Source organism: Sphingosinicella sp. LHD-64 (assembly GCF_031157375.1).
GTDB lineage: Bacteria > Pseudomonadota > Alphaproteobacteria > Sphingomonadales > Sphingomonadaceae > Allosphingosinicella.
In genome coordinates this window covers 677,443-731,361 of the sequence record NZ_JAVIFV010000001.1, presented here as the reverse complement: position 1 = coordinate 731,361, position 53,919 = coordinate 677,443, and the positions used below count along the sequence as shown (strand labels likewise).

60 protein-coding genes and 1 tRNA gene (2 of these 61 cut by a window edge) are annotated in these 53,919 nt (G+C 68.6%); 34 read left to right on the top strand and 27 right to left on the bottom strand.

Annotated elements, in window-relative coordinates:
• The 6 genes from RCO27_RS03560 to aroQ all read right to left on the bottom strand — a co-directional run.
• Positions 1-397, bottom strand: partial view of a hypothetical protein gene (locus RCO27_RS03560; protein ID WP_309001262.1) — the 5' portion only. It extends 95 nt beyond the left edge of the window; 397 of the gene's 492 nt are visible here — the first part of the coding sequence; its start codon is at positions 395-397; its stop codon lies beyond the left edge, outside the window.
• 34 nt (positions 398-431) lie between these two features.
• A complete protein-coding gene (locus RCO27_RS03555) occupies positions 432-578 on the bottom strand; it encodes a hypothetical protein (RefSeq protein ID WP_309001261.1) in 147 nt (48 codons plus the stop codon).
• A gap of 18 nt (positions 579-596) precedes the next feature.
• Positions 597-761 carry a hypothetical protein gene (locus RCO27_RS03550; protein WP_309001260.1) on the bottom strand — a complete coding sequence of 55 codons (165 nt, stop codon included), beginning with the start codon at positions 759-761 and terminating at the stop codon, positions 597-599.
• A 106-nt stretch (positions 762-867) separates the two neighbouring features.
• Positions 868-2,217: an acetyl-CoA carboxylase biotin carboxylase subunit gene (accC, locus tag RCO27_RS03545; protein ID WP_309001259.1), complete on the bottom strand. Its 1,350-nt coding sequence runs from the start codon at positions 2,215-2,217 to the stop codon at positions 868-870.
• Positions 2,218-2,340: 123 nt separating this feature from the next.
• On the bottom strand, positions 2,341-2,829 hold the full coding sequence (gene accB / locus RCO27_RS03540) for an acetyl-CoA carboxylase biotin carboxyl carrier protein (protein ID WP_309001258.1): 489 nt from the start codon (positions 2,827-2,829) through the stop codon (positions 2,341-2,343).
• Between the two features lie 52 nt (positions 2,830-2,881).
• Entirely contained in the window at positions 2,882-3,322 is a 441-nt protein-coding gene (gene aroQ / locus RCO27_RS03535; protein WP_309001257.1) for a type II 3-dehydroquinate dehydratase, read from the bottom strand.
• A 48-nt stretch (positions 3,323-3,370) separates the two neighbouring features.
• On the opposite strand from aroQ, the gene thiS reads away from it, so the two are divergent.
• Positions 3,371-3,589, top strand: coding sequence for a sulfur carrier protein ThiS (gene thiS / locus RCO27_RS03530; RefSeq protein ID WP_374990349.1), 219 nt, complete (start codon positions 3,371-3,373; stop codon positions 3,587-3,589).
• Positions 3,590-3,597: 8 nt separating this feature from the next.
• Here thiS and RCO27_RS03525 read toward each other — a convergent pair whose 3' ends face one another.
• Positions 3,598-4,038, bottom strand: coding sequence for a hypothetical protein (locus RCO27_RS03525; protein ID WP_309001256.1), 441 nt, complete (start codon positions 4,036-4,038; stop codon positions 3,598-3,600).
• A gap of 125 nt (positions 4,039-4,163) precedes the next feature.
• Here RCO27_RS03525 and RCO27_RS03520 point away from each other — a divergent pair, with 125 nt between their 5' ends.
• The 6 genes from RCO27_RS03520 to RCO27_RS03495 all read left to right on the top strand — a co-directional run bounded on the left by RCO27_RS03520 (position 4,164) and on the right by RCO27_RS03495 (position 7,483).
• Positions 4,164-4,973, top strand: a complete 810-nt coding sequence (locus RCO27_RS03520; RefSeq protein ID WP_309001255.1) for a thiazole synthase — start codon at positions 4,164-4,166, stop codon at positions 4,971-4,973.
• Between the two features lie 82 nt (positions 4,974-5,055).
• On the top strand, positions 5,056-5,208 hold the full coding sequence (locus RCO27_RS03515; protein ID WP_309001254.1) for a hypothetical protein: 153 nt from the start codon (positions 5,056-5,058) through the stop codon (positions 5,206-5,208).
• 125 nt (positions 5,209-5,333) lie between these two features.
• Entirely contained in the window at positions 5,334-5,717 is a 384-nt protein-coding gene (locus RCO27_RS03510; RefSeq protein ID WP_309001253.1) for a hypothetical protein, read from the top strand.
• A 64-nt stretch (positions 5,718-5,781) separates the two neighbouring features.
• Positions 5,782-6,432 (top strand): protein-L-isoaspartate(D-aspartate) O-methyltransferase, encoded by a 651-nt coding sequence (locus RCO27_RS03505; protein ID WP_309001252.1) that lies wholly within the window; start codon positions 5,782-5,784, stop codon positions 6,430-6,432.
• Positions 6,433-6,522: 90 nt separating this feature from the next.
• A complete protein-coding gene (locus RCO27_RS03500) occupies positions 6,523-6,693 on the top strand; it encodes a CsbD family protein (protein WP_309001251.1) in 171 nt (56 codons plus the stop codon).
• Positions 6,694-6,778: 85 nt separating this feature from the next.
• Positions 6,779-7,483 (top strand): ankyrin repeat domain-containing protein, encoded by a 705-nt coding sequence (locus tag RCO27_RS03495; protein ID WP_309001250.1) that lies wholly within the window; start codon positions 6,779-6,781, stop codon positions 7,481-7,483.
• Here RCO27_RS03495 and RCO27_RS03490 read toward each other — a convergent pair.
• From RCO27_RS03490 to RCO27_RS03460, 7 genes are all read right to left on the bottom strand, one after another.
• A complete protein-coding gene (locus tag RCO27_RS03490) occupies positions 7,480-9,132 on the bottom strand; it encodes a thiamine pyrophosphate-binding protein (protein ID WP_309001249.1) in 1,653 nt (550 codons plus the stop codon). The two genes, RCO27_RS03495 and RCO27_RS03490, sit on opposite strands and share 4 nt — an antisense overlap.
• Positions 9,133-9,288: 156 nt before the next feature.
• Positions 9,289-9,364 (bottom strand) — tRNA-Lys (locus tag RCO27_RS03485).
• 84 nt (positions 9,365-9,448) lie between these two features.
• Complete coding sequence (rodA, locus tag RCO27_RS03480) at positions 9,449-10,564, bottom strand: rod shape-determining protein RodA (protein WP_309001904.1); 1,116 nt, start codon at positions 10,562-10,564, stop codon at positions 9,449-9,451.
• 5 nt (positions 10,565-10,569) lie between these two features.
• A complete protein-coding gene (gene mrdA, locus RCO27_RS03475; RefSeq protein ID WP_309001248.1) occupies positions 10,570-12,492 on the bottom strand; it encodes a penicillin-binding protein 2 in 1,923 nt (640 codons plus the stop codon).
• Positions 12,489-13,004, bottom strand: a complete 516-nt coding sequence (locus RCO27_RS03470; RefSeq protein ID WP_309001247.1) for a rod shape-determining protein MreD — start codon at positions 13,002-13,004, stop codon at positions 12,489-12,491. Before RCO27_RS03470 ends, mrdA begins: the two co-directional genes overlap by 4 nt.
• Complete coding sequence (mreC, locus tag RCO27_RS03465; protein WP_309001246.1) at positions 13,001-14,050, bottom strand: rod shape-determining protein MreC; 1,050 nt, start codon at positions 14,048-14,050, stop codon at positions 13,001-13,003. The genes RCO27_RS03470 and mreC overlap by 4 nt, the downstream gene beginning before the upstream one ends.
• Positions 14,051-14,195: 145 nt before the next feature.
• On the bottom strand, positions 14,196-15,239 hold the full coding sequence (locus tag RCO27_RS03460) for a rod shape-determining protein (protein ID WP_309001245.1): 1,044 nt from the start codon (positions 15,237-15,239) through the stop codon (positions 14,196-14,198).
• A gap of 155 nt (positions 15,240-15,394) precedes the next feature.
• Here RCO27_RS03460 and mutL point away from each other — a divergent pair, with 155 nt between their 5' ends.
• Together mutL and RCO27_RS03450 are read left to right on the top strand one after the other, a co-directional pair.
• On the top strand, positions 15,395-17,215 hold the full coding sequence (mutL, locus tag RCO27_RS03455) for a DNA mismatch repair endonuclease MutL (RefSeq protein WP_309001244.1): 1,821 nt from the start codon (positions 15,395-15,397) through the stop codon (positions 17,213-17,215).
• A 10-nt stretch (positions 17,216-17,225) separates the two neighbouring features.
• Positions 17,226-17,585 (top strand): hypothetical protein, encoded by a 360-nt coding sequence (locus RCO27_RS03450; RefSeq protein WP_309001243.1) that lies wholly within the window; start codon positions 17,226-17,228, stop codon positions 17,583-17,585.
• 167 nt (positions 17,586-17,752) lie between these two features.
• Here the strand turns inward: RCO27_RS03450 and ilvC are convergent, their stop codons facing one another.
• Together ilvC and miaA are read right to left on the bottom strand one after the other, a co-directional pair.
• Entirely contained in the window at positions 17,753-18,733 is a 981-nt protein-coding gene (gene ilvC, locus RCO27_RS03445; protein WP_309001242.1) for a ketol-acid reductoisomerase, read from the bottom strand.
• Between the two features lie 9 nt (positions 18,734-18,742).
• On the bottom strand, positions 18,743-19,669 hold the full coding sequence (miaA, locus tag RCO27_RS03440; protein WP_374990348.1) for a tRNA (adenosine(37)-N6)-dimethylallyltransferase MiaA: 927 nt from the start codon (positions 19,667-19,669) through the stop codon (positions 18,743-18,745).
• Between miaA and serB the strand changes: the two genes are divergently transcribed.
• On the top strand, positions 19,668-20,537 hold the full coding sequence (serB, locus tag RCO27_RS03435; protein WP_309001240.1) for a phosphoserine phosphatase SerB: 870 nt from the start codon (positions 19,668-19,670) through the stop codon (positions 20,535-20,537). The two genes, miaA and serB, sit on opposite strands and share 2 nt — an antisense overlap.
• Here serB and RCO27_RS03430 read toward each other — a convergent pair.
• Positions 20,534-20,851: a PilZ domain-containing protein gene (locus RCO27_RS03430; protein WP_309001239.1), complete on the bottom strand. Its 318-nt coding sequence runs from the start codon at positions 20,849-20,851 to the stop codon at positions 20,534-20,536. The two genes, serB and RCO27_RS03430, sit on opposite strands and share 4 nt — an antisense overlap.
• A gap of 49 nt (positions 20,852-20,900) precedes the next feature.
• A complete protein-coding gene (locus tag RCO27_RS03425; protein ID WP_309001238.1) occupies positions 20,901-21,890 on the bottom strand; it encodes an SPOR domain-containing protein in 990 nt (329 codons plus the stop codon).
• Positions 21,891-22,081: 191 nt separating this feature from the next.
• On the opposite strand from RCO27_RS03425, the gene RCO27_RS03420 reads away from it, so the two are divergent.
• The 4 genes from RCO27_RS03420 to RCO27_RS03405 all read left to right on the top strand — a co-directional run bounded on the left by RCO27_RS03420 (position 22,082) and on the right by RCO27_RS03405 (position 25,632).
• Positions 22,082-22,804 carry a ParA family protein gene (locus RCO27_RS03420; RefSeq protein WP_309001237.1) on the top strand — a complete coding sequence of 241 codons (723 nt, stop codon included), beginning with the start codon at positions 22,082-22,084 and terminating at the stop codon, positions 22,802-22,804.
• 13 nt (positions 22,805-22,817) lie between these two features.
• Positions 22,818-23,378, top strand: coding sequence for a hypothetical protein (locus RCO27_RS03415; protein WP_309001236.1), 561 nt, complete (start codon positions 22,818-22,820; stop codon positions 23,376-23,378).
• A 17-nt stretch (positions 23,379-23,395) separates the two neighbouring features.
• Positions 23,396-24,811 carry an SPOR domain-containing protein gene (locus RCO27_RS03410; RefSeq protein ID WP_309001235.1) on the top strand — a complete coding sequence of 472 codons (1,416 nt, stop codon included), beginning with the start codon at positions 23,396-23,398 and terminating at the stop codon, positions 24,809-24,811.
• A 503-nt stretch (positions 24,812-25,314) separates the two neighbouring features.
• Positions 25,315-25,632, top strand: coding sequence for a hypothetical protein (locus tag RCO27_RS03405; RefSeq protein WP_309001234.1), 318 nt, complete (start codon positions 25,315-25,317; stop codon positions 25,630-25,632).
• A 64-nt stretch (positions 25,633-25,696) separates the two neighbouring features.
• Here the strand turns inward: RCO27_RS03405 and RCO27_RS03400 are convergent, their stop codons facing one another.
• Positions 25,697-26,629, bottom strand: a complete 933-nt coding sequence (locus RCO27_RS03400; protein WP_309001233.1) for an aspartate carbamoyltransferase catalytic subunit — start codon at positions 26,627-26,629, stop codon at positions 25,697-25,699.
• 154 nt (positions 26,630-26,783) lie between these two features.
• Between RCO27_RS03400 and RCO27_RS03395 the strand changes: the two genes are divergently transcribed.
• Positions 26,784-26,930, top strand: a complete 147-nt coding sequence (locus RCO27_RS03395; RefSeq protein WP_309001232.1) for a hypothetical protein — start codon at positions 26,784-26,786, stop codon at positions 26,928-26,930.
• Between the two features lie 16 nt (positions 26,931-26,946).
• On the opposite strand, the gene RCO27_RS03390 is transcribed toward RCO27_RS03395, so the two are convergent.
• From RCO27_RS03390 to RCO27_RS03375, 4 genes are all read right to left on the bottom strand, one after another.
• The gene (locus RCO27_RS03390) at positions 26,947-28,872 is read right to left on the bottom strand and encodes a S9 family peptidase (protein WP_309001231.1); all 1,926 of its coding nucleotides are present in this window, start codon (positions 28,870-28,872) and stop codon (positions 26,947-26,949) included.
• A gap of 46 nt (positions 28,873-28,918) precedes the next feature.
• Positions 28,919-29,386: a Holliday junction resolvase RuvX gene (ruvX, locus tag RCO27_RS03385; RefSeq protein WP_309001230.1), complete on the bottom strand. Its 468-nt coding sequence runs from the start codon at positions 29,384-29,386 to the stop codon at positions 28,919-28,921.
• Positions 29,387-29,501: 115 nt separating this feature from the next.
• Positions 29,502-30,650 (bottom strand): DUF3089 domain-containing protein, encoded by a 1,149-nt coding sequence (locus RCO27_RS03380; protein ID WP_309001229.1) that lies wholly within the window; start codon positions 30,648-30,650, stop codon positions 29,502-29,504.
• Positions 30,651-30,695: 45 nt separating this feature from the next.
• Positions 30,696-31,466 carry a helix-turn-helix transcriptional regulator gene (locus tag RCO27_RS03375; protein WP_309001228.1) on the bottom strand — a complete coding sequence of 257 codons (771 nt, stop codon included), beginning with the start codon at positions 31,464-31,466 and terminating at the stop codon, positions 30,696-30,698.
• Positions 31,467-31,522: 56 nt separating this feature from the next.
• On the opposite strand from RCO27_RS03375, the gene RCO27_RS03370 reads away from it, so the two are divergent.
• The 12 genes from RCO27_RS03370 (at position 31,523) to RCO27_RS03315 (ending at position 41,749) form a co-directional block, all read left to right on the top strand.
• Positions 31,523-31,906 (top strand): VOC family protein, encoded by a 384-nt coding sequence (locus RCO27_RS03370; protein WP_309001227.1) that lies wholly within the window; start codon positions 31,523-31,525, stop codon positions 31,904-31,906.
• Between the two features lie 76 nt (positions 31,907-31,982).
• Complete coding sequence (gene gatC / locus RCO27_RS03365) at positions 31,983-32,270, top strand: Asp-tRNA(Asn)/Glu-tRNA(Gln) amidotransferase subunit GatC (RefSeq protein ID WP_309001226.1); 288 nt, start codon at positions 31,983-31,985, stop codon at positions 32,268-32,270.
• On the top strand, positions 32,267-32,434 hold the full coding sequence (locus RCO27_RS03360) for a hypothetical protein (protein WP_309001225.1): 168 nt from the start codon (positions 32,267-32,269) through the stop codon (positions 32,432-32,434). The genes gatC and RCO27_RS03360 overlap by 4 nt, the downstream gene beginning before the upstream one ends.
• Positions 32,431-33,912, top strand: coding sequence for an Asp-tRNA(Asn)/Glu-tRNA(Gln) amidotransferase subunit GatA (gene gatA / locus RCO27_RS03355; RefSeq protein ID WP_309001224.1), 1,482 nt, complete (start codon positions 32,431-32,433; stop codon positions 33,910-33,912). Before RCO27_RS03360 ends, gatA begins: the two co-directional genes overlap by 4 nt.
• A gap of 2 nt (positions 33,913-33,914) precedes the next feature.
• Positions 33,915-34,460, top strand: coding sequence for a TIGR00645 family protein (locus RCO27_RS03350; RefSeq protein WP_309001223.1), 546 nt, complete (start codon positions 33,915-33,917; stop codon positions 34,458-34,460).
• 1 nt (position 34,461) lies between these two features.
• Positions 34,462-35,943 carry an Asp-tRNA(Asn)/Glu-tRNA(Gln) amidotransferase subunit GatB gene (gene gatB, locus RCO27_RS03345; RefSeq protein WP_309001222.1) on the top strand — a complete coding sequence of 494 codons (1,482 nt, stop codon included), beginning with the start codon at positions 34,462-34,464 and terminating at the stop codon, positions 35,941-35,943.
• 163 nt (positions 35,944-36,106) lie between these two features.
• Positions 36,107-36,385: a hypothetical protein gene (locus RCO27_RS03340; protein ID WP_309001221.1), complete on the top strand. Its 279-nt coding sequence runs from the start codon at positions 36,107-36,109 to the stop codon at positions 36,383-36,385.
• 287 nt (positions 36,386-36,672) lie between these two features.
• Positions 36,673-37,344 (top strand): outer membrane beta-barrel protein, encoded by a 672-nt coding sequence (locus tag RCO27_RS03335; protein WP_309001220.1) that lies wholly within the window; start codon positions 36,673-36,675, stop codon positions 37,342-37,344.
• Positions 37,345-37,488: 144 nt separating this feature from the next.
• A complete protein-coding gene (locus RCO27_RS03330; protein WP_309001219.1) occupies positions 37,489-37,977 on the top strand; it encodes a pyridoxamine 5'-phosphate oxidase family protein in 489 nt (162 codons plus the stop codon).
• 81 nt (positions 37,978-38,058) lie between these two features.
• Entirely contained in the window at positions 38,059-39,309 is a 1,251-nt protein-coding gene (locus RCO27_RS03325) for an MFS transporter (RefSeq protein WP_309001218.1), read from the top strand.
• Positions 39,306-40,919: a glycoside hydrolase family 43 protein gene (locus RCO27_RS03320; RefSeq protein WP_309001217.1), complete on the top strand. Its 1,614-nt coding sequence runs from the start codon at positions 39,306-39,308 to the stop codon at positions 40,917-40,919. Before RCO27_RS03325 ends, RCO27_RS03320 begins: the two co-directional genes overlap by 4 nt.
• Positions 40,920-40,960: 41 nt before the next feature.
• The gene (locus RCO27_RS03315) at positions 40,961-41,749 is read left to right on the top strand and encodes a transglutaminase family protein (RefSeq protein WP_309001216.1); all 789 of its coding nucleotides are present in this window, start codon (positions 40,961-40,963) and stop codon (positions 41,747-41,749) included.
• 80 nt (positions 41,750-41,829) lie between these two features.
• On the opposite strand, the gene RCO27_RS03310 is transcribed toward RCO27_RS03315, so the two are convergent.
• From RCO27_RS03310 to RCO27_RS03300, 3 genes are all read right to left on the bottom strand, one after another.
• Positions 41,830-42,906, bottom strand: a complete 1,077-nt coding sequence (locus RCO27_RS03310) for a PA0069 family radical SAM protein (RefSeq protein WP_309001215.1) — start codon at positions 42,904-42,906, stop codon at positions 41,830-41,832.
• Positions 42,907-43,168: 262 nt separating this feature from the next.
• Positions 43,169-44,983: a lytic transglycosylase domain-containing protein gene (locus RCO27_RS03305; RefSeq protein WP_309001214.1), complete on the bottom strand. Its 1,815-nt coding sequence runs from the start codon at positions 44,981-44,983 to the stop codon at positions 43,169-43,171.
• Entirely contained in the window at positions 44,980-45,684 is a 705-nt protein-coding gene (locus RCO27_RS03300) for a uracil-DNA glycosylase family protein (protein ID WP_309001213.1), read from the bottom strand. The genes RCO27_RS03305 and RCO27_RS03300 overlap by 4 nt, the downstream gene beginning before the upstream one ends.
• Positions 45,685-45,804: 120 nt before the next feature.
• Between RCO27_RS03300 and RCO27_RS03295 the strand changes: the two genes are divergently transcribed.
• The 7 genes from RCO27_RS03295 to RCO27_RS03265 all read left to right on the top strand — a co-directional run bounded on the left by RCO27_RS03295 (position 45,805) and on the right by RCO27_RS03265 (position 53,817).
• A complete protein-coding gene (locus RCO27_RS03295) occupies positions 45,805-47,451 on the top strand; it encodes an electron transfer flavoprotein-ubiquinone oxidoreductase (protein WP_309001212.1) in 1,647 nt (548 codons plus the stop codon).
• Positions 47,354-49,096 carry a tetratricopeptide repeat protein gene (locus tag RCO27_RS03290; RefSeq protein ID WP_309001211.1) on the top strand — a complete coding sequence of 581 codons (1,743 nt, stop codon included), beginning with the start codon at positions 47,354-47,356 and terminating at the stop codon, positions 49,094-49,096. Before RCO27_RS03295 ends, RCO27_RS03290 begins: the two co-directional genes overlap by 98 nt.
• A 35-nt stretch (positions 49,097-49,131) precedes the next feature.
• Entirely contained in the window at positions 49,132-49,938 is an 807-nt protein-coding gene (locus RCO27_RS03285) for a 4-(cytidine 5'-diphospho)-2-C-methyl-D-erythritol kinase (RefSeq protein WP_309001210.1), read from the top strand.
• A 250-nt stretch (positions 49,939-50,188) separates the two neighbouring features.
• Complete coding sequence (locus tag RCO27_RS03280; RefSeq protein WP_309001209.1) at positions 50,189-50,902, top strand: enoyl-CoA hydratase/isomerase family protein; 714 nt, start codon at positions 50,189-50,191, stop codon at positions 50,900-50,902.
• Between the two features lie 19 nt (positions 50,903-50,921).
• A complete protein-coding gene (locus RCO27_RS03275) occupies positions 50,922-51,266 on the top strand; it encodes a hypothetical protein (RefSeq protein WP_309001208.1) in 345 nt (114 codons plus the stop codon).
• Complete coding sequence (locus RCO27_RS03270) at positions 51,263-52,654, top strand: NAD(P)H-hydrate dehydratase (RefSeq protein ID WP_309001207.1); 1,392 nt, start codon at positions 51,263-51,265, stop codon at positions 52,652-52,654. The genes RCO27_RS03275 and RCO27_RS03270 overlap by 4 nt, the downstream gene beginning before the upstream one ends.
• Before the next feature lie 65 nt (positions 52,655-52,719).
• Complete coding sequence (locus RCO27_RS03265; RefSeq protein ID WP_309001903.1) at positions 52,720-53,817, top strand: class I SAM-dependent RNA methyltransferase; 1,098 nt, start codon at positions 52,720-52,722, stop codon at positions 53,815-53,817.
• Between the two features lie 12 nt (positions 53,818-53,829).
• Here the strand turns inward: RCO27_RS03265 and RCO27_RS03260 are convergent, their stop codons facing one another.
• Positions 53,830-53,919, bottom strand: the final stretch of a protein-coding gene (locus RCO27_RS03260; protein ID WP_309001206.1) for a L,D-transpeptidase family protein. Its footprint extends 564 nt past the window's final position; the window shows 90 of its 654 coding nt (coding positions 565-654); its start codon lies beyond the right edge, outside the window; it ends in the stop codon at positions 53,830-53,832.

Genomic DNA, 53,919 nt, shown 5'->3' with positions numbered 1-53,919 from the left:
TCGGCAGGGTGCCGCCCGTCGGCAGCAATGTGAACGCGAAGCCGATCGCCGGGTCGTGGACGGTGCCGGCCGCCGCGGTCGCGAAGGCGATGTGCTCGGGTGCGGGATCGAAGCCCTTCGCATCGATCGCGACGAAACCGAGCGCGCGGGCGCGGCGGGCGGCATGGATGAGCAGCCGGCCGTCGCCGCAGGCGGTGTCGACGAGGAAGACCGAATGGCGGCCATGAATGTGCAAGGTCTGAAGCGCCCGGTCGATCTGCTCAAGCAGGCCGGCCTCGGCATGGTGTCGCGCGGATGCGGGCGTGCGCATGTCGGTGCGTCGCGTGAGCATCAGCCGGTGCGGCGAGAGGCCGAGCACCGACCAGGCGGAAGGAAGGGAATGGAACTGGGTTGCCATTGTTGGTCTCCGGGGAGGGAAGGCACGCGCGTCGTCAGGGATTGCGGTGCGTCATCCGCCGGGAGGCGACGGTCTTCTTGTCGGTGCGCGCCTCGCGGGCGGCCATGATGACGATGTAGCCGATGCCGATGCCCCAGAGCAGGAGCATCAGGCCGAGGGTTATGAGGGGGTCGAGAGACATGGGAAAGCCTTTCGGGGTTCACATGGCGCGCGCGAGCAGCATCATGCCCATGAGGATCGCGGTCGCGCCGAGCGCGAGGTCGAGCGGCCGCTGCGCGCCGAGCCAGTCGGCCGTCCGCGCCCAGCGGCGATAGAGCCGGGCGATGCCGGTCAGTTCGTGTCGGCGGGTGCGGAGGTCTGGCATGCGGCCGATATCGGGCCGCGGGCCGTTAAGCTTCCAGAGGAATAGCGGCCGCCCAGCATAAGGATTTCGTGAAGGCCAATGCGCGCCGGGCAACTCGGGAAGCGTCTCAGCCCCGCTGCTCCTGCAGCCATTCCTCCAGCCACTTGATCGTGTAGCTGCCCTCCTGGAACTCGGGATCGTCGAGCAGTTTCTGGTGAAGGGGGATGGTGGTCCTGACGCCCTCGATCACGAACTCCTCGAGCGCGCGCCTGAGGCGGCGCATCGCGCCGGCCCGGGTCGTGCCGTAGACGATCAGCTTGGCGATCATCGAGTCGTAGTAGGGCGGCACCCGGTAGCCCGAGTAGAGACCGCTATCGACGCGCACGTTCATGCCGCCGGGGGCGTGGAAGTGGCTGACGAGGCCGGGCGAGGGGGCGAAGGTCGCCGGGTCCTCGGCATTGATCCGGCACTCGATCGCATGGCCGCGAAAGACCACATCCTGCTGCCTCAGCGTGAGCGGATGCCCTTCGGCGATGCGGATCTGCTCGCGGACGAGGTCGAGGCCGGTGATCGCCTCGGTCACCGGATGCTCGACCTGCAGCCGGGTGTTCATCTCGATGAAGTAGAATTCGCCGTTCTCGTAGAGGAACTCGATCGTGCCGGCGCCGCGATAGCCCATCTCGGCCATGGCGCGGGCGACGAGATGGCCCATCTCCTCGCGCTGCTCGGGCGTGATGACCGGGGAGGGTGCTTCCTCCAGCACCTTCTGGTGGCGGCGCTGCAGCGAGCAGTCGCGCTCGCCGAGATGGATCGCATTGCCGTTGCCGTCGCCGAAGATCTGGAACTCGATATGGCGCGGGTCGCCGAGATATTTCTCGATATAGACGGTGGCGTCGCCAAAGGCGGCCTTCGCCTCGCTGCCGGCCTGCTGCATCAGCGTCTCGAGCTGATCCTCGGACTGGCACACCTTCATGCCGCGGCCACCACCGCCCGAAGCCGCCTTGATGATGACCGGATAACCGGCCTCGGCCGCGATGCGTTTGGCTTCGGCCAGGTCTTCCACCGGACCATCGGAACCGGGCACCAGCGGCAGCCCGAGCCGCGCGGCCGTGCGCTTGGCCTCGATCTTGTCACCCATTGTGCGGATGTGCTCGGGCTTGGGGCCGATCCAGATGATGTCGTGCGATTCGACAATCTCGGCGAACCGCGCATTCTCGCTGAGGAAGCCGTAGCCCGGATGGATCGCGTCGGCCTGGCTGATCTCCGCGGCCGAGATGATGTTGGGGATATTGAGATAGGACTCGCCGGCGGGCGGAGGACCGATGCAGATCGCCTCGTCGGCAAGGCGGACGTGCATCGCATCGGCATCGGCGGTCGAATGGACTGCGACCGTCTTGATGCCCATTTCGTGGCAGGCGCGATGGATGCGAAGCGCGATCTCGCCGCGATTCGCGATCAGGACCTTCTGGATCGCCATGTCAGCCCTGCGTCGTCCCGGCGAAGGCCGGGACCTCAGGGAGGAAGAGCGCGGCATCGACGCCGGTGCGGACTGTCGCTGAGATCCCGGCCTTCGCCGGGATGACGGAAATCGGCTCGACCATTATTCGACGATCACCAGCGGCTGATCGAACTCCACCGGCTGCGCGTCCTGGATCAGGATCTGCTTCACCGTGCCAGCCTTGGGCGCGGTAATCGGGTTCATCACTTTCATCGCCTCGATGATCAGCAGCGTGTCGCCGGCATTGACCTGCACGCCGACGCCGATGAACGGGGCTGCGCCGGGCTCGCCGGCGAGATAGGCGGTGCCGACCATCGGCGACTTGACCGTGCCGGGATGGCCGCCAGGATTTTCCGCAACGGCTGGCGCCGCGGCGGTCTGCGGCACGGACGCAGCCGGCGCGACGGGCGCGGCCGGTGCGGCATAAACGGGCGCCGCCGCCACGCTCAGCTTGCGCTTGACGACGATCCGCCGGTCGCTGTCCTCGACCTCGATCTCGCTCAGATCGTTCTCGGCCAGCAGGTCGGCCAGCTGGCGGATCAGATCGGTGTCGATCCGCATCGGCTCGTCGGAACCCTTCTTGTCGCTCATTGAACCCTCTTCACCCCCATTGACGGGGAACCCCGAAAAAGGCGCCCCTGTGTCAGAGTCGTGCGGCGGCGTCCAGAGCCAGCTCGTAGCCGAGCGCACCGAACCCCGCGATGGTTCCCCTGGCCGCCTGCCCGACCCAGGAGACGTGACGGAACGGCTCGCGGCGGTGCGGATTGGTGATGTGCACCTCGATCACCGGCACGCTCACGCCCTTGATCGTGTCGTGCAGCGCGATCGACGTGTGCGTGTAGGAAGCAGCGTTGAGGATCACCGCCTTCGCCCCCCGGGCCTGCGCCTCCTGGATCCAGTCGACGAGATGCCCTTCGTGATTGGATTGGCGGATGTCGACGGTGACGCCGAGGTCCTTCGCCTTGTCCTCCAGCCGCCCGGCGATGTCGTCGAGGGTGTCGGAGCCGTAGATGTCCGGCTCGCGCGTGCCGAGCAGGTTGAGGTTCGGTCCGTTGAGGACGAAGATCAGAGGTGGCGTCGCCATGGCGGGCTTCTATATGACGCCCGGACACTGCTGCAAAGGCTTGGCTCAATGGTTCACGACGGCACTGTTTCGATCCGCGTCAATGGCGAGCACCGGCGGGTGCGCGACGGCATGACGATTGCCGATCTCGCGCTGGAGCTGGGGCTGGAGCCGACCAAGGTCGCAGTCGAGCGCAACTTCGAGATCGTGCCGCGTTCGACGCTGGCCGAGGTCCGGATCGAGGATGGCGACGATTTCGAGATCGTGACCTTCGTCGGCGGCGGCTAAGCCTCGGCTCAGACGGTCGGCAGGATGTTGCCGCGCGGCGTCGGCAGCCGGGCGCCGTAGCGCCGGGCAACCCGCTCCACCTCGTCGAAGGTGAGGTCGATGCCCTGCTGGGCGACGACCAGCTCGTCGGCACCCTCCACGAACGTCGATTCGCTTTGCTGCTGCTGGACCGTCTCGACCGCGGTGGCAAGCCGTTCCCAGGCGCGCAGATGGGTCTGATAGGCCTCCCAGAAATCTTCCGGCGCCTCGCCGCGCGGGATCCCCGACATGGTCTCGACGACGTCGCGCGGGCTGAGCTGCGAGGTATCGAGATTGTCGGCATCCAGGATGCGCTCGATCTCCACGCGCGCGGCGTCGCCGCGCACGACGATGTCGCGTTGCTGCGTCGCCGCCGTCGCGGGCAGGGAGAGGACCGCCAGCGCCAGAATCGCGAGCCGGACAAACCGCATATGCTTCCTCCGTGAATCGACCATAGCTTACGATTTGAGGCGCGCTCTTGAAAGCCATGGCTTTCGCGACCGCCGTTCGTGACTATATCGCGAAAGAACTCCACCAACGGAACGGACACCAGAGCGTGAATGCAGAAGGCCGATTTGCGGCACCCCTGACCGGCGCGGACGACCGCTGGACGGTCGCCGGTCATTCTTTCGGTTCGCGACTGATCGTCGGCACCGGCAAGTACAAGGACTTCGCGCAGAACGCCGCGGCGGTCGAGGCGGCCGGCGCCGAGATCGTGACGGTCGCGGTCCGCCGGGTGAACATCTCCGATCCCGGCCAGCCGCTGCTGACCGACTTCATAGACCCGAAGCGCTATACCTACCTCCCCAATACCGCCGGCTGCTTTACCGCAGAGGAAGCGATCCGCACGTTGCGTCTGGCCCGCGAGGCGGGTGGTTGGGACCTGGTCAAGCTGGAGGTGCTGGGCGAGGCGAAGACGCTCTATCCCGACATGCGCGAGACGCTGAAGGCGACGGAAACCCTCGTGAAGGAGGGATTCAAGCCGATGGTCTATTGCGTCGACGATCCGATCGCCGCGAAGCAGCTGGAAGAGGCTGGCGCGGTGGCGATCATGCCGCTGGGCGCGCCGATCGGCTCCGGCCTCGGCATCCAGAACCGGGTGACGATCCGCCTGATCGTCGAAGGCGCGGGCGTGCCGGTGCTGGTCGATGCCGGCGTCGGCACCGCCTCGGACGCGAGCGTCGCCATGGAACTGGGCTGCGACGGCGTGCTCATGAACACCGCCATTGCCGAAGCGAAGGATCCGATCCTGATGGCCCGCGCGATGCGGCTCGCGGTCGAATCGGGCCGGCTCGCCTACCGCGCCGGCCGCATGGGCCAGCGCCGCTATGCCGATCCATCGAGTCCGCTTGCGGGGTTGATCTAGGCAGTGCGACGGCTTGCCGGCCTGATCTAATGGAACGCGTGCGGGCCAGCATGGTTGTCTCTCGACAATCAGGAGAGCGACGGTGACCGATCGCGAACGCAAGCCCGCCAAGCCCGACGAATCGATCCATCATGAGCTCGGCGACGACAAGGGCGAAGGTGGCGAGAAGGATATCAAGACAGACAGTGTCGAGGCCTCCCACGCCGGCGACAAGGGCCAGGTCAAGCAAAGCTAGGACTCCTTCGCCGCCCTTCCGGGTGATAGGATCGTTGGAGTGCCGGAACGGGCGGTGGTCTCGACGGTTTAGCGGGTTTGGACGCCGGCACGACGCCGCGTTGCGCGCAAGGTGGAGGATCGGGGATGAGCGACGAGAAGAATCTGCAGAAGAGTGGATGGCAGGACAAGCCCGGCGCCGATCAGGGCGGCTCTGAAAAGGGAGGCGACCAGGGCTTGGAGAAGGGCGGCTCCGCCGACAAAGGCGGCTATCCGGACAAAGGTGGTTGGGCCGACAAGGGTGGCGACCAGGGATATGGCGAAAAGGGCGGCTATCCCGACAAGGGCGATTCCGGCGGCGGCAAGGACGCATCGGACGAGGGCTATCCGCAGAAGCCCGGCTATGACGACCAGGGGGGCGACCTTCCCGAGAAAGGCGGTTACCCGGAAAAGGGCGGCTGGCCGGACAAGGGACAGGGCAGCGACCAGAACTATTCCGACAAGGGCGGCTATGGGGAAAAGGGCCAGTAGCCATCCGCTTGCAAAGGACCGCGACCGTGAATGCGGTCGCGGTCTCCACGTTTAGGACCTGCGCATGGACTTCGCGGCGGCCCGCGCGGCGATGGTCGAGCGGCAGATCGTCGCGCGCGGCATTGCCGATCCCCATGTGCTGGCAGCGATGGGCGAGGTCGCGCGCGAGGCATTCGTGCCCCCCGCGCAGTTGGCGCGGACCTATGAGGATGGGCCGCTGCCAATCGAAGCGGGCCAGACGATCTCCCAGCCCTATATCGTGGCCCTGATGGTCGAGGCGGCCGGCGTCGCGCCCGGCGCCACGGTCCTCGAGATCGGCGCCGGCTCGGGTTATGCGGCGGCGATCCTGGGCCGGATCGCCTCTCGCGTCGTCGCGATCGAGCGACACGCGGAGTTGGCCGAGCTGGCGGCGGCGCGGATGCGGCGGCTGGGCTACGGCAATGTCGAGATCGTCCATGGCGACGGCTCGGCCGGATGGCCGGACGAAGCGCCGTTCGACGCGATCCTTGCCGCCGCCAGCGGCAGCCATGTGCCGCAGGTGCTGCTCGATCAGTTGCGTGTCGGGGGCCAGCTGGTCATGCCGATCGGCGGCACGCACGAAATTCAGGACCTGGTGCGGGTGACGCGCGTCGACACCGACGCATTCGAGCGGGAGTCGCTCTGCCCCGTGCGGTTCGTCCCGCTGATCGGCGCGGCCGGCTGGACAGGGAAGTGAGCGGAACCGCTGCGCCACCAGCTTCGTTCTGACTTCAATGGCTTAGGCGGCGTCACGGTGGCGCCGGGCCAAACCAGCAGGAGCCGTCCGATGGGCGAACTGACCGACAAGATCAAAGGCAATCTCAACGAAGCCGCCGGCAAGCTCAAGCAGCAGAGCAAGCACCCCGAAACCCGCGACGAGGGCGCGGCCCAGGAAGCCAAGGGCAAGGGTCAGCAGTTCATCGGCAAGGTGAAGGGCGCCCTCGGCGACGACATCTGACGCACGCGACATGCGAGAGGGAGGCCGCCTCGTCCTGGGGCGGCCTTTGCTTTGGACGGCCGCTCACCTGCGCTATGAAGGGCGCATGGTGTCCAAGACGAGCTTGCAGGAGAGCGTGCGCGCCTTTCGTTGGCGGGAGATCGGCGAGGGACTCGATGCGCGGCCGGATCTGATCGCCGTCATCGACGAGCGCGGCCGCAACTGGCTGCACCATTGTTGCGGGTCGCCGATCGACGGGCGTGATGCGGCGGACAGCATCCGTACCGCCGACCTGCTGCTCGAACGCGGGCTCGGGCTGAATGCGCCGGCGTTCCTGGAGGGCGAGTGGCAGGCGACGCCGCTCTGGTTCGCGATCAGCCGCGGGCGGAACCTGGCGCTCGCCGCGCATCTGCTCGACCTCGGGGCCAATCCCAATTTCTGCCTGTTCGCCGCCGCCTGGAACCATGACCGGGAGGCGATCCGGCTGCTGCTCGCCCGCGGCGCCGATATCGAGGAGGGCGCCGCGATCGGCGAGACGCCGCTGATGGGCGCGGTGGCGTGGAGCCGGTTCGATGCCGCCGAGGAGCTGCTGATCGGTGGCGCCGATCCGAACTTCCGCAACGCCAAGGGCGTCACGGCGCTTCATATGATGCTCAAGAAGGGCAGCGCGCCCGGGCACTTCGCGATGTTCGTCCGCCACGGCGCGCGCGGCGACATTGCCGATGCGCAGGGGCGGACAGCGGCCGACATCCTGCGGCGCAAGAAGGACCCGGCCTATCGCGCCATCGCAGATCAGCTGGCGCGCGGCTAGCGGCCGCGCAGCCTGGCGATCGTCGTCGTGCTGGTGATCTGCTCGACGTCGGTCTTGAGATGGAGGAGGCGGACGCCTTTTTCGGCCATCGCCCGCTCCAGCGCCGGCGCGAATTCCGCAGTGACGGTGACGGTCTCGGCCCAGCCGCCATAGGCACGGGCGAGGGCGGCGAAGTCCGGGTTGACGAGATTGGTGCCGGAGACGCGTGCCGGATAGTCGCGCTCCTGGTGCATGCGGATCGTGCCGTAGGCGCCGTTGTCGACCACGATCAAAAGAAGATCGACGCCGCGGGAGACGGCGGTCGCCAGCTCCTGACCGTTCATCAGGAAATCGCCGTCGCCGGCGACCGCGACCACCGTCCGTTCGGGAAAGCGCAACGCCGCAGCGACCGCGGCGGGCGGGCCATAGCCCATCGAGCCGTTGGTTGGCGCGAGCTGGCTGGGGCAGGGGCCGTAGCGCCAGAAGCGGTGCCACCAGCCCGAGAAATTTCCCGCACCGTTGCACACGATCGTGTCGGCCGGGAGTTTTGCGCGCATTGCGGCGACGCACTGGCCGAGATCGAGCACGACGCCTTCGCGCGGCTTGGGCGTCGTCCAGGCCTCCCACTCGGCATGGGCCTCGGCGCCCGCATCGAAATGGATGACCTCGTCCTCCCAGTCGGCGCAGAGCTCGGCGAACTCGAACATGTCGGCGCAGATCGGCAGATCGGTCCGGTAGACCCGGCCGAGCTCCTCCGGGTCGGGATGGACGTGGACGAGCGTCTGGCCGGGATGATCGGGCGTGATCAACGTATAGCCGTCGGTGGTCGCCTCGCCGAGCCGGGCGCCGACGGCGATCACGAGGTCCGCATCCCGGATCCGCTCGACCAGCTTCGGGTTCGGCCCGTAGCCGAGATTGCCGGCATAGACCGGGCTGTCGTTCGGTACCGAATCCTGGCGGCGGAAGGCGACCGCGACGGGCAGGCCGATCCGCTCGGCGAACTCGGTGAAGTGATGCGCCGTGCCCTTGCACCAGCCGACGCCGCCGACGATCGCGACCGGCGATGCGGCGCCCTTCAAGAGGTCCATCATCGCGCCGACCGCGAGCGGGTCGGCGGCCTGGGCGAAGCAGGCGTTCTTCGGTCGGTCCCCGGTCTCGACCTCGTCCCTCAGCATGTCCTCGGGCAGGATCAGCACCACCGGCCCCGGCCGCCCTCCACACGCCGTCGCATAGGCGCGCGAGACATATTCCGGAATCCGCCGCGCATCCTCGATCCGCCCGACCCATTTGGCGAGCGGCGCGAACATCGCGCCGAAATCGACCTCCTGGAAGCCTTCGCGGTCGCGGTCGCCGCGCGCGACGTCGCCGATCAGCAGGATCATCGGCGTCGAATCCTGGAAGGCAACATGGACGCCGACCGACGCGTTGGTCGCCCCCGGGCCGCGCGTCACGAAGGCGACGCCGGGCCGCCTGGTCATCTTCCCGTCCGCCTCGGCCATATAGGCGACGCCGCCCTCCTGCCGGCAGACGACGAGGTCGATCTCAGGCGTGTCGTGAAGCGCGTCCAGCGCGGCGAGGAAGCTCTCGCCGGGGACGGTGAAGATGCGATCGCATCCCTGTGCCAGCAGATTGTCGATCAGGATGCGGCCGCCGGTGCGTCTTTGGGTCATGCGCGGGGCGTAATGTGCTTCGCGAGGATTGGAAAGATCGACTGGAAGTGGGCGAACTGAGCGAACAGACCAATTCTTGGTGATTATCCGGTGATCACGTGGCCATCGCGAGCCCGAAAGCTCATAGCAACAGCATTTGGTGAGCGATTGAAAATATGGTGGACGCACTAGGGCTCGAACCTAGGACCCGCTGATTAAGAGTCAGCTGCTCTACCAACTGAGCTATGCGTCCGTCACCATTTCGGCGCGCGGTGGCAGCATGGCGGCCCCGCGGGAAGGGGCCATTTAGTGGCGGCGGCGCGCGATTGCAACCGTCTTAGAAAGGCGGCGTGCCGCGGCGCGGATCGCGGCGGGTCTGGCGGTCGATCGCCATCAGGATCCCAAGGCAGATCATCACCGTCAGCATCGCCGATCCGCCATAGGAGACGAGGGGAAGGGGGATGCCGACGACCGGCGCCAGGCCCATCACCATCATCAGATTGATCGCGATGTAGAAGAAGATCGTCATCGTGAGGCCCGCGGCGGCCAGGCGCTCGAAGCGGCCGCGCGCCTCGCTCGCCACCCCCATGCCCCAGCGCAACAGCAGGTAAAACAGGAAGATCAGCACGACGCCGCCGGCCAGGCCCCATTCCTCCGCGATCGCGGCGAAGATGAAGTCGGTGTGCTGTGCGGGGAGATATTGGAGGTGGCTCTGGGAGCCGTTGAGGAAGCCCTTGCCGAACAGGCCGCCCGAGCCGATCGCGATCTGCGACTGCTGGATGTGGTAGCCGGCGCCCAGCGGGTCCTGCTCCGGATTGAGGAAGATCAGCACGCGCTGCTGCTGATGCGGCAGCAGGAAGGAGAAAGCGATCGGGATCGCCGCCGCGACCGCCAGCGCGCCGCCGATGAAGAGGGAGAGCGGCAGGCCGGCCAGGAACATCATCGCGATCGTGGTGAGGACGATGAGCGCCGCGGTGCCGAGGTCAGGCTGGAGCAGGATGAGCAGGATCGGCAGGGCGAGGAACACGCCTGTGGGCCAGATCGCCGACCAGCGCCGGATCTCGCGCGGCGGCACCATCGAATAGAAGCGGGCAAGGACGAGCACCAGGATCGGTTTCATCAACTCGGACGGCTGGATGCGCAGGAAGCCCAGCTCGAGCCAGGAGCGCGCGCCGCCGCCGATCACGCCGAGCGCGAGCGTGAGAATGAGCAGCAGGATGCCGCCGCCATAGCCGAGCCAGACGAAGTCCTGGAACGTCTGCGGCCGTATATAGGAGAGGCCGATGGCGAGACCGAAGAACAGGACGAGACGGGCGACATGGTTGATCGCCCAGGGTGTCATCGAGCCGCCCGCCGCGGAATAGAGCGCGACGACGCCCGCGGCGCCGAGCGCGATCACCACCCACAACAGGCGCCAGGGCAACTCCGCAACCTGGCGCGGCACCAGCGAGATCGCCATCAGGTCGTCCCGTCGGCGGCGGGCGGCGGGCCGCCACTGGCGGTCCAGGCTGCGGCGCGGCGGGCCATGCGCTCGCCGATGGCGCCGCCCCAGCCCTGCTCGAGCGCGGTCAGGCGCTGCATCGCCTTGTCCTTGTCGAACAGATAGGTGAGCACGTCGCTGGCGACCGGCGCCGCGGCGCGGGCGCCGCCGAGGCCGTGTTCGATGACGACCGCGCCGGCATAAAGCGGCCGGTCGACTGGCGCGAAGAAGACGAACAGGCCGTGGTCACGATAACGCCAGGGCGTGCCGGCGCGGCCGCGATTGGCGTCGACGATGTTGCGCACCTGCGCCGTGCCGGTCTTGCCGGCCATGCGGATGTCGGGGAAGGGCAGGCGGCTCCGCCCGGCGGTGCCGTTGCCGTTGACGACCTCGTCCATCCCGGAGCGGACGGCGGCGAAGCTCGCCGCATTGAAGGGCAGGGCGCCGGGGGCCGGATGGCGCCCCTGAAGGAGACGGGGTTGCAGATCAAGCCCGGAGGCGACCCGCGCGGCCATCACCGCAAGCTGGAGCGGGTTGAGGATCACATAGCCCTGGCCGATCGAGGCGTTGAGCGTATCGGACTGGCTCCAGTCCTGATTGTGTCGCCGCCGCTTCCACTCCGGATCGGGCATGGTGCCATAGCTTTGCGAGACGACCGGCAGCTCGCCGAAGCGCTGGCCGAGCCCGAGCCGTTTCGCCATGGCCGAGAAACGCTCGATCCCGATCCGCCGGCCCATCGTGTAGAAATAGGTGTTGCAGCTCTTGGCGATCGCGCGGTGCAGGTTCATCGGCCCGTGCACGCCGAGGCAGCCGAAACGGCGTCCGCCGAAGTAATAGCCGCCGCCGCAGCTCACCGTCTCCTCGGGGTCGACGCCGGCTTCCATCACCGCCATCGCCACCGCCGGCTTGAAGGTCGAGCCCGGCGGATAGAGCGCGTTCAGCGTCTTGTTGATCAGCGGATGGCGCTCGTCCTGCGACATCATGTTCCATTCGGAATGGCTGATGCCGTCGGAGAAGCTGTTGGGATCGTAGGCCGGCATCGAGGCCATGCACAGGATGTCGCCGCTGCTGCAGTCGAGGACCACGCAGGCGCCCGATTCCTCGCCCAGCCGGCGCGCGGCATAGCTTTGCAGGCCCGCATCGATGGTGGTCCGGAGCGGCGGGCCGGAGACGTCGGGGCGGGTACGGAGCTCGCGCACCAGGCGTCCGCGCGCCGTCACCTCGATCCGCGCCGCTCCGGGATGACCGCGCAGCCGCGATTCCATGACCTGCTCGAGGCCTTCCTTGCCGACCTTGAAGCCGGGGGCGAGGAGCAGCGGGTTGCGATTCTCGCCCTCATATTCCTGTCGGTTGGGCGTGCCGACATAGCCGATCAGATGGCCGACCGCCGCACCCTCCGGATAGAAGCGGGCGAAGGCGCGCAGCGGCGCGACCCCGGGCAACTCGGGCAGGCGGACCGTGACTTCGGCGAACTTCTCGAAGGAGAGATGCTCGGCCACCGGCACCGGCTGGAAGCCCTGGGCGGCCTCCAGGTCCTCGCGGATCTTGGCGACCGCCTCGGGCGCGAGGCCGAGGATGCGGGTCAGCTGGGCGATCACCCGCTCCGGGTCCTCGAGCTGGTCGGGAATCAGATCGACACGGAAATCCGAACGGTTCGAGGCCATGGGCTGGCCGTGCCGGTCGACGATCCAGCCGCGCCGCGGCGGGATCAGCCGCTCCTGGATGCGGTTCGATTCGGCGAGGTCGGAGTAGCGCTGGTTCTGGGCGATCGCGATATAGCCCATCCGCCCGGCAAGCACCGCGGCGAGGCCCGCCTGGACGACGCCGACCAGCATGGCGCGGCGGGTGAAGCTCGTCGCCATGCTGGCCTCGGTGGCCGGGGGGCCTTTCAGCCATTTCATCGCGCCAGCCTCCACCGGTCGAGCGCGAGCACGAGCCGCGCCACCACCGGATAGGCGAGGATGCCGACGATGAGTTGCGGCACCACCACGGTTGCCAACACGTCGCTGCCCATGAGCAAAGCGATATACCAGGCGCCGACCGTCTGGAAGGCGATCGCGCCCGCTGCGATCAGCCAGTCCATCCAATAGTCGCGAAAGCCGAGGCGGCTGTCGATCAGGTCGAAGACCAGGAAGGCGCTGGTCCACAGCAGCATGGATTGGCCGAGCGGATTGCCGGCGACGAGATCGTTCAGCAGACCCAGGCCGAGCGCCATGTTCGCCGACCAGATTTCCGGACGCAGCAGTCGCCAGGTGATGAGGGTGAGGAAGCCGAGATCGGGAATGAGCGGCGCGGCAGCCACGAAAGGCAGCAGCACCAGGCAGATTGCCGCAATGGTCGAGATCAGCGGCACGAACCGGTTGCGCAGGTCGCGGATCGCGACCTCGGTGCTCGATCCGGCGATCCGGCTCATCGGGGCGTCCCGGCCGGCGGCGGCGCGGCGGGGGGCTGCGTCTGAACCCCCGGCTGCTGCTGCAAGGCCGGCTGATAATTCGGGTTATTCTGCCGGTTGGGCGGCGTGGTGTCGGCGGCGGCAGGGGTTTGCGTGGCCGACGGCCGGCCGAGGACCGGCGGCGCGACCGGCTGCTGCGGCGCGGCGTCGAGCGGCCCTTCGACCGCCGGCTGGTAGGCGCGCTGGACGATGGCGAAGTCGGTGCGCGACGGGTCGGCGAGCGGCCGGGCGATCGCCGTATCGCCGTCGAGCCGGTTCACGCGCGCGACCGGCACGTCCGGCGGGAAGACACCGCCGATGCCCGAGGTGACGAGGATGTCGCCCGGGCGAAACGGATTCTCGCCCACTTCGAGGGTTCTGAGCTCGATCGTCCCGTCGCCCCGGCCGACCGCGATCGCCGGCGTGCCATCGCGGACGAGGCGGACCGGAACGTTGCTGGAGCCGTCGGTGACGAGCAGCACGCGTGACGCCCAGCGGCCGGTCTCGATCACCCGGCCGATCAGCCCCTCCGGCGCGCGTACCGGCATGCCGTTGGCGACGCCGGCCGAACGTCCCGCCGACAGGGTTGCCAGGCGCCGCGGCGCCTGGAACGAGGAGCCGACGATGCGCGCCTGGGTAATCTCGTCCGTCGTCTGGCGGGCGAGGCCGAGCAGCCGCAGCAGCCGCTGATTCTCCGATTCCGCCGCCTTGCTGCGGATCAGCTCGCGGCGGGTTTCGGCGAGCTCGGCCTGAAGCCGCGCATTCTGCGATCCGGCGCGGAAGTAGTTGGAGACCGTGTCGCCGATGCCGCCGAAGAAGCGCACGACGCTGCGTCCGCCGCTGCTCACCGGGGTGGTCGCATCGAGCGCCGCGCCGCGGATCGCCGAGAAGCCGCGCGGATCGATCGCGGCGATGATCAGCAGCAGCACCGCCACGACGATACCGGCGACGGCGACGACATAGCCCAGAAACAGGCCGTATTGCGCCTTGCGGGAATAGCCCGGTCTACGGTTCTTAGGCGACGCCACCTAGGTCCTCGTCACCCCAGCGAAGGCTGGGGTCCAAGCCGAATCTTTACGCGCTGCCCGCTTCGGCGTCAGCATGGATGCCAGCTTTCGCTGGCATGACGAGGAAAAGAGGTTGGCTCGCACAACCGCCTCCCGGACGGACGACCTAGGCCGTCTGCAGCACGCCGCGGAAGACTTCCTCCTCCATCGCGCGGCCGGTGCCGAGCGCGACGCAGGTGAGGGGGTCGTCGGCGACGGTGACCGGCAGCCCCGTCTCGTCGCGCAGCACTTCATCGAGGCCCTTCAGGAGCGCGCCGCCGCCGGTGAGGACGATGCCCTGGTCGACGATGTCAGCGGCGAGCTCCGGCGCGGTGTTCTCGAGCGCGATGCGCACGCCCTCGACGATCGTGCCGACCGGCTCGCTGAGCGCTTCCGCGATCTGGCGCTGGTTGATCGTAATCTCCTTGGGCACGCCGTTGACCAGGTCGCGGCCCTTGATGTGCACGGTCTCGCCGTCCTCGCCATTGGCGGGCGGCTTGGCGATGCCGACCTGCTTTTTGATCCGCTCGGCGGTCGCCTCGCCGATCAGCAGATTGTGGTTGCGGCGGACATAGGAGGAGATCGCCTCGTCCATCTTGTCGCCGCCGACCCGCACCGAGGTGGTGTAGGCAAGGCCGCGCAAGCTGAGCACCGCGACTTCCGTCGTCCCGCCGCCGATGTCGACGACCATCGATCCGATCGGCTCGGTCACCGGCATGTCGGCGCCGATCGCGGCGGCCATCGGCTCCTCGATCAGATAGACCTGCCGCGCGCCGGCATTGGAGGCCGCGTCGCGGATCGCGCGCCGCTCGACCGAGGTAGAGCCCGAGGGCACGCAGATCACGATTTCCGGCCAGCGCGGGAAGCGGCGGCGGCCGTGCACCTTCTGGATGAAGTGCTTGATCATCTGCTCGGCGACGTCGATGTCGGCGATCACGCCGTCGCGCAAGGGGCGGATCGCCTCGATCTGATCCGGGGTCTTGCCCATCATCAGCTTGGCGTCGTCGCCGACGGCCTTGACGCGCTTGACGCCGTTGATCGTCTCGATCGCCACCACCGAGGGCTCGTTGAGGACGACGCCGCGGCCGCGCACGTAGACGACGGTGTTGGCGGTGCCGAGGTCAATCGCCATGTCGTGCGACGGAAGTCGAAAGAAGTTGAGAATGGACATGCGCGTCCTTGTGTCGTGTGGGGTTCCGGGCGGCCGTCGGGAAAAGCCCCGACCCTTCCCGAAGGTGTGTCTATAGGATGGTCCCGCGCCCCCGGTCCACAAAGATGTGCGAACGCGTCTCGCGGGTCGGCGCGGCTTCGTATAGAGCTGCAATCATGTCAATACGGCGTTTGCCCGAGCATCTCGTCAACCGGATCGCCGCCGGTGAAGTGGTGGAAAGACCCGCCAGCGCGCTGAAGGAGTTGGTCGAGAATGCGATCGATGCCGGCGCGACGCGGATCGCTGTCAGCCTGGCGGGCGGCGGGATCGGGCGGATCGAGGTCGCCGACGACGGTTGCGGCATGGCGCCGGACGAGATCGCGCTGGCACTGGAGCGGCACGCGACGTCGAAGCTGCCCGGAGACGAGATCGACGCGGTCACCACTCTGGGCTTTCGCGGCGAGGCGCTGCCCTCGATCGCGAGCGTTGCCCGTGTGACGATCGAGAGTCGCGTGCGGGGCGCTGACGGGTGGTCGCGCACGATCGACAACGGCAAGCTCCAAGAGGAAGGGCCGGCCGCGCTGCCGCCCGGCACCCGGGTCACGGTCGAGGGCCTGTTCGAGAAGGTGCCGGCGCGGCGCAAGTTCCTGCGCTCGGAACGCAGCGAATATGCGGCCTGCCTCGACGTGGTGAAACGGCTCGCCATGGCGCGGCCCGATATCGGCTTCACCCTCGATCATGACGGCCGGCGCACGCTCGCCGTCCAGCCCGGCGAGGACAGGCCGGCGCGGGTGGCGGGGCTCACCGACCGCGAGCTCGCCGCCAACAGCCTCGCCATCGACTACGTCCGCGGGGCGGCCCGGCTCGGCGGGGTGGCGGGCCTGCCGACCTTCAACCGCGGTGTCGCCGATCATCAATATCTCTTCGTCAACGGCCGTCCGGTGAAGGACCGGCTGCTGATCGGCGCGGTGCGCGCCGCCTATCAGGACCTGCTTGCCCGTGATCGTCATCCGGTGCTCGCCCTGTTCGTCGACCTGCCGACCGACGAGGTCGACGTGAACGTCCATCCCGCCAAGACCGAGGTCCGCTTCCGCGATCCCGGCAGCATCCGGGGGCTGATCGTCGGCGGCCTGAGGCAAGCGCTGGACGAGGCCGGCCACCGCTCGGCACAGCGGCCGAATGCGGGCGCGCTGGGCAATTGGCAAGCTCCCTCTCCCCGAGGGGGAGAGGGTTGGGGTGAGAGGGTACGGCCTGACCAGTACAGGCTCGATGAGCAGCGCTTCCCCTCATATGTGGGAACCCCCTCACCCTGGCCCTCTCCCCCCGGGGGAGAGGGGACATTGCGCGATCGCCACCTCGACTACGCTCCCCACGCTCGCGCCGAACCAGCCGTCGAAGCGCCACCCGAGGCATCCTTCTTCCCGCTCGGCGTGGCGCGCGGCCAGGTCGCCGCCACCTATATCGTCGCCGAGGCGGAGGACGGGCTCGTCCTCGTCGATCAGCATGCGGCGCACGAACGGCTGGTGCTGGAACGGATGCGCCGGGCGATGGCCAATGGCGGCGTTGCGCGCCAGGCTTTGCTCCTCCCCGAAGTAGTCGAACTGGACGAGCCCGCCTGCGACCGGATCGAGGCGCGGATCGCGGAGCTGGCGGAAATGGGCCTGGAGCTGGAGCGGTTCGGCGCGCGTGCCGTGCTGGTGCGCGCAACGCCGGCCCTGCTCGGCGCCGGCGACGTGAAGGGCCTCGTCACCGATCTCGCCGATGAGCTGACGGCATTCGATTCGGCGCTGTCGCTCAAGGAGAAGCTCGATCTCGTCGCCGCGACCATGGCCTGCCACGGCAGCGTCCGCGCCGGCCGCATCCTCTCCGTCGCCGAGATGAATGCGCTGCTCCGCGAGATGGAGGTCACCCCGCACAGCGGCCAGTGCAATCACGGCCGCCCCACCTGGGTGAAGCTGGCGCACGGCGATATCGAGAAGCTGTTCGGGCGGAAATGACCGGAACGGGATGTCTGCTTTTGGCGCGTTGCCGACGTCACCGCTGACCGTCGCTCCGCCGAAAGCGGATGCGATCGCCTTCACGCACGAAACGGGATCGGTCGCGATTATGGCGTATGTCGGAAAGCGCTTGCTTGCTACACTCTTGGTTATGGTTGATGCGTTTGGCAACCAGCCGACGCACTTCCTCATCGGCGAAAATCAAATCATGCGCTTCGTCGATGCTGACGGAAAACTTGGCCCTGGTCAGCTTCACCAATTCAGTGAAGTCTCTATTCCGGAATTCCATCGCGAGCTGCTCCCTTTCCGAAAGAATGCCAGATCTAAGGCGGCAGAGGAACGTCACTTTCCACCCGTTGCGGAAAATTAGCGCTGCTCGTCTCCCTCATTTTCCTACATCGATGCTTTCTGCGATGATGGGTCGATTCGGCTCTTTGTCATCGTTCGCTCATGCCTCCCCGCGCAATCACCTGTGCCGGGCGTAGGCCATTTCCGCCCATGGCCAGTGCGAACATTGGGAACATTCGCCAAGATGGGTCAGCGCCTGGCGAGGTCCAGCAATCGGGCGCGGGTCGCCTCGATCGCATGAGCGCGCGCGGCGGCGCGGCTGGCCTTGAGGCGCGGATAGCCGGCCTCGGCGTCGGCGATCAGCTCCTGGACGAAGCTGCCAGAGCGCACCTCGCGCAGGATGCGGCGCATTTCGGTGCGGGTTTCGGCGGTGACGATGCGGCTGCCGCCCTTGAGGGCGCCGAATTCGGCGGTGTTGCTGATCGCCTCGCGCATGCCGGCGATGCCGCGCTCGTAGATGAGGTCGGCGAGCAGTTTCACCTCGGTCAGGCATTCGAAATAGGCGATCTCGGGGGAATAGCCCGCCTCGACCAGGGTCTCGAAGCCGGCATGGATCAGCTCGGGGATCGCGCCCCACAGCACCGCCTGCTCGTTGAACAGGTCCGCCTCGCATTCCTCGGCGAAGCTGGTCGGCAGGATGCCGACCCGGCCACTACCGATCGCCGCCGCGTAGGAAAGCGCGAGCGCCTCCGCACCGCCGCTGGCATCCTGCGCCACGGCGAACAAAGCGATGAGACCCGATCCCCGTTCGAAATCCGCCCTGAGCGCGGTGCCCGGCCCCTTGGGCGCGACGAGGAAGATGTCGAGATCGCCGCGCGGCTCGATCAGCCCGAACCGGATGGAGAGGCCGTGCGCGAAGCCGATGGCGCCGCCTTCGCGCAGATTCGGTGAAATTTCTCCGGCATAGATCCGGCCATGATCCTCGTCGGCGGCGAGCAGGATGACCAGGTCGGCCTGCGCGGCCGCCGCGGCCGCGGTGACCACCTCGAACCCGTCCGCCAGCGCCTGCGCATGGCGCGGCGACCCCTCGCGCTGGCCGATGACGATGGCAGCGCCGCTATCCCTGAGATTGAGCGCCTGCGCGCGCCCCTGATTGCCGTAGCCGACGATCGCCACCCGCTTGCCGCGGATGAGCGAAAGGTCGCAGTCGGCGTCGAGATAGACCTGCATATGCCCTCCTCAGGCGCCCAGTCGCGCTAGGGCATCGGGCAGCGCGCCGCAATCGAGCGCCGCCTCGAACCGCGGCCAATCCACCGGCGGCTGGTGGCGGAACCAGGTATATTGCCGCTTGGCATATTGCCGCGTCGCCGCCTGCCCGACCGCGATCGCCTCCTCGCGGTCGAGATCGCCATGGAGAAAGGCCGCGATCTCGGGGACGCCGATCGCGCGCATCACCGGTGCGAGCTTCGGGAGCTTTCGCTCGAGCAATAAGCGAACCTCCTCAACCCCCTCGTCTGAAAAGATTTCCAGAAACCGCGTGTCGCATCGCTCGTGGAGCCAGTCGCGCGGCGGCAGCAGGACAAGGGGCCTCAGCGCGATTGCATTTCCGATGCCGCCGACTTTCTCCGCCTGCCAGCTCTTCAGGGTCCGGCCAGTCGAGCGCACGACCTCCAGCGCCCGGGCCGTGCGAGTGATGTCGCTCGGCCGGATCCGGCCGGCGGCTTCCGGGTCCTCGTTGCGAAGGGCGTCATGGGCTTCGGCGACACTCAGCGCCCGCACCATTGCGCGCATCCCGGGATCGATCTCCGGCACCGGGGCGATACCGTCGATCAGGGTGCGCAGGTACAGCCCGGTGCCGCCGACCAGCACCGGCAGGCGGCCCGCTTCATGGGCCGCCGCAATCTCGCGCCTGGCATCGTCGGCCCAGTCCGCCGCCGAGCAGGCGTCCGCGCCGTCGCGATAGCCGTAGAGTCGATGCGGTGCGCGTGCTTCGTCTTCTTGCGACGGTCGCGCTGAAACGATCCGCAAGTCCCTGTAAACCTGCGCGCTGTCGGCATTGACGACAATGCCGCCCGCGCGTTCGGCCAGGGCGAGGGCAAGCGCCGACTTGCCGCTGGCCGTCGGGCCTGCAATGAGCGCGACCGGCGGCTTTCCAGAGGAACCCATGTTCATTGCGACCCTGATAGCAAAGGAGCGGCTGACGCGCGGCGATATTTCCGCCGCGGCGGATGCGCTCGGCGGCGTTGCGGGCGAGCAATGGATCGAGGACGGGCACGCCTGCGACCTCCAGCTGATCGACAGTCCGACCGGCGCCCGCGCGGCGCTCGAAGGTTTGCTCTCCGATGTCGATGTCGTCGTCCAGCCCGCGGCACATCGCCGCAAGCGCCTGCTCGTGGCCGATATGGATTCGACCATGATCACCGTCGAATGCATTGATGAGCTCGCCGACTATGCCGGGCTCAAGGCCGAGGTCGCCGAGGTCACCGAGCGGGCGATGCGCGGCGAGCTCGATTTCGAGGCGGCGCTCGACGCCCGTGTTGCCCTGTTGAAAGGTCTCGACGAAGCGGCGATCGATCGCTGCCGCGCCGAGCGGGTGCGGCTGGCACCCGGAGCGCGGGCCCTGGTCCGCACGATGCGGGCGAACGGCGCCTATGCGCTGCTCGTCTCCGGCGGTTTCACCCGCTTCGCCGGGCCGGTGGCCGAGGAAATCGGCTTCGACGCGCAGCGATCCAACATCCTCGAGGTCGAGGCGGGCCGGCTGACCGGGACGGTCGCCCGGCCGATCGTCGGCGCCGCAGCCAAGCGGGAGTCGCTGCTGGAGGCAGCAGCATCGCGTGCGATTCCGCTGGACGCCACGCTGGCGGTCGGCGACGGCGCCAACGACATTCCGATGATCGAGGCGGCGGGGCTCGGTGTCGCCTATCATGCCAAGCCGGCGACGGCCGCGGCGGCCGATGCGCGGATCGAGGCGAACGATCTGACCGCTCTGCTCTACGCGCAGGGTTATGCGCGCAAGGACTGGGTCGAGGCCTAGGAGGGGCGGCTCATGTCCGCCGCGATCGCGGACAGGGCAAACGCCACGGACCGCTCGCCATAGTCAAAGCGGAGGGCGATGCCGTCTTCGCCGGCCGACTGGACGCTGGCAGAAATCGATCCGGCTTCGGGATGGCGGAGCTCCACCCGCGCGCCAATCTCCGGCCGGACGCGGGTCTCGACGAAGGCGCCGGTCGCCGAAATGTCGCGCAGCGCGGCGGGCGCGGCCTCGGTGGTGACGAGCAGGCACATGCGCCGGCGCCGCCAGCGCGACGCCATCCGGCGTCGATCGTCGAGAGTGTAGGCCTGCCCCATTTCCGTCCCTTGTTCGGGGCGGAAATAAGCGGTCGGCGCAAAAAAACGGTTAAGGGGCGACCGGGAAGCAGGCCTGCCTTGCGGCCGCGCAGGCCTGGGCGGCGGCGGCGCGGCTGGCGAGGGGGCCGGCCTGGAGCCGGAAGACGGTGCCGGCCCGGACATAATAGGGCTCCAGTCCAGGCAGCCGGCTCCGTACCGCATTCCAGGCACTGCGCGCATTGGCCTCACTGCTGAATGCCCCGAGCTGGATCCGCCAGCGCCCGCCGGCCGCGGGGGCGGGCGTGGTTGGCCGCGGCGTCGGTCGGGTGGCGGCAGGGGCGGGTGGCGGCGGCGCTGACGGGCGCGGCTGCGGCGTCGGCGTCGTCGACGGCGGAACCTCGGTCGTCGCGACCCGCACCGGCGGCGGGGCGGGGGCATCGACGCGGGCGGAGGCGGCGGGGGCGCTCTGCACCAAAGCCGCCGCGATCTCGTCGCCGCGCGCGCGGTCCTCGGCGCTCAGATGCTGCTCCATCTCGCGCAGCTGGCTCTGCGCCGGCGCCAGGCCTTGTGCGGCCGAGCGGGTCATCATCGCCCAGGCGCGTGGCAGGTCGCGCGGGACGAGGTCGCCGTTGAAGAGCGCGGTGCCGTAGACATATTGCGCGCGCGGGTCGCCCTGCTCGGCGCCCCGCCGGATATAGGGCATCGCCTCGGCGCGGCGGCCGTTCTGGAACAGGATGACGCCGTACATCGCCTGCGCCTCCTGATGGCCGGCGCGGGCGGCGCGTTCGTACCATTGCTCGGCGAGGTTCATGTTCTGCGGCACGCCGCGGCCGAGCCGGTAGGCGTGGCCCAGGTTGAATTGCGCATCGGCATCGCCGCGATCGGCGCGCGGCCGCCAGTTGCGCACCGCCTCGTCATAATTGCCGGCTTGCCATGCGTTGAAGCCGACCTCGACGCTGGGCGCCGCCGCCGGCGCGTTCTGGCCGGTCGCCGGCGCGCTCATCGCCGCCGCCGCGGCGGCCAAAGCCAGCGCCAGGCGCGTGTCGATCCTGTTGGTCAAGAATACCTCCACCGGAACTCTTGGGCTTCGCTCTAAAGGCGAATGCTTAACGCGCTCTTAGCATTGTTTTCCCTCGGGAAGCCATCGGGCCCCGGTCCCGAAACGGAGCGGGCCCTGCCGCACTGTTAACCGGATTTTAGTCTCGCTGGAGGAAACCCGCGGACCGACACGGGGAACCAAGGATAGATTACATGCGCGTTCTGGCCCTCTCTTCCCAGAAAGGCGGCTCGGGGAAGACCACCCTGTCCGGCCATCTTGCGGTGCAGGCGCAGCGCGCCGGCTACGGTCCGGTCTGCCTGATCGACATCGACCCGCAAGGCTCGCTCGCCGACTGGTGGAACGAGCGCGAGGACGAGATGCCGGCCTTCGCCCAGACCACGGTCGCGCGCCTCGGCTCCGATCTCGAAGTGTTGCGCCAGCAGGGTTTCCGCCTGGCGGTGGTCGATACGCCCCCCGCCATCACCATGGCGATCCAGAGCGTCATCCAGGTCGCCGAACTGATTGTCATCCCGACCCGCCCCAGCCCTCACGATCTGCGCGCCGTCGGCGCCACCGTCGACCTGTGCGAACGGGCCGGCAAACCGCTCATCTTCGTCGTCAACGCGGCGACGCCCAAGGCCAAGATCACGTTCGAGGCCGCGATCGCGCTGTCGCAGCACGGCACCGTCGCACCCGTCACGCTTCACCATCGCACCGACTTCGCCGCCTCGATGATCGACGGCCGCACGGTGATGGAGGTGGATCCCGGCGGCAAATCGGCCCGCGAAGTGGCTGAGCTCTGGGACTATGTCGCCGACCGACTCGAGAAGAATTTCCGCCGCACCGTCTTTTCCGCCCCCGCGTCCGGCCCGGTGCCGCATGCGATGGCGCAGCGTCCCGCGTCCGGCTTCGGCCGCCGCGTGATCGGCCAGTGAGGGGGGACGTGCAGTGAACGAAGCTCGCTACGCCTCGCTCTCCTCGGGGCTGCTGGCCCGCAAGGGCACCGCCCGGCCGGCCATGCGTCCGCAAGGCTATACCGGTTTCGAGGATCTCGGCTGGAACGACATGGGCCAGCAGGCGCCGGTCGCCGCCGACGAGCCCGCCGACTTCTATCCCGAACATGTGCCGAGCTCGATCTCGGCGCTGACCCCGCTGCCCAAGGGCGACGAGGACCAACCGGTCGCCGCCCAGCGCCGCGCGATCGCCGAGCATTTCGATGCCGACGAGGTCGAGGACGAGGCACCGGTCGAGGCCGCGAAGCCGCGCAAGAAGGCCAAGGTTCTGGCGCTGCCGCAGCGGCCCGCGGTGGCCGCCGCGCCGGCCGGTAGGAAGGCCGCGTTCACGCTGCGCCTCGATGCCGAGCGTCACCTGAAGCTCAGGCTCGCCTGCGCGGTCACTGGTCGCTCGGCCCAGCAGATCGTGACCGGCGCGCTCGACGATTTCCTGGCCTCGCTGCCCGAGGTCGACGCACTCGCCGAGCGGGTGCCCGCCAGCGCCAAGCGCAGCTGACGAACCGGAGGGGGAAGATGAACAAGACCGCGTTCAAGATCGCCGCGTCGACGATCATCGTCAGCCTGACGATGGCCGCCGGCAGCACCCAGTCCGGCGCGATGCGTCGCGGCAGCGGCCAGGCGGCCGCGCCGGCCAATGTCCAGGCCGCGCAATTGCATGAGCAGGCGATCCGCGCCGCCGGGCAGGGCAATCTGGCCGAAGCGCTCGGCGCGATGGAGCAGGCGGTTGCGCTGGCGCCGCGCGACGCCGGTTATCGGCTCGCCCTCGCCGACGTCTATCTCAAGAGCGGCCGCTTCGAATCGGCCCGCGCCACCTTCGCCGACGTGATCGAGCTGGATCCGGCCAACATCCGTGCCGGCATGAGCTTCGCGCTCACCCAGATCGCGCTCGGCCAGAACGCCGTGGCGCTCGGCCAGCTCGCCGAGCTCGAGGGCCGCGCCTCGGGCGCCGATCTCGGCCTTGCCTATGCGCTCGCCGGCAGCACCGACCGGGCGATCGAGCTGCTTGAGCCGCTGGCGCGCAGCCAGAGCGCGACCGCACGCGTCCGTCAGAATCTCGCGCTGTCTTATGCGCTCTCGGGCGATTGGCGCCGCGCCCGCGCGATCGCCGCGCAAGACATCTCCCCGGCGGCGCTGCCGAATCGCATGACCCAGTGGGCGGCGATGGCGCGTCCCGATGCCGGCCCGACCCGTCTCGCCAGTCTGCTCGGCGTGACCCCGGTCCAGGATCCGGGCCAGCCGGTCCGGCTCGCGCTCTCGCAGCCGGCCCCGACGCCGATCCAGGTCGCCGAGGCGGTGCCTGCGCCCGCGCAGGTCGAAGCCGCACCGGCGCCCGTTGCCTACACGGCTGCGGCCGAAACGGTGTCGGATTGGGGTCTGCCGGCGCCTGAAGCGGCGCCCGCGCCCGTCGAGGTCGCTGCAGCCGAAGCGCCCACCTACTACACGCCTGCGCCCCAGGCTCCGATCGAAGCCCCGAGCGAGGCCGAGGTGCAGTACGTCCTCGCTGCACAGGCGCTGAACCAGCCGGCACCGGCTGTCGTGCGCACCGCGGCGGCGTCGCTGCCGCCCGCGCCGGTGTTCCGCCGCGCCGCGCCGCGCCCGGCCAGCGCACCCGCGGTGCGCACCGGCACCAGCCGCTATGTCGTCCAGCTTGGCGCCTTCTCGAACGAGGCCAATGCCGAGCGCGCCTGGGTCGAGACGCAGCGCCGCTTCGGCCTCACGCCCTATGCGCCGCTCACCGCGACGATCGATCATGAAGGCCGCACGCTGCACCGCGTCGCCGTCGCCGGCTTCGCCAGCCAAAGCGACGCGCAGCGCCTGTGCGGCGCGATCCGTGCCCGCGGCGGCGCCTGCTTCGTGCGCGGCAATGCCGGCGACGCCTCGATCCGCTGGGCCGCCCGCTACGCCAACGGCCGCACGCGCAACGTCTAGGGGAGCCTCGTCTCCTCTTTGGAAGGGCGGCTGGTGGCCAAGACCAGCCGCCCTTTTCCATTGGTGCGCTTCTCGAAGCGCGCCGTAGCGGATCGGGCGAATGTTCCCAATGTTCCTACTGGCCATGGGCCTGCAGAACAGGGAAAGCGAAAGGGTTGAGACAGGCGTTCGGCCGAAGCGCGGGCCCGGTGACTTCGACGTTTCAAGGAGCCGGCGAGCCGGGCAATGCCCGACTCATGACGAGCCTGTCAGACGAAATCCTATTTGTATCCAACAATCGGTAGCGTCTGCTTTCGACCGTTGCGGACTTACCTCCGTTCCGGCACGCTACTGTCATGCGAGCATCACCTGCGCTTCTCATCGGTTTGTTCTTGGGCATTGCTTTGCCATCGCCTGTCATCGCATGGCAGGAGCCGCGGGGCGTCCACATCACATCAGCGGAGCTTTCGTATCTAGCGGAGCGCTTGGCACGCGATGGCGCTGATCGTGCCTCGGATCATCGCGTGACCGATGCCTTGGGACTAACCCAAGAAGGCGGACCGCCTCTGACGCTACGCTACCTCAGCCTGGTCAATCCGTCTCATGGCGACAGCTATTTCTACGCGCCACTCCCCGATGGGCGAACGCTGCTCGGCCGCAGAGAATTTACGGAACGTATCGCCTACTGGATGGTGGTTCCTTTTGGTTCTGCGCCGAGGCACGCGATCCTGGCGATCGCACAAGGCATCGCACCACTGCCTGACGACCAAGCTGACGCAGAAGTGCGCCGGATCATTGCTTTCCTTCGATCCAATGTTCCCGCCCGAAGGGCTGGCCAATAGCGTGGCAGGGCTGGTCTCGGAATGTCCGCTTATCACCCATCGCAGACATTTTTTGACTCTTCGTCTAGCCCCGCCGTTCCCGCGTCAGCAGGTCGAGACAGGCCATGCGGACCGCCACGCCGAGCTCGACCTGGTCGAGGATGAGCGAGCGTTCGCGGTCGTCGGCGACGTCGCCGACGATCTCGACGCCGCGGTTCATCGGGCCGGGGTGCATCACCGCGGCGTGCGGGGCGGCGCGGGCGAGGCGGTCGCGGGTGAGGCCGTAGCGGGCGTGATAGTCGCCGAGCGCGTCGGCGACGCCGTCCTCCAGCCGCTCGCGCTGGATGCGCAGCATCATCACCACGTCGGTGCCGTCGAGGGCGGCATCGAAGTCGGTGGTCGCTTCGATGCCGGCGGGCAGTGACGGGGGCAGCAGCGCCGCGGGGCCGGCGACCCGCACCTCCGCGCCGAGCAGCGGCAGCGACCTGAGGTTCGAATTGGCGACGCGGCTGTGGGCGATGTCGCCGCAGATCACGATCCTGAGCCCCTCGATCCGGCCGAATCGGCGGCGGATCGCCAGCGCGTCGAGCAGCGCCTGGGTGGGATGCTCGCCGCGCCCGTCACCGGCGTTGATCACCGGGCAGTCCATTACCGCCGCGACGTCGGCTGCGGCGCCGTTCGCCTCGTGGCGGATGACGAGCAGGTCCGGACCCATCGCGTTGAGGGTCAGCGCGGTGTCGATCAGGCTCTCGCCCTTGCGGACGCTCGAGGCGGCGGGATGGAAGCCGGAGACTTGCGCGCCGAGCCGTTTGCCGGCGATTTCGAACGAGAACATCGTCCGGGTCGAATTTTCGAAGAAGGCGTTGATCTGGGTGAGGCCGGCGAGCCGGTCGTCCGCCTTGCGGGCGCCGCGGTTGAAATCGACCCACGGCTCGGCTTCGTCGAGGATGAGGGCGAGATCGGCGGCGGACAGCCCCTCGATGCCGAGGAGATGCCGGTGGGGGAAGGCTGTTGTCATCAAAGCCGCGCTCTAGCACGCTATCCGCCCGACTCAAGCGGAGTCGGACCGGTGGCGGTTTTATCGATCAATCCGGCACTTTCGACGACGGCAACTTGTTGCGCCGGCGGGGAAATCGCATCACGCCAGCGCCCATTTGACAGGAGCATATGAGGTGAAGCCGGAACGCGAGAACGAGCGGGTCCGTGCCCCGGGCATCGGGCTGTTCCGCCTTCCGCAGGAGCGCAAGGCGGAGCCGCCGCCGAGGGGACCGGACCGCACCGAAAAGAACGACGGAGCGCCTTGCAGCGTCTGGCTCTGACGCTGCCGGGGCGTCGTCAGCGCCGCAGATACTGGTTCAGGAACCTGAGATAGGCCTCGGACGCGTCGATGCGGTTCTGCTTCCTCAGGAAGCCGTGGCCCTCATCCGGGAAAACCACATAATCCACCGGCACGTTGTTGGCGCGGATCGCGGCGACCAGCTCGTCACTCTCGACCTGGAGCACGCGCGGGTCGTTGGCGCCCTGGATGACCAGCATCGGCCGCTGGATCCGGTTCGCGTGGAAGAGCGGCGAGATCGCGCGGTGGCGGGTCGCGTCGTTGGCGGGATCGCCCATCTCGTCATAGAGGGCCGCGCGCTGGGCGCCCCACCAGGCCGGGATCGATTCCAAGGTGCGCACCCAGTTGGTGACTCCGAAAATGTCGATGCCGGCATCGAAGGTGGTGGGATAGAAGGCCATCGCGGCAGCGGTCATGTAGCCGCCGTAGGAGCCGCCCATCACCGCGACGCGGTCGCTGATCCAGTCCTGCCCGGCGAGCCAGTCGCGCGCGGCGATCACGTCCCTGAGATCGACGTCGCCGTGGCGGCGGTCGTCCATGTGGAAGAAGGTCTTGCCGTAGCCGGACGAGCCGCGGTTGTTGATCGCGTAGACCGCATAGCCGTGGTTCACGAGATGCTGGGTCATCGCCGAATAGCCGCGCCGGCTCTGGCCGCCCGGCCCGCCGTGGACCAGCACGATCGCCGGCACCGGCCGACCCGCGCTCGCCTCGCGCGGGCGATAGAGGATGCCCGGCACCTCGAGCCCGTCATAGGAGCGGAAACGCGCCACGCTGGCCTCGACCAACTGGCTCTCGTCGATCGCCGGGTTGAGCGCTCGGGTCATCCGCTGCGCCTGGCCGGTGGCAAGGTCGGTGATGAAGATATCGGTCGGCGAGGTGTCCGACATCACGGTGAAGGCGACACGGCGCTCGTCGCGGCTGAACCGGACACCGCCGAGATCGCCCTCCGGCACGCCGGCGAGCGTCACCGGCCGGTCGGTGCGGGTGTCGGTGATGGTGAGCCGGGTCGAGGCGTCGGCGTTGATCGCCTGCACGCGGTAGCGGCCCGAGGACGAGAAGGCGATCGCGGTCACGTCCCAGTCGGCCTGGACGAGCGGACGGCGCTCCCCGCCGGCGACGTCATAGGTCCACGCCTGGTCGAACTCGCTGGTCTCGTTGGTCGCATAGACCAGCGACCGGCTGTCGGGGGTGAAGCCGTAGGTGCTGAAGGCGACATTGCCCTGGTGCGGCGTGACGTGCCGCGGTGCGGCTTCGCTGCCGGCCTCGGCGAGATAGACGTCGCTGTCGGCGCTGGTGTTGGGCTTGACCAGCGAGATATAGCGGCCGTCCTGGGTGATCTCGCCGGGGTAGAAGCCGCCCGGATTGCGGAAGATCATCCGGCGCTCGTAGCTCGCGGCGTCATAGGCGTAGACATCGAACGCCTGCGGATCGCGCTCGTTGGTGCTGACGTAGAAGGTGCGGCCGTCGGCGCTCCAGCTGTGGAAGGTCGCCTTGAGGTTCTCGCCCGGGGTCAGGTCGCGCTCCGTGCCGTCGGGCAGGCGGACGTAGAGATGGTTGAGCTCGTTGCCGCCCTGATCGGCGGTGAAGAGCAGGCGATCGTCGTTCGGGAAATAGCTGACCGCCATGTTCGCATTGGTGGTCGAGCGGGTGATCTGGACCGGCTCGCCGCCGGCGACGGGGAGGGCGTAGACGTTGAACACGCCGCTGCGGTCCGAGCTGATCAGCAGGCTGCGGCCGTCACTGGAGAAGGCGATCCCGTCGGCGGCGGCCATGCCGTAGCTGGTCGTCTCGAAGAACTGCTGTGCGGTGTAGCGGGCCGGCTGCGCCGGCGCGGCGGCCGGGGTGGTCTGGGCCTGGGTCATGGTCGCGGGTCCGAATGCCAGCATGGTGCCGGCGAGCAAGGCGGCGGTGAAGCGAATACGCATTGTGATCCCCCTAGTGTATCATTTACATAACACAGATGATATTTGGTTACATACTCATGGTCAAGGCATCGATCGCGCCTTGCAGGATATAGGCGGCGGCCATCTTGTCGACGAGTTCGGCGCGGCGGGCGCGGCTGGCGTCGGCGTCGATCAGGGTGCGGGTGACCGCCTGGGTCGACCAGCGTTCGTCCCAGAGCAGGATGGGGAGAGCAAGCGGCGCGAGGTTGCGGGCGAAGGCGCGGACCGACTGGGTGCGCGGCGAATCGCTGCCATCGAGATTGAGCGGCAAGCCGATGACCAGGCCCTTCACCTGCTGAGCGGTGGCGAGCGTCTTCAGGGCCTCCATGTCCTTGCCGAATTTGGTCCGGCGGATCAGTTCGGCGGCGGTGGCGATGGTCCACTGGGCGTCGCAGAGCGCCGTGCCGATCGTCTTTGTCCCGACGTCGAGCCCGAGCAGCCGCCCGCCCGCGGGCAGTGTGTCGCGGAAGTCGGCGATATTGGCAACGACGGTCATGGGTTCACGTCATCCTGAACTTGTTTCAGGATCCAGCCGGGAGCCGCGCCGGAGTCGATGTCTATCCACCGACGATCGCGCGGCGCGACCCTGGATGCTGAGTTCAGCATGACGGTTAGCGGTTTTCATTCGCGCCGAGAAACGAAGCCAGCCGGCGTTCGACGTCGGCGCGGATATTCGCCCAGAACAGGGCATAGTCATAGACGTGATAGTTGTTCCCAGGCAGGGCATAGGGACCCATGTCGGGCAGCGCGTCATTGTCGCCAATCAGCAGGAAGCCGCGCAGGTCGCAGCGCGCCGGGACCACGCCGCGGCGGAGCTCGGCGCCGTTCAGGTCCGCGTCGGGGACGAGCGTGCCGAGGTTGCGGTCGGCGCCCGCCGCGCCGCCGCGCGCGCCGGTGAGCGGATTGGTGCAGACCATCGGCGATCCGGCGCGGCTGACGCCGGTCGGCCCGCGCGACGCGTCATAGACGTCGGTCACCTGGCTCGGGTCGGCCGGCTCGGAGAAGCTCTGCCAAGAGAGGAAGCAGCGCGCCTGTTGTGGCTGCCGGCAAAGCGGCAGCGGCATGGCGGGCACGTCGGCGTCCTGCGAGACCGGCCAGCCGATCACATAGGCCGCGACGATGCGGTTCGCCTCTGGCGCGCCGCGAACCCGCTCCTCGAGCAGGCGCATCAGGTGCAGGCTGCCCTGGCTGTGGGCGGCGAGCAGGATCGGCCGGTCGGCCGGCGCCTGGCGGAGGAACTCCTCATAGGCGGCCAAGACGTCGCGATAGGCGAAATCGAGCGCGCGGCGGGCATTGTCCTCGGTGGTCAGGAAGGCGCCGAACGTCGCCTGGCGGTATTTCGGCGCCCAGATCGCGCCGACGCCGTTGAACGCGCTCGCTTGGCTGCGCACGAACAGGGCGGCGCGCTGCTGCGACTCCGCATCGTCGAGCGGCGCGTTCCAGCGGGTCGATTCGAGGAAACTGGTCGGGTGGATGAAGAAGACCGAGACCTGCGGCGTGGCGGTGGGCTGGAAGCTTTCGGGCGTCCACAGCGACGGATTGTTCGAGATGTCGGGCCGCGCGATCCAGAGGTTCGCCCCGGCATAGGCCGCCTCGGTCGGCGCCGGCCCCGTCTCGAAGGTCACGCGCGGCACCATCGCCCAGCGCATCAGATCCTTCTCGAAGATCCGGTAGGCGAAGGCGCCGACGATGACGAGGACGATCGCCGCCGCGATGATCCACAGGAAGCAGCCGGCCGGACTGGTCTTTCGTTTTGCCACCCGCGCCCTCAAGCGCATGCACGCGCCACATGCAAGCGGCGCCGACTATCCGCCCTGGAAATAACGGCCCGGGGTGACGCCGAACTGCCGGCGGAACGCGGCGACGAAGGCGCTGGGCGCCGCGTAGCCCGCATGGTCGGCGACCTCCTTGATCGCCGCGCCGCCCGCCAGCCGCTCGAGCGCGGCGAGCATCTCGCGGTGCCGCCGCCATTGCGCCGGGCTCATTCCGGTCTCGGCGCGGAACCGGCGCTCCAGCGTCCGCACGCCGGCCCCTGCTGCCTTGGCTAGCGCGGCCATGTCTCGGGCCGGGGATGCGCCAGCGGCGATCAGGGCGGCGGCGCGGGATGCGGCGGGGCTCTCCGGCTGCGGCAGTGCGAAAGGCGGCGTGCCGGATTGCCGGAATTCGTCGAGGATCAGGGTCGCAAGCGCCAGGTCCACCGTCTCCCGACGATCCAGCATGCCGACATCCACGGCCTTCAGGATCAGCTCCCGCAACAACGGCGAGACCGTCACGACGGTGCACTGCCGGGGCAGCTGCGCATTCACATCCGGCCGCAGGTAGATCGTCCTCAGCCGGCCGCCGGTGGCGAAGCGGATGTCGTGCTCGACCCCGGCGGGGACCCAGATGGCCCAGTGCGGCGGCGCGATCCAGGCGCCCCGCTCCGTCGACACGTGCAGCACACCGGCCGAGGCATAGATGAGCTGGTGCCAGTCGTGACGATGCCGATCCACCATCTCGCCGGCGCGGGCGTTCGAGGCGAGCGTGCGCACGATCAGGAACGGCTCGTCGGCACGTGTGTGTCGCTTTCTCGACATATTCTGGCGTACTAGCGGGATTGCGGCGCACGCGCCACAGCCATAGGCTCCGCGCCATGCCAAACAACCTCGCCAGCTTCGCCATCCATGCCGACGACGTCGAGCGCGCCGCGCGCTTCTATGAAGCGGTCTTCAGCTGGGTCTTCGAGCCGTGGGGGCCGCCCGGCTTCTACCTCATCCATACCGGCGGCACCGATGCCCCGGGCGTGATGGGGCTGCTCCAGAAGCGCCAGGAACCGCGGACCGGGACCGGCCTCAACGGCTTCGAATGCACCTTCTCGGTCGACGATGTCGATGCGATCGCCGAGGCGGTCGAAGCGCATGGCGGCCGGGTCACCCTGCCGAAATCGCCGATCCCGACCGTCGGCGAGCTGATCCGCTTCCTCGACACCGAAGGCAATGAGGTGGGCGCGATGCGTTACGAGACGCCGCCGCGCTAGCGCGCCTTGCCGCACCGCAGCGCGGATGCTAGCGCGCCGTTCGGATTGCTTGCCGATCCGAACCAGCAGGAACAGCATGTCCGTCGACACCGCCACCGTCCGCCATATCGCGAAGCTCGCCCGCATCGCCGTCAGCGATGCCGAGGTCGAGGCGCTCGCGCCCGAACTCTCCAACATCCTTGGCTGGGTCGAGCAACTGGGCGAGGTCGACGTGAGCGGCATCGAGCCGATGACCGCGGTCATCCCCAACCAGCTTCGCCTGCGCGAGGACGTGGTGACCGACGGCGGCATCCGCGACGCGGTGCTGGCCAATGCGCCGGTCGCCGAGCATGGCTTCTTCGCCGTGCCGAAGGTGATCGAATGACCCGCGTCACCGGCGTCTCGTCCATTTCTCCGACCACCATCTCGCCGCGTGACGAGGCTCCGGTGGCGAGCCCGGCGCGGGCCGCGAAGCCGCGCGCCGATGAGAAGAACAAGAAGGATAGCCCCAGATTGGCCAGCCTGAAGAATGATTGGGGGCGGGCGTGACCGCGCTTACCGATCTCGGCATCGCGGCGCTCCGCGACGGCGTCAAGGACGGCGCGTTCAGCGCCCGCGAGGTCGCTACGGCGTTCAATGCGTCGGTCGAGAAGGGCCGCGCCCTCAACGCCTTCATCGTCGAGACGCCGGACCTGGCACTCGCCGCCGCCGATGCCGCCGACGCGGCGCGCGCGTCCGGCGACCTGAAGCCGCTTTCGGGCGTGCCACTCGGCATCAAGGACCTGTTCTGCACGAAGGGCGTGCAGACGACTGCGGCCAGTCGCATCCTGGAAGGCTTCGAACCGGTCTACGAGTCCACGGTCAGCGGCAAGCTGTTCGCCGCCGGCGCGGGGATGCTCGGCAAGCTCAACATGGACGAATTCGCGATGGGCTCGTCGAACGAGACCAGTGGCTTCGGCAACGTCATCTCGCCCTGGCGGCGCAGCGACGGCGGCAATGCCGCGCTGGCGCCGGGCGGCAGCTCGGGCGGTTCCTCGACGGCGGTCTCCGCGCGGCTCTGTCCGGGCGCGACCGGCACGGACACAGGCGGCTCGATCCGCCAGCCGGCCGCCTTCACCGGCATTTCGGGGATCAAGCCGACCTACGGCCGCTGCTCGCGCTTCGGCATCGTCGCTTTCGCCAGCTCGCTCGATCAGGCCGGGCCGATGGCGCGCGACGTCAGGGACTGCGCGATCCTGCTGGAGGCGATGGCGGGCTTCGACGTCAGGGATTCGACGTCGCTCGACCTGCCGGTGCCGAAGTGGGAGGCCGGCCTCAGCGCCGACCTCAAGGGCAAGCGGGTCGGCATCCCGAAGGAATATCGCATCGACGGCGTGCCGGCCGAGATCGACGCGGTGTGGGAGCAGGGCATCGCCTGGCTTCGCGACGCCGGCGCCGAGATCGTCGAGGTCTCGCTGCCGCACACGAAATACGCGCTGCCGACCTACTACATCATCGCGCCGGCCGAGGCCTCGTCTAACCTCGCCCGCTATGACGGCGTGCGCTACGGCCTCAGGGTCGCGCCGGAGCAGGGCAGCCTCGCCGACATGTACGAGGCGACCCGTGCCGCCGGTTTCGGTGCCGAGGTGAAGCGGCGCATCATGATCGGCACCTACGTGCTCTCGGCCGGCTTCTACGACGCCTATTTCAACCAGGCGCAGAAGGTCCGCGCCCTGATCGCACGCGACTTCGAGCGGGCCTGGGCGAGTTGCGACCTGCTGCTGACGCCGACCGCGCCGAGCGCCGCCTTTGGCCTCGGCGAGAAGAGCGACGATCCGATCGCCATGTATCTGAACGACGTGTTCGCGGTTCCGGCCAGCCTCGCCGGCCTTCCCGCCATGTCGGTGCCCGCCGGCCTCGACGGCCAGGGCCTGCCGCTCGGCCTGCAGATCATCTCGCGGGCGCTGGACGAGCAGACCGTCCTCAACGCCGGCCTCGCCATCGAGCAGCGCGCCGGCTTCACCCATCGGCCGGAGGCGTGGTGGTAGTCATGGCCAGCGTTCCCCCCGAACCGCCCGCCCGCCTGCGTCCGCTCCCGCTGCTGATCTTCAGCTCGCGCTGGCTGCAGCTGCCGCTCTATGTCGGCCTGATCGTCGCGCAGTGCGTCTACGTGTTCCTGTTCATCAAGGAACTGGTTCATCTCGTCACGCACGCCTGGGAGTTCACCGAGCAGCAGATCATGCTGGTCGTGCTCGGCCTGATCGACGTGGTGATGATCTCCAACCTGCTGGTGATGGTGATCGTCGGCGGCTACGAGACATTCGTCTCGCGCCTCGGCCTGCAGGGACATCCCGACCAGCCGGAATGGCTGAGCCACGTCAACGCCGGAATCCTCAAGGTGAAGCTGGCAATGGCGATCATCGGCATCTCCTCCATCCATCTGCTCCGCACCTTCATCGAGGCGGGCGCGATCGGCATTCCGACGAGCCGCGTGACCGAAACCGCAGTGATGTGGCAGACGATCATCCACATGGCGTTCATTCTCTCGGCGATCGGCATCGCCTGGGTGGACCGGATGACGCAGGCCAGGAACTGACATGAGCGACTATCGCATCCAGGGCGCCACCGGCGAGTGGGAGGTCGTGATCGGCCTCGAGGTCCATGCGCAGGTCGTCTCCGAGGCCAAGCTCTTCTCCGGCGCGGCCACCGCATTCGGCGCCGAGCCGAACACGCAAGTGAGCCTGGTCGACGCCGCCATGCCCGGCATGCTGCCGACCCCGAACGTCGAGTGCATCCGCCAGGCGGTGCGCACCGGCCTCGCGATCGACGCGAAGATCAACCAATGGTCGCGCTTCGACCGGAAGAACTATTTCTACGCGGACCTGCCGCAGGGCTACCAGATCAGCCAGCTTTATCATCCGCTGGTCGGCGAGGGGCAGATCACGGTCGATCTCCCAGGAGAAAACGGCGCCGGCGCGACCAAGACGATCGGCATCGAGCGCATCCATGTCGAGCAGGACGCCGGCAAGCTGATGCACGATCAGCATCCGAGCTTCTCCTATGTCGATCTGAACCGATCCGGTGTCGCGCTGATGGAGATTGTCTCCAGGCCGGATATGCGCTCGCCGGAGGAGGCGGGCGCCTATGTCCGCAAGCTGCGCGCGATCCTGCGCTATGTCGGCTCGTGCGACGGCAATATGGAGCAGGGCTCGATGCGCGCCGACGTGAACGTCAGCGTCCGCAAGCCGGGCGAGGCGTTCGGCACCCGCACGGAGACCAAGAACGTCAATTCGGTCCGCTTCATCATGGCGGTGATCGAGCATGAGGCGCGCCGCCAGGTCGAGGTCATCGAGGATGGCGGCGTGGTCGTCCAGGAGACCCGCCTCTATGATCCCGACCGCAACGAGACACGCTCGCTGCGCTCCAAGGAGGATGCGCACGATTATCGTTACTTCCCGGATCCGGACCTGCTGCCGCTGGAGCTTTCCGACGCCTTCGTGGAGGACTGCCGCGCCAGCCTTCCCGAGCTGCCCGACGCCAAGCGGTCCCGCTACGAGGGAGAGCTGGGCCTCAGCGCCTACAATGCCGACGTGCTGACCGCCGAGGTCGAGACGGCGCGCTGGTTCGAGGCGTTGCTGGCGGCCGGGAAGGGCGATGCCGCCTTCGCCCAGCGCGCGTCCAACTGGGTCATCTCCGACCTGTTCGGGGCGCTCAACAAGCTCGGCAAGGGCATCGAGGACAGCCCGGTCACACCCGCGCAGGCGTCGTCATTGCTTGGCCTCGTCGCAGATGGCACGCTCTCCGGCACCCTCGCCAAGCAGGTGTTCGAGATCATGCTCGAGACCGGCGAGGATCCCGACAAGATCGTCGAGGAGCGCGGTCTCAAGCAGACGTCGGACACCGGCGCGATCGAGGCGGTGATCGCCGAGATCATGGCCGCCAATGCGGACAAGGTCGCCGAATATCGCGCCGGCAAGGACAAGCTCTTCGGCTTCTTCGTCGGCCAGACGATGAAGGCGATGGCCGGCAAGGCCAATCCGGGCGTGGTCAACGAGCTGCTGAAGAAGGCGCTCGGCTAACGGAGTTCCGAACTGACGGTAGTTCCGTTACAAGAACCGTCGTGTTGCACAGTGTGATTGCCCGGTTCTCTGGCTGGTTGTCGCTGGCTTATCTCCTCGTCCTCGCTGCGCCTCACCCTTGGGGCGCCATTGCGGGCGGCGACCGGGCGCTCTTTTCGGTGCCTTGATCGGCGCGCCCTGGATCGCGGCTCCAGCAATCGCCATCGCAGCTTTTGTCCGGGCCTCGCCGACACGGCTTGGAGCGCTTCTCTTTCTGGTATTCGAGTTCGCGCTGATCCTGTGGACCGCCTGGTTCACATATGGCGTCTATGCCTATGGCAACTCGACCGCATCGATCGGCTTCCTGTTTCTCCCAATACTGCAATGGGGTGCGGTTCTCGTCGCATTCCTAATCGCCTTGGCGCTCGGCTGGCGGATGCGTCCGGACTTCATGAAGGATTGATCGCGATCCGACCCGGCTGACCACCCCCGAAATTTCCTGCTGCGGGTTTCCTGGGGCCGCGCCGTCTAGAGGGCAGGTTCCGGTTTCCCACCCCCCACACCGGAACCGCTCACCGAGACCCCTGTCGCGGGGAAGGGCGGAGCAGCCTTTCCCGCACGGGGCGCCGCGGCCCGCGCACCGGCGCTTGTGGGGACGGAAGCGTGTGGTGGTCCCTCCGCTGCGCGCACCGTCCTGCCGCCGCGGGCCGCGGCGATCGGGAGCATGACGATCGTTTCAGGAGTAGATTGATGAAAATCCGATATCTCGCCGCCCTGCTGGCGGCGACGGCGGCTGTCCCGGCCTTCGCCCAGGACGGCAATTTTTCCGGCGTGCGCGGCGAGGTCCGGGTCGGCTGGGACAGCGCCGGCGTCGACGCGACCTTCCCCGATCCCGACGATGCGGACGAAACGCTGTCGGTCGACAATGACGACGATGCGATCGCCTATGGTGCGGAGATCGGCTACGATCTGCAGCTCGGCGACAATTTCGTGATCGGCGCCTATGGCGGTCTCGATTTCTCGCAGGCGGAGCTGTGCGGCGAGGTGCTGGGCGACGATCTCGGCTGCGTCGAGACCGGCCGCAACCTGACCGCCGGCCTGCGCGCCGGATTCGTGCTCGGCGAAAGCGTGCTCGTCTACGCCAAGGGCGGCTATTCCAACGGGCGTCTGCGCTTCGACTATGACGGCGATGTCGAGGATGACGACAACGATCTCGTCGCCTTCAACCGCAACCGCGGCGGCTATCATCTCGGCGGCGGGTTCGAGGTCGCGCTCAACCCGAATCTCTACGTGAAGGCCGAATATGTCTATACGGACTATGGCAGCTTCGATTACGCGTTCGGCGACGAGGACGATCCGCTGACCGCGCGAATCGGGGCAAATCGGCATCAGGCGTTGGCCGGGATCGGCTTTCGCTTCTAGGGTTGGGGGGCGGCGGCCATGCCGGTGGCCGCTCCAACAGGGGAGAGGGAGGTCCGCCCCCCGGGCCTCCCTCTTTCGCATCCGGGAACCGGCCTCCTGCGCCAACTGTTTGCTCTCCCAACACTTTTTCTATGGGAGAGCGACATGCCCGACTCACGCGACATTGAAGCCAGATTCTGGAGCGCGCTGGAAGACGACAAGACCGTCATGCTCGGCCTCGCCGGTCGCAGCGACGGCCACGCCCAGCCGATGACCGCCCTGCTCGACGAAGGCGAGTCGCGCGCGATCTGGTTCTTCACTGCCAAGGACGTCGATCTGGTCCGCGCGCTCGGGGCGGGCGGCGCGGCCGTGCTCCAGTTCGCCTCCAAGGGGCATGATCTCTTCGCGTCGGTCGAAGGGCGGCTCAGTCCGAGCGACGACCGCGGGGCGGTCGATCGCCTCTGGAACAGCTTCGTCGCCGCCTGGTTCGAGGGCGGCAAGGACGATCCCAAGCTGCAGCTGCTGCGCTTCGATCCGGCGGGCGCCCAGATCTGGCTCAACGAGAACAGCCTGTTCGCCGGCGTGAAGCTGCTGCTCGGGGCCGATCCCAAGAAGGACTATCGGGACAAGGTCGCCGAAGTCGATCTCGCCTGACGCTGGACAGGCTCGGCCAAGCCGCTAATGTGAGCGCTAACATGACGGGCGCCGGAGCCGCCCGCCGGGGAGGCGATGCGGATGGCGAGACGGATCCGGGGCTTGCGCTGGTGGATCATCGCGATCGTGATGCTCGGCACGATCGTCAACTATCTCACCCGCAGCACGCTCGCCGTCGCCGCGCCGACGCTGATGGCCGATCTTGCGATCGACGAGCGGCAATATAGCTGGATCACCGCCGCCTTTCAGGCCGGGATCATGCTGCAGCCGGTGGTCGGCTACATCCTCGACGTAATCGGCCTGCGCGTCGGCCTCGCCTTGTTCGCGACCGGCTGGGGCGTGTTCACCGTCGCCCACGGCTTCGCGACCAACTGGCAATGGCTGGCGGCGGCACGCGGCCTGCTCGGCTTTTCGGAAGGGACCTCGCACACCGGCGGGCTCAAGGTCGTCTCCGAATGGTTCCCGGCGCGCGAGCGCGGCTTTGCCGGCGGCATCTACAATCTCGGCGCCTCGGCCGGATCGGCGCTGGCGGCGCCGCTGGTCGCCTTCGCGATCCTGATGTGGAACTGGCGCGCCGCCTTCTTCATCGCGGGCGCGCTGGCGTTCGTCTGGGTGCTGCTGTGGCTGACCTTCTACCAGCCGCCGGAGCGCCACCGCCGCGTCAGCGAGGCGGAGCGCGACCATATCTTCCTGGGCCAGGAGGCACACATCCAGGCGACCGAGGCCCGCCCGCCGGTTCTCTCCTTGCTGCGTCGGCGCAATTTCTGGGGCATCGCGCTGCCCCGCTTCCTCGCCGACCCGACGTGGGGGACGCTGACCTTCTGGATGCCACTTTATCTCGTCACCGTGCGCGGCTTCGATCTCGCCGAGATCGCGCTGTTCGCCTTCCTGCCCTTCGTCGCGGCCGACCTCGGCTGCCTGTTCGGACCGGCACTGGTGCTTTGGCTGGAGCGGCGCGGGATATCCCTCGTCGACGCGCGGCGCTGGACGTTTACCTTCGGCGCGCTCCTGATGACCGGGATGATGTTCGTCGGCACGGTCGAGAGCGCCTATTTGGCCGTGGCCTTGCTCTGCCTCGGCGGCTTCGCCCACCAGACCCTGTCGGTCACCTGCATCACCATGGCGAGCGACCTCTTCCGCAAGAACGAGCTGGGCACGGTCGCCGGCATGGCCGGGACGCTCGCCAATCTCGGCGTGCTGATCTTCTCGCTGCTGATCGGCGGGCTGGTCGCCTCGATCGGCTACGCGCCGTTCTTCATCGCCCTGGGACTGCTCGATCTGATCGCCGCCGTGCTGCTCTGGACCCTCGTGAAGGCGCCGGATCCCGCATGATCCGCAATCCCATCCTGCCCGGCTTCAATCCGGACCCGTCGATCTGCCGGGTGGGCGAGGATTATTACATCGCCACCTCGACCTTCGAATGGTTTCCCGGCGTCCAGATCCACCACAGCCGCGACCTTGAGAATTGGAGCCTTCTAACCCGGCCGCTCCGCCGCAAAAGCCAGCTCGACCTGCGCGGCGATCCGGACAGCTGCGGCGTCTGGGCGCCCTGCCTCAGCCATGACGGCGAGAGGTTCCACCTCGTCTACACCGACGCGAAGCGCTACGGCCGCACCACGGTCGGCGGCGCCTCGGGCGCCTCCCTACGCGACTTCCACAATTATCTCGTCACCGCCGAGACGATCGACGGCGACTGGTCGGACCCCGTTCCTCTCAACAGCTCCGGATTCGATCCGTCGCTCTTCCACGACGAAGACGGCCGCAAATGGCTGGTCAACATGCTCTGGGATCACCGTCCCGGCCGCAACCGCTTCGCCGGCATCGTCCTCCACGAATATTCGCCCGAGGCCGGGGCGCTGGTCGGCACGCGCAAGCTCATCTTCGAAGGCACCCCGCTCGGCCTCACCGAGGCGCCGCATCTCTATCGCCGCGACGGCTGGTATTATCTGATCACTGCCGAGGGCGGCACCGGCTGGAACCATGCGGTGACCATGGCGCGCAGCCGCGACATCGCCGGCCCTTATGAGCTTCATCCCGACATGTATGTCCTGAGCAGCCGCGACCGTCCCGACGTGCCGCTCCAACGCGCCGGCCATGCCGACCTGATCGAGACGCCGCAGGGCGAGACCTGGATGGTCTATCTCTGCGGCCGCCCTCTGCCCAATCGCGGCCGCTGCGTGCTCGGCCGCGAGACCGCGATCCAGCAGATGCGCTGGGGCGAGGACGGCTGGCTGTATACGCTGGATGGGGAAGGTATTCCCGTGGTCGAAGTCGAGACGGAGCCGTCCGTGTCCATCCGCTACGACTTCGACGATCCCGAATTGCCGATCGACTTCCAGTGGCTGCGCACGCCCGAACCCGGGGCAATCTTCAGCCTTTCCGCCCGGCCAGGCCATCTGCGGCTCTACGGCCGCGAGACGATCGGGAGCCTGTTCTCCCAGGCGCTGGTCGCCCGGCGCCAGCAAGCCTTCTGCTGTTCCGCCGCCTGCGCGATGGACTTCGACCCCGTTCACTTCCAGCAGGCCGCCGGCCTCGTCTGCTACTATAACGGCGCCAAGTTCCACTATCTCCACGTCTCCAATGACGAGGACATCGGCCGCCACGTCCGCGTCATGTCGGTGCTGCCGGATTCGCCACAGGCCGACGCCTTCACCGCACCGATCCCGATTCCGCCGGGCCGGATCGAGCTGCGCGTCGAGGTCGATTACGAGCGACTGCGCTTCGCGTTCCGTGTCGAAGGGCAGGGTGGCTGGACCTGGCTTCCTGAACGGTTCGACGCCTCGATCCTCTCCGATGAGGCAACTGTGCCCGGCGCGCCCAATTTCACCGGCGCGTTCGTCGGCATGGCCTGCCAGGACATGGCCGGCACCGGCGCTCCGGCCGACTTCGACTGGTTCGATTATCGCGAGCGCGCCTACCGGGCGGAACCGGCCGCGGACTGAAACGTCCTCGCTCCGTAACGATTCCCCGCCAAGGTCTCCCGATGCGCCTCCAGATCGACGTCGCTCTCGACTATCATTTTCCCGAGGCCGCCGACGTGCTGCTGGCGGTCGAGGTCGCACCTTTGCCCGACCAGACCCTGATCGGGGACCTGCTGACCGTGGCCGGTGCCGGACCGCTGCGGCCGATCGCCGGTGAGGACGGGATCGGTCAGCGCACCTGGCTGCGCGCCGAGGGCGCAGTGCGCGCCGCCTATCGCGCCACGGTCGACATCGAGCGCCCGTCGATCCCGCTCGACCGGCTGGGAATCGTGCCCCTGAAGGAGCTCCCGGCCGAGGTCGTGCCCTATATCTGGCCGAGTCGCTATTGCGAGGCGGACCGGTTCGAAAGCTTCGTCGAGCGGCGCTTCGGGCACATCGACGGGGGCGCCAGGATCGACGCGATGGCGGACTGGATCCGCACCGAGCTGGACTATGTGCCGGGCTCCAGCGACGTGCGCACCACCGCGTCGGATGCGTTCGTCGCCCGCCGCGGCGTCTGCCGGGACTATGCCCATCTGCTGGCCAGCTTCGCCCGGGCGGCAGGCGTGCCGGCGCGGCTGGTCGGCGCCTACGCCTGGCAGCTCGATCCCCCCGATTTCCATGCGCTGGTCGAAGTGTGGCTGGACGACGGCTGGCACCTCGTCGACGCAACCGGCCGCGCCCCGATCGAGGGCATCGCCCGCATCGGCATCGGCCGCGACGCCACCGACATCGCGTTCATGACCATTTTCGGGACGGCGGTGATGAACAGCCAGAGCGTGGCGGTGAATCGGATTGTCGAGAATTCTTGAGCGACCCGCCCCGCTAAGGGTGAAAAGCAGACCCGTACATCGTAACGCCCGCAGGGGTCGAAAACAGACTTCAGCCACCTTCAAAGCAATCGCATCTGCGCGCCTTCCGGTGGTGCGAACAGATCGGTGCGGAGCGGGCGGCGCTTGAGGTTCAGACCGTGCTTGCGCACCGCACGGTCGAAGCGGGTGCGGAGAAGTTCGGCCCAAGGGCCTTGGCCGCGCATCCGGCTGAAGAAATCGGGGTCGTTGTCGCGGCCGCCGCGGATCTCGCGAATGATCGCCATCACCTTGCCGGCGCGGTCGGGATAATGTTCGTCGAGCCAGGCGCGGAACAAAGGCGCGACCTCGTACGGCAGGCGGACGGGGAGGTAGAACACGCCGATCGCGCCGGCCTCGGCCGCCGCTTCGACGAGATGCTCCAGCTCATGGTCGGTGATGCCGGGCACGACCGGGGCGATCGAAACATAGGCGGGGACGCCGGCCGCGGCGAGCGCCTTCACCGCCGCGAGCCGCTTGCGCGGCGCCGGGGCGCGGGGCTCGAGCGTTCGGGCGATGTCGGACGTCAGCGAGGTGATCGAGAGCGCCACGCCGATGAGGTGCCGCCGGGCCATGTCGGCGATCAGATCGAGGTCCGCCAGCACCCGGTCCGACTTGGTGGTGATCGTCGCCGGATGGTTGGTCTCGGACAGGACCTCGAGTATCGAACGGGTGATCCGCCATTTGCCCTCGATCGGCTGATAGGGATCGGTGTTCGTCCCCAGCGCGATCGGCCGGACCTGATAGCCGCGCTTGCCGAGCTCGGCGCGCAGCAGTTTCGCTGCGTCGGGCTTGGCGAACAGGCGGCTTTCGAAGTCGAGGCCGGGAGAGAGATCGTGGAAGGCGTGGGTCGGCCGGGCGAAGCAGTAGATGCAGCCATGCTCGCAGCCGCGATAGGGATTGATCGAGCGGTCGAAGCCGACGTCGGGCGACTGGTTGCGGGTGATGATCGTGCGCGGATGCTCGACCGTGACCGTGGTGCGGAGCGGCGGCGCCTCGCCGTCGAGGGTCTCCCGGTCGTCCAGCCAGTCGCCGTCGGCCTCGCGCTGGGGCAGGTTGAAGCGGTCCGGGGTGCGGTTTTCGGGCGCACCCCGGCCGGGACGCGCGTCGGGCCGGGGCATAGCGAAACTCTAGGCCCGCGATGGGAACATATCAAGAACATTTGATGCAATGCAGATACAAAAATCGCTCATCCTGAGTAGCCGGTGAGCTTGTCGAACCATGAGCAGGTCGGATTGTCCCCCGGACAATCCTGAAACATGCGGGACATGTTTCACCTGCTCATTATCGAAGGACGCGCTGACTCTTCGATGGGTCCTTCGATACGGGCCTTCGACTTCGCTCAGTCCCTACTCAGGATGAGCGGTAAAGGTGGTTTGGAGCCTATTCCGGCTCCACCTGCGTCGTGGCGCCGCCGCCGGCCTGGGGCGAGGGGGAGGTCATCGCGGTCCGGGTCTGCGGACGCGGGGCGATGCGCACGGCGGTGGCGCCGCGCATGCCGGGGAAGCGCGGCCACAGGCCCTGGACAAACGCGCGGCGGCTGGTGCTGCGGTCGGCGCTCTGCTCCTCGTAGATCCAGTAGTTCCTGAGCACGATCGGGACGTAGCCGCGGGTTTCCCAGTACGGAATCGTCTCGATCGCGAGGAGCGGATCGCTCTGGTCGAAGCGGCTGTTCCAGAGGCCCACCGGCTGCGGGCCGGCATTGTAGGAGGCGATCACGCGGGGCAGGAGACCGCCGGTCTCGGGCCGGTCACGCAGATATTCGAGATAGGTCTGGCCATATTCCATGTTGATGCTCGGCACGTTGAGCTGCGTCGCGGTCACGCTGCCGCCGTTCAGCCGCGCCATATGGGCGCCGGTGCCCGGCCGGACCTGCATCAGGCCGCGGGCGCCTGCGGAGCTGACGGCCTCGGGGCGGAAGTTCGATTCCTGGAGGGCATGGGCGAAGGCGAGGGCGGGGTCGACGCGCCAGCCCTGCTGGGGTCGCCAGGACGGCGACGGATAACGATCGTGGGTCGCGGTGCGGGTGCCGCGCGGGCCGTTATGGGCGAGCCACATCTGGCAGCTGGTGAGGTTGAGGCGGGCGGCGAGATGCAGCAGCGCCTCGTGCCGGCTGGAGCCGCCGATCCGGGCCTGATGGCGGATCAGGCCGTCGGCGAGCTCGGTTTCGCCGAGCTCGGCCAGCGCGACCGCGGCGCGGATGTTGCGCTCGTTCGAAATGCTGCGCCATTCCTCGGCGCTCAGCGCGTCGAGCGCGGCAGGAGCGTGGCGGACGCCGAGCGCGCTCTGGGCGAGCAGGCCGTAGAAGGTCTCGCCCTGCCGCGCCGCCGCCTGGAGCCGGGCCTGCACGCGCTCCGGATGGCCGCAGGCAGTGTCGGCACGGGCGGCCCAGTAGTGGCCGGCGGAGGACAGTTCGATGTCGCCGGAGCGCGCCGCGACATTGCCGAAATAGGCAGCGGCGGCCGCGCAATCCCGCATGCGCCAGGAGGCGAGGCCGGCGACCCAGTCGGCATGGGTCGCCCATTCGGTCGGGCCGGTGCGCGCCATGTCGGCCAGGCGCCGCGCGTCGCGGTCATAGCCGTTCAGGTAGAAGACCCAAGCGATACGCTGCTGGAAGGCGGTGCGCGCCTCGGGGCTGAGCTCCGCGCTGCGTTCGTTGAACACGCTCTCCGCGGCGAATGGCTGGTCCTCGACGAGCAGGGGGTTGATCCGCGGCTCCAGCGCGTCGGCGACGGCGTCGCCCCGGATCGCGCGCGGGCGCTGACGGCGCGGCTGGCCGGCAAGGCCGGCGAGGCGTTGCGCCTGCGGGATTTCGGGAAAGGAGGTCGCGCCGCGCGTCGCGGCAAGGCGAGCGAGGTCCGCCGCCTGCGGCAGGTCCGGCGCGCGTTCGAGCAGCCGCATCAGCGGCTCCAGTTCGACGCGGGGCGAGCCGGGCGCTGTGTAGAGCATCGCGGTTGCGACGTCGTTGAGTGGCCCCTCGCGCATTGCGGCGAGCCGGGCCGAGGCCGAGGACCAGTTGGAGGCACGCAGGTCCGCGAATACCGCCTGCCAAGCCTCGCGCTCGGAGCCGTTGAGCTGGGCCGGGACGTCGAAGGCGCGCGCTGGGCCGGCGGGCGTCGGCGCGGCGTCGTGGGCCATTGCGGGCATGGCCAGGGCGGCGAGGCCGGCGGCCAGCGCGATCCGGGTCAGCTTGCTCATGCCGTCAATCCTTCCATCAGCATCTGGAGATCTTCCCAGGCGATCTTCTTGAGGCTCGGCCGCTGCTCGAGCTTTTCCGGCCGAATGGTTGCCAGCGCCTTAACCGGCCCGGCGGGAGTCGACAGGTCGTGCCAGCGGCCCCGCGAGGCGGCGACCGCACCGCCGAGCAACGCCTTGGCGCAGGCATCGCCGAACAGCAGCACCGCTTTGGGCTTCACCAGCGCGATATGGTGCCGCGCGAGTTCGGCGAGCTGCTTCTCCTGCGCCGCGTCGAGCCGGCCGGTCGGCGTGCGGACCGGCGAGAGCGGGGCGAGGTAGATCGTCTCGCGGCCGAGCGGTGGCGTCATCGCCGCCAGCATCCGCTCGAACAGGGCACCCGGCGCGCCGGAGATGAGGTGGCCGGCTGCCACATCCTGCGGCCCCGGCATGTCGACCAGCACCATCAAACCCGCAGCGGGATCGCCGGCCGGGCCGAGACGGGGCGCGGCGGGTGCGCCGAGCGGCAGGCGCGCGCCATCGACGAACCAGGCGCGGAAGCCCTCAAGATCATCGGGAAGCGCCGGAGCCGGGGGCGGCCCGGGCACGGCGGCCGGTTCGGCCGCTTTCGGCGCCAGCCAGTTGCGCGGCGCCTCGTCGACGAGCGTGTCCACACCCGCATCGGACCACCAGGAAAGGGCGCTTGCCGCCCGGCTCGAGGACATGCCTCGTGAAACCCCCACCGTGAAAACCGCAGGTATAGAGTCAGTCCCCGCCGGGCTGGTCAATCGGAAACGCCCCGTTTATCTGCGAGATGTTGGCTGCTTGCGACGAGGGGAGTCCGGATGAGCGAACGGGAGTCGATGCCCTATGACGTGGTGATCGTCGGCGCGGGTCCGGCGGGTCTCGCCGCGGCCATCCGGCTGAAGCAGCTCGCCAATGAGGCAGGACGTGAGCTTTCCGTCTGCATCCTCGAAAAGGGCTCCGAGGTCGGCGCCCACATCCTGTCCGGCGCGGTGGTCGATCCGATCGCGCTCGACGAACTGCTGTCGGACTGGCGCGATCTCGACAGTCCGCTCACCGTGCCTGTCACCAAAAACGAGCATTGGGTGCTGACCGGGACGGGCAAATGGGGCTTCCCGCACGTCCTGATGCCGCCCTTCATGTCGAACAAGGGTACGTACACGCTGAGCCTCGGCAACCTCTGCCGCTGGCTGGCGGGGCAGGCCGAGGCGCTCGGCGTCGAGATCTTCCCCGGCTTCGCCGCTGCCGAGGTGCTGTTCAACGACGACGGATCGGTGAAGGGCGTCGCGACCGGCGACATGGGCGTCGCGCGCGACGGCACCCACAAGCCCGACTACCAGCCCGGTATGGAACTGCACGGCCGCTACACCTTCTTCGCCGAAGGCGCGCGCGGCCATCTCACCAAGGAATTGAAGCGGATCTTCGAGCTGGAGCGGGACTGCGAGCCCCAGGTCTACGGCATCGGCCTCAAGGAGCTGTGGGACATCGATCCGGCCAAGCATGAGCCCGGCCGGGTCATTCACACCCAGGGCTGGCCGCTCTCCGACGCCTGGGGCGGCGGCTTCCTCTACCATCAGGCCAACAATCAGGTGGCGCTCGGGTTCGTCGTCGCGCTCGACTACAAGAACCCCTATCTCTCGCCCTTCGACGAGTTCCAGCGCTGGAAGCAGCATCCGTCGATCCGCCAGTTCCTCGAAGGCGGCCGCCGCGTCTCTTATGGCGCGCGCGCGATCAACGAGGGCGGCTGGCAGTCGGTGCCGACGCTGGCCTTCCCGGGCGGCGCGCTGATCGGCTGCACGGCGGGCTTCGTGAACGTGCCGCGGATCAAGGGCAGCCACACGGCGATGAAATCCGGCATGCTCGCCGCCGAATCCGCCTTCGCGGCGATCCAAGCGGAGCGGGGCAGCGACGTTCTGGCCGACTATGAGCCGAACCTGCGCGCGAGCTGGATCGCGACGGAGCTCAACAAGGTACGCAACGTCGAGCCATTGGTCGCGAAATGGGGCGGCACGATCGGCACGATGCTCGCCGGCATCGACATGTGGATGCGCCAGCTCCGCATCGGCCTGCCGTTCACGATGAAGCACCATCCCGACAGCACAACGCTCTGGCGCAAGGACCTTGTGCAGCCGATCGCCTACCCCAAGCCGGACGGCGTGATCAGCTTCGACAAGCTTTCCTCGGTCTTCCTCTCCAACACCAATCACGAGGAGGACCAGCCGATCCACCTGACGCTGAAGGATCCCGCGATCCCGGTCGAGGTGAACCTGGCCCGATATGCCGGCCCGGAGCGGCTTTACTGTCCCGCCGGCGTCTACGAGTTCGTCGAGGAGGGTGGTTCACCGCGCCTTCAGATCAACGCGCAGAACTGTGTCCACTGCAAGACATGCGACATCAAGGACCCGACCCAGAACATCAACTGGGTGGTTCCCGAAGGCGGAGGAGGCCCCAATTACCCCAATATGTAAGCCGGGTGCCCGCGCCGCGCTCGCCATCGCGCTCCTCACCGCCGCCACATCTGCGCAGGCGCGGGTCGAGTCCCGCTCGCCGCTCGTCGCCTACGCCCAGGCGCGCACGGCCGCCTCGGCCGGCGCCACCGAGCAGGCCAGCGCCGATTTCACCGCCGCCCTCGCCGCGGCGCCGGACAACGAGCTGGTCGCCGGCCAGGCGCTCGGCCATGCCGTCACGGCGGGCGACTGGCCGCTCGCGCTGCGTGCCGCCCGGGTTCTGGAGGCGAAGGGCGCGCTGCTCCCCGACGTGCGTTTCCTCCTCCTCGGCGATGCCTTCCGCAACCGCGACTGGCGGGCGGCGCAGGTCCAGATCGACGCGATCGAGCGCGACCGGCTGTTCGCCTTCGCGACGCCGGTGCTGCGCGCCTGGCTCGCTTATGGATCCCGCCGCGGCGATCCGATCACCGAGCTCGGCCGGGCCACCGAGGGGCCGGCCGCCGGCTATGCCGCCGAGCATCGGCCGCTGATCCTCCTGGCCCAAGGGCGCCGCGAAGGCGTCGATGAACTGGGTCGGGTCGCCCAGAGCGCGGGCCCCCGCGGGCCACGCCTGCGCATCGCCGGCGCCGCCGCGATCGCCCGCCGTGACCGGGAGGCGGCGCTCACCCTGCTGCAGGGTGATGCGCCCTCGATCCGCATCGCCCGCGAGCGTATCGCGCAGCGGCAGGAGCTGCCGGGCGCGATCGACTCCCCGGCCGCCGGGATGGGCGAGTTTCTCGTCCGCCTGTCGATCGATCTCAATTCCAACGAGCTGGCCTCCGTCTCGGCCACGTTGGCGCGGCTCGCCACCTGGCTGGCGCCAGAGAACAGCGAGACCTGGATGGTCGCCGCCGAACTCGCCGCGCGACAGGATCGGCACGACGCCGCAATCGCCATGCTCGCCAATGTGCCAGCGGGCGATCCGTTCGCCGCGGTGGCGCGCGACCAGCGCATCCGCCTCCTCGTCGACGGCGACGACAAGACCGAGGCGCTGCGGGAGGCCGAGGCCGCCGCGGCATTGCAGACGGCCGGTGCCGCCGATCAGGTCCGCCTCGGCGAGGTGCTGATGTCGCTCGATCGTCCGGCCGACGCCGCCGGCGCGTTCGCCCGCGCCATCGCGGTTCGCGACGACGCGACCAGCAACTATCCCGAATGGACTTTGTGGCTGATGCGCGGCGGCGCCCATGACGAGGCCGGGCAGTGGCCGGAGGCGCGCGCCGCCCTCGAACGCGCCTACAGCCTCGCGCCGGACCAGCCGCTGGTGCTCAACTATCTCGGTTATGCCCAGCTCTCTCGGCGCGAGAACATGCTGGAGGCCGAGCGGCTGATCCGCGAAGCGCATCGGCGCGCACCGGACAATGCAGCGATCACCGACTCGCTGGGCTGGGCGCTGTTCCTGAAGGGCGAGCGGGCCGAGGGGATCACCCTGCTCGAGCAGGCGGTGCAGGGTGCCCCGGCCGATACCGAGATCAACGAGCATCTCGGCGACGCCTATTACACCGTCGGTCGGCGGGCCGAGGCGCGCTACGCCTGGCGCGCCGCCCGGGTCTATGCCGAGGGCGACGACGCCACCCGTCTCGACGCCAAGATCACTCAGGGCATGACGCCGGAACTGGCGGCGCGGTGAGCATCGCCGGGGCCGGCGCCGGAGTCCGCTAGCCGGTGCAGGAAACCGCCTACGCCAAGGTCAATCTCGCTCTCCACGTCCGTGCGCGGGAGCCGGACGGCTATCACCGCATCGAAACGGTTTTCGCCTTCGCCGAGGAGGGCGACGCGCTCGGCGTCGCGGCGGCCGAGAGCCTCTCGCTGACGGTCATCGGTCCCTTCGCCGATGCGCTGGCCGGCGAGGGAGACAATCTCGTGCTCCGCGCCGCTCGCGCGCTGGCAGAGCATTGTGACGTCCGCACCGGGGCTGCGATCACGCTCGACAAGCGCCTCCCGATCGCCTCGGGGATCGGCGGCGGCTCGGCCGACGCGGCGACGACGCTCAGGCTCCTGCGCCGCTTCTGGACGCTGGACGTCGACGATGCCGCCCTTCACACGATCGCGGCGAAGCTTGGCGCCGACGTTCCGGCCTGCCTCCACAGCCGCACCATGTTCGGGCGGGGCAGGGGCGATATCCTGGAGCCGCTCGACCTCAGCGGCCTCGCCGGCACGCCCCTCCTGCTCGTCAATCCACGGGTTCCGGTCTCCACCGCCGCCGTCTTCCGCGCCTGGGACGGCATCGACCGCGGCCCGCTTGCCGGCTGGGAAGAGGGCCGCAACGACCTCGAACCGCCCGCACGGATGCTCGTGCCCGAGATCGATGCGGTGTTGCAGGCATTGTCGAAGGCTCGAGTCGCCCGGATGTCCGGATCGGGCGCGACCTGTTTCGGCCTGTTCGACTGCACCGGCTTGCGCGACGCGTGCGCTGCGGAAATCGCGCATCGCCAGCAGGGCTGGTGGATGCTGCCGACTCGTATCAGATGACCCGCGAGTCCCGGTCCGGAACAGCCGGAGACGCCGGTTAACCATCAAGTCCCGCAGGATTCCGTCGTGGCACGGCCCTTGCTCGGGATGTGGGAACGAGTCGAGGCGCGCTCTGCCGCGCCGACATTCGCCCGCGGTCCCCGCCTCCACCGGACGGGCGCCGCGGCCCCCTCATGGCCGGGGCGCCCCCACGGCGACCCGGCCTTTTTTGTGCGCGACAAAGCCCGGCCGGCGCGGCAACAAGGCCGCGATGTTCGAGCTCGAGATCGCCGACGGACTCGCCCGCCTGATCCTCGACCGGCCCGCGCGGCGCAACGCCATTCCGGCCGTCGAGTGGGAGAGGCTCGCGGCGCGGATCGATGAGGCGAAGGATGCCCGGACGCTGGTCGTGGCCGGCGCGGGCGGCGCGTTCTGCGCCGGCGCGGACCTGGCCGACTTTCCGATGGCGCCGGATGCGGCGGCGCGCTTCCGCCGGGCGATGCGCAGCGCACTCGATCGGCTGCAGAGCCTTGCCATCCCGACCATCGCATGGGTCGATGGCGCCTGCTACGGCGCCGGGGTCGCGCTCGCCATGGCTTGCGACCTGAGACTCGCCACCGCGGTCGCGCAATTCGCAATCACGCCGGCGAAGATCGGCATCTCCTATCCGCAGGAGGACGTGCACCGCCTGGTCGAGCTCGTCGGCCCCGGACAGGCGGCGCGCCTGCTCTACACGGCCGGCAGCATCGATGCGGCCAAGGCGCGGCGGATCGGGCTGGTCGATTGCGTCGTGTCCGCCGAGGAGGCGGAGGGGACGATCGCCTCGATCCTCGCCAACGCGGACGACAGCCTTGCCACGCTGAAGCATGCAATCCGCCTGGCCGTGCGCGGCGTACGGGAGGATGCGGCACAGGACGAACGCTTCGATGCTTTGCTCGGCGGGGCGGAGCTGGCGCGACGGCTCGAAGCCCGGCGGCGGACATGATAGGGGTGCGCGCATGCGGATGAGCCCGGTTCTTCTCCTCGCCTTGACGGCCTGCGGCGTGCAGGAATCCGCCGGCAGTTCCGAGACCGCCGCCGCCGTGGAAGACGATGGTCGGATCGAATGCCGGATCGGCGGCGCGGCGCAGTTCGAGCGCTTCTGCACGGTCGAGCGCGATGGCGCCGATCTCACGGTGCGCAAGCCGGATGGCGGCTTCCGGCGCCTGCGGATCGTCGGCGACGGCCGCGGCGTCGAGGCGGCGGACGGCGCCGAAGGGGCGGTGGTCACCTTGCTTTCCGATCGGCGGATCGAGGTCGCGATCGGCGGCGACGCTTTCCGCCTGCCGGCCACGGTCCAGTCGAGATGACCGGACGCATCGTCCTGACGGCGGCCGAGATGCGCGCGGCCGAGGAGGCCGCGATCACGGCCGGCACGCCGGTCGGAACGCTGATGGAGCGCGCCGGGATCGGCGCCGCGGAAGCGATCTGGCGCTATGCCGGCCCGGCGCCGGCGCTCGTCCTGTGCGGGCCCGGCAACAATGGCGGCGACGGCTATGTCGTCGCCCGGGAGCTGGCGGCGCGCGGCGTTCCGGTCCGCGTCGCCGCGACCGGCGAGCCGAAAAGCGATGCGGCCCGGGCCGCCCGGGCTAGCTGGGATGGCCCGGTGGAGGACATTGCAGACACCAGATCTGCGCCACTGCTGATCGACGCCTTGTTCGGGACCGGCCTCGGACGTCCGCTCGACTCCGCCCTGTCGGAACGAGTGTGCGATCTTGCCGGAAAGGCGCGCATCCGTGCTGCCATCGACCTGCCGAGCGGCGTCGCCACCGACGACGGCGCCATCCTCTCGCCGGTTCCGGACTTTGATCTCACCGTCACCTTCCAGACCCTGAAGCCGTCGCACCTTTTGCAGCCCGCCGCCCGCCATATGGGCCGGATCGTCGTGGCCGACATCGGCATCGCGGCGGAAAGCCGGTTGAGCGAGATCGTTCGCCCACACCTCGAGACGCCCGGCCCCGACGCTAACAAATTCTCGCGCGGCCTCGTCACCGTGATCGCCGGCGGCATGGCCGGTGCCAGCGCACTTGCGGCGGCCGCTGCGATGAAGGCCGGTGCCGGCGCGGTGCGGCTCCAGGCGCGGACCTTCGTCGCCGGCGTTCCGGCCGCGATCATCCAGACACCGGGCGATCCGCTCGCCCGCCTCGACGACAGCCGGATCGGCGCGCTGCTGCTCGGCCCCGGCATGATCGCGGACGCGGAAGGCAGGGAATTGCTCGAGGCCGTGCTTGCCTCCGGCCACCCGCTCGTCCTCGACGCCGGGGCGCTGCGGCTCGTGGCCGAGCGCGGGGCCGGCGACCTGAAGGATCTCGATCGGGCGGCGATCCTGACCCCGCACGAGGGGGAGTTCGGCGATCTCTTCCCCGATGGCGCCGGAGGCAGCAAGGTCGAGCGTGCCCGTGCCGCCGCGTCCGCGAGCGGCGCCGTCATCGTCTACAAGGGGCCGGACACGGTCATCGCCGCGCCGGATGGCCGCGCCGCCATCCTCGCCGTCGGGGCGCACTGGCTGGCCAGCGCCGGCACGGGCGATGTTCTCGCCGGCACCATCGCCGCATGTCGTGCCGCAGGACGCGATGCGTTCGAGGCGGCCTGCGCCGGTGTCTGGCTTCATGCCCGCGCGGCGGAGCTGGCCGGTCCGGCGCTGATCGCCGACGATCTCGTTACCCATCTGCCGGCCGCGCTGATCGACTGCCTGTGAGCGGCGGCGCCGAAATCGTCCGCCTCGCCGCGCGCGGGGACGGGGTGACCGCGGACGGCAGGTTCATGCCGATGACCGCGCCCGGTGACCTGATCAGCCCTGACGGCGCGGTGAGTCCCGGCCCGCACCACGCAACGCCGCCCTGCCGCCATTTTCCGGACTGCGGCGGCTGCCAGCTCCAGCATGTCGACGATGCGGCTTATGCGGAATTCCTCAAGGACCGTGTCGCCTCGGCGCTGGTGGCACAAGGCGTGCCGGTTCCCGACATCCTCGATCCACACCTCTCGCCGCCGCGCAGCCGCCGCCGCGCCGCACTCAAGGCGGCGGGCGGGGCGATCGGCTTCAATGCCGGGAAGAGCCATCGCATCGTCGATATGCGCGAATGCCATATCCTGAGGCCCGAGCTGTTCGCGCTCGTCGCGCCCCTGCGCCGCCTGTTGCCCGGCCGTGCCGAAATCGTGTTGACCCTGGCGGACCAGGGCGTCGATGTCCTGCTCGAAGGCGTCACCGTCGAAGGCCTTGCGGCGACCGAGATGATGGGCGCCTTCGCCGCCGGGTATCGTCTCGCCCGCCTGGCGATCGACGACGGCTATGGCCCCCAGACCCTCTGGGAGCCGGAGCCCGTCACCATCACGCTAGGCGACATCCCCGTCCCGCTCCCGCACGGCGCCTTTCTCCAGGCGACACGGGAAGGGGAGGCGGCGCTGGTCGGTGCCGTGCGGCAAGCCATCGGAGATGCGCAGACCGTCGCTGATCTTTTTGCGGGCCTCGGCACTTTCTCCCTTGCACTAGATGGCCGCATCTATGCCGCCGAAGGCGCCCGCGATGCCGCCTTGGCACTGAAATCGGCCGCTGCGCGCGCCCAACGCCAAGTCTTGGTTGACCATCGCGACCTCTTCCGGCGCCCGCTCGAAACGGCCGAGCTGAACCGCTTTGAGGCCATCGTCATCGATCCACCACGCGCCGGCGCGAAGGAGCAGGTGCCGCTGCTGGCTGCTTCGGACGTGCCGCGGATCGCCTACGTCTCTTGCAATCCCAGCACCTTCGCGCGCGATGCGAGGGTGTTGTTGGACGGCGGCTACCGCCTCGACTGGATACGGCCGGTCGGCCAGTTCCGCTGGTCGACCCATGTGGAACTGGCCGGCCGTTTCAGCAGGCCCTGATGGCGGTGGCCGTCAGAGCGACGCGAGCCGCTCTCCCCGGGCCATGATCAGCGCGACATCCGGTGTCGGCGATGCGTCGAGGATGTGCACGGTCGCACCGAC

What these genes read in the sequence shown, in the direction of transcription:
- RCO27_RS03555 (WP_309001261.1), bottom strand. Translation starts at nt 578, where the DNA reads ATGTCTCTCGACCCCCTCATAACCCTCGGCCTGATGCTCCTGCTCTGG.
- RCO27_RS03550 (WP_309001260.1), bottom strand. Translation starts at nt 761, where the DNA reads ATGCCAGACCTCCGCACCCGCCGACACGAACTGACCGGCATCGCCCGG.
- accC (WP_309001259.1), bottom strand. Translation starts at nt 2,217, where the DNA reads ATGGCGATCCAGAAGGTCCTGATCGCGAATCGCGGCGAGATCGCGCTT.
- accB (WP_309001258.1), bottom strand. Translation starts at nt 2,829, where the DNA reads ATGAGCGACAAGAAGGGTTCCGACGAGCCGATGCGGATCGACACCGAT.
- aroQ (WP_309001257.1), bottom strand. Translation starts at nt 3,322, where the DNA reads ATGGCGACGCCACCTCTGATCTTCGTCCTCAACGGACCGAACCTCAAC.
- thiS (WP_374990349.1), top strand. Translation starts at nt 3,371, where the DNA reads ATGGTTCACGACGGCACTGTTTCGATCCGCGTCAATGGCGAGCACCGG.
- RCO27_RS03525 (WP_309001256.1), bottom strand. Translation starts at nt 4,038, where the DNA reads ATGCGGTTTGTCCGGCTCGCGATTCTGGCGCTGGCGGTCCTCTCCCTG.
- RCO27_RS03510 (WP_309001253.1), top strand. Translation starts at nt 5,334, where the DNA reads ATGAGCGACGAGAAGAATCTGCAGAAGAGTGGATGGCAGGACAAGCCC.
- RCO27_RS03505 (WP_309001252.1), top strand. Translation starts at nt 5,782, where the DNA reads ATGGACTTCGCGGCGGCCCGCGCGGCGATGGTCGAGCGGCAGATCGTC.
- RCO27_RS03500 (WP_309001251.1), top strand. Translation starts at nt 6,523, where the DNA reads ATGGGCGAACTGACCGACAAGATCAAAGGCAATCTCAACGAAGCCGCC.
- RCO27_RS03495 (WP_309001250.1), top strand. Translation starts at nt 6,779, where the DNA reads ATGGTGTCCAAGACGAGCTTGCAGGAGAGCGTGCGCGCCTTTCGTTGG.
- RCO27_RS03490 (WP_309001249.1), bottom strand. Translation starts at nt 9,132, where the DNA reads ATGACCCAAAGACGCACCGGCGGCCGCATCCTGATCGACAATCTGCTG.
- mrdA (WP_309001248.1), bottom strand. Translation starts at nt 12,492, where the DNA reads ATGAAATGGCTGAAAGGCCCCCCGGCCACCGAGGCCAGCATGGCGACG.
- RCO27_RS03470 (WP_309001247.1), bottom strand. Translation starts at nt 13,004, where the DNA reads ATGAGCCGGATCGCCGGATCGAGCACCGAGGTCGCGATCCGCGACCTG.
- RCO27_RS03460 (WP_309001245.1), bottom strand. Translation starts at nt 15,239, where the DNA reads ATGTCCATTCTCAACTTCTTTCGACTTCCGTCGCACGACATGGCGATT.
- mutL (WP_309001244.1), top strand. Translation starts at nt 15,395, where the DNA reads ATGTCAATACGGCGTTTGCCCGAGCATCTCGTCAACCGGATCGCCGCC.
- RCO27_RS03450 (WP_309001243.1), top strand. Translation starts at nt 17,226, where the DNA reads ATGTCTGCTTTTGGCGCGTTGCCGACGTCACCGCTGACCGTCGCTCCG.
- ilvC (WP_309001242.1), bottom strand. Translation starts at nt 18,733, where the DNA reads ATGCAGGTCTATCTCGACGCCGACTGCGACCTTTCGCTCATCCGCGGC.
- serB (WP_309001240.1), top strand. Translation starts at nt 19,668, where the DNA reads ATGTTCATTGCGACCCTGATAGCAAAGGAGCGGCTGACGCGCGGCGAT.
- miaA (WP_374990348.1), bottom strand. Translation starts at nt 19,669, where the DNA reads ATGGGTTCCTCTGGAAAGCCGCCGGTCGCGCTCATTGCAGGCCCGACG.
- RCO27_RS03430 (WP_309001239.1), bottom strand. Translation starts at nt 20,851, where the DNA reads ATGGGGCAGGCCTACACTCTCGACGATCGACGCCGGATGGCGTCGCGC.
- RCO27_RS03420 (WP_309001237.1), top strand. Translation starts at nt 22,082, where the DNA reads ATGCGCGTTCTGGCCCTCTCTTCCCAGAAAGGCGGCTCGGGGAAGACC.
- RCO27_RS03410 (WP_309001235.1), top strand. Translation starts at nt 23,396, where the DNA reads ATGAACAAGACCGCGTTCAAGATCGCCGCGTCGACGATCATCGTCAGC.
- RCO27_RS03400 (WP_309001233.1), bottom strand. Translation starts at nt 26,629, where the DNA reads ATGACAACAGCCTTCCCCCACCGGCATCTCCTCGGCATCGAGGGGCTG.
- RCO27_RS03390 (WP_309001231.1), bottom strand. Translation starts at nt 28,872, where the DNA reads ATGCGTATTCGCTTCACCGCCGCCTTGCTCGCCGGCACCATGCTGGCA.
- ruvX (WP_309001230.1), bottom strand. Translation starts at nt 29,386, where the DNA reads ATGACCGTCGTTGCCAATATCGCCGACTTCCGCGACACACTGCCCGCG.
- RCO27_RS03375 (WP_309001228.1), bottom strand. Translation starts at nt 31,466, where the DNA reads ATGTCGAGAAAGCGACACACACGTGCCGACGAGCCGTTCCTGATCGTG.
- RCO27_RS03370 (WP_309001227.1), top strand. Translation starts at nt 31,523, where the DNA reads ATGCCAAACAACCTCGCCAGCTTCGCCATCCATGCCGACGACGTCGAG.
- gatC (WP_309001226.1), top strand. Translation starts at nt 31,983, where the DNA reads ATGTCCGTCGACACCGCCACCGTCCGCCATATCGCGAAGCTCGCCCGC.
- RCO27_RS03360 (WP_309001225.1), top strand. Translation starts at nt 32,267, where the DNA reads ATGACCCGCGTCACCGGCGTCTCGTCCATTTCTCCGACCACCATCTCG.
- RCO27_RS03350 (WP_309001223.1), top strand. Translation starts at nt 33,915, where the DNA reads ATGGCCAGCGTTCCCCCCGAACCGCCCGCCCGCCTGCGTCCGCTCCCG.
- gatB (WP_309001222.1), top strand. Translation starts at nt 34,462, where the DNA reads ATGAGCGACTATCGCATCCAGGGCGCCACCGGCGAGTGGGAGGTCGTG.
- RCO27_RS03335 (WP_309001220.1), top strand. Translation starts at nt 36,673, where the DNA reads ATGAAAATCCGATATCTCGCCGCCCTGCTGGCGGCGACGGCGGCTGTC.
- RCO27_RS03330 (WP_309001219.1), top strand. Translation starts at nt 37,489, where the DNA reads ATGCCCGACTCACGCGACATTGAAGCCAGATTCTGGAGCGCGCTGGAA.
- RCO27_RS03325 (WP_309001218.1), top strand. Translation starts at nt 38,059, where the DNA reads ATGGCGAGACGGATCCGGGGCTTGCGCTGGTGGATCATCGCGATCGTG.
- RCO27_RS03320 (WP_309001217.1), top strand. Translation starts at nt 39,306, where the DNA reads ATGATCCGCAATCCCATCCTGCCCGGCTTCAATCCGGACCCGTCGATC.
- RCO27_RS03315 (WP_309001216.1), top strand. Translation starts at nt 40,961, where the DNA reads ATGCGCCTCCAGATCGACGTCGCTCTCGACTATCATTTTCCCGAGGCC.
- RCO27_RS03310 (WP_309001215.1), bottom strand. Translation starts at nt 42,906, where the DNA reads ATGCCCCGGCCCGACGCGCGTCCCGGCCGGGGTGCGCCCGAAAACCGC.
- RCO27_RS03305 (WP_309001214.1), bottom strand. Translation starts at nt 44,983, where the DNA reads ATGAGCAAGCTGACCCGGATCGCGCTGGCCGCCGGCCTCGCCGCCCTG.
- RCO27_RS03300 (WP_309001213.1), bottom strand. Translation starts at nt 45,684, where the DNA reads ATGTCCTCGAGCCGGGCGGCAAGCGCCCTTTCCTGGTGGTCCGATGCG.
- RCO27_RS03295 (WP_309001212.1), top strand. Translation starts at nt 45,805, where the DNA reads ATGAGCGAACGGGAGTCGATGCCCTATGACGTGGTGATCGTCGGCGCG.
- RCO27_RS03280 (WP_309001209.1), top strand. Translation starts at nt 50,189, where the DNA reads ATGTTCGAGCTCGAGATCGCCGACGGACTCGCCCGCCTGATCCTCGAC.
- RCO27_RS03275 (WP_309001208.1), top strand. Translation starts at nt 50,922, where the DNA reads ATGAGCCCGGTTCTTCTCCTCGCCTTGACGGCCTGCGGCGTGCAGGAA.
- RCO27_RS03270 (WP_309001207.1), top strand. Translation starts at nt 51,263, where the DNA reads ATGACCGGACGCATCGTCCTGACGGCGGCCGAGATGCGCGCGGCCGAG.
- RCO27_RS03265 (WP_309001903.1), top strand. Translation starts at nt 52,720, where the DNA reads ATGCCGATGACCGCGCCCGGTGACCTGATCAGCCCTGACGGCGCGGTG.